Genomic DNA, 47,852 nt, shown 5'->3' on the forward strand with positions numbered 1-47,852 from the left:
TACTGATCGATGAGCGTCCGGAAGAAGTCACCGAGATGCAACGCCTGGTAAAAGGTGAAGTGGTGGCCTCGACTTTCGATGAACCAGCCAGCCGTCACGTCCAGGTTGCGGAGATGGTGATTGAAAAAGCCAAGCGCTTGGTCGAACACAAAAAAGATGTGATTATCCTGCTCGACTCAATTACCCGTTTAGCCCGTGCTTACAACACCGTGATCCCAAGCTCCGGCAAAGTATTAACCGGTGGTGTCGATGCCAACGCCTTGCATAAACCAAAACGCTTCTTCGGTGCCGCCCGTAATGTGGAAGAAGGTGGCAGCCTGACCATCATCGCGACGGCGTTGGTTGATACCGGCTCGAAAATGGACGAGGTTATCTACGAAGAGTTTAAAGGTACCGGTAATATGGAATTACACCTGTCGCGCAAAATTGCTGAGCGCCGGGTATTCCCTGCTATCGACTTTAACCGCTCTGGTACCCGCCGTGAAGAGTTATTGGCGTCACCGGAAGAGCTGCAAAAAATGTGGATTTTACGCAAGATCCTCAATCCAATGGATGAGACAGATTGCATGGAGTTCCTGATCGATAAGCTGTCGATGACCAAGACCAACGATGAGTTTTTCGACGCGATGAAGCGGCAGAAATCTTAATTCTGCCTGCAGCAAAAAAAACCGGCTTTATGGCCGGTTTTTTTCTGCCATTTGCTGCTTCAACTGCAGAAATTTCGGCAGCAAAATTTGTCTGGCGTTCTGATCCAGCCAGTAAAACAGCAGCTCCTGAAAATCATCAGCCTGCCACAATACCGGTAATACCTGATTGATTTCCGTGATCAGCTGCTGACTCAACGGATGCTTATTGCAAGTGATATAGGACACCGAATAAGGCGAAGCACCAAGCAGCGCGGCGCTGGCAATATCGCTGGTATAAGCCAGGTTACGCTGATAAAACTGCATCCGCTCAGGGTATTCAATGACATAATCGATACGTCGGGAATGCAGCAGCGCTGCCGCATTCAATTCACTGGTAAACTCTGTCGCCAGCAGATTGCTGCCTTGCTGGCCTATCGCCTGTAGCATCACCTCGGGATAATACCTGTTGGGTTGATAGGCGCCAATCAGCTCCGGATGCTGTACCAGCTTATTAATATCCAACGTCAGATCGCCTTCAACATAGTCGGCGACCATGCTAGTACTAACATAATTTACCGCGAAGCCCGGGCCGATCGCCACCGGCAAAGAGTAATAACGGGTACTGGCCCGCTCCTCGGTATACAACGAGCCCGCGATACAGATAATTTCGTCGCTGCGCTGAAAATGCGGCTCAATTCGCCCCAGACTGATTAAGCGGCTTTGATGCTGATACTGCGGCAGTAAGGCCGCCAAGCGCTTAAGTAACAGATCAAAGGTGCCCTTACCCAGATGTGGCCCTTCCAGGATCTGGTGCGGTGCCCAATCTGTTTGTAACCAGACCACAGTAGGATTGCCCGCCGCAGCAGCTGCGGGCAATATTGAGGTCGCCACCAGATAAAACGCACTACTTAACACTAAAATTCCCTCTTGTGTTATCAGGGCGGATGCTGCAGAAATTCTGCAGCCTTTCGGTTAGCCGATAACCTGATGCAATAATGGGTAACTGACAGCGGCACCAAACTGACAGGCCGCCAGATATTCCGCTTGTGCTACAGCGGCAGCCTCGCTAGTCGCTGCATGCACCATCGCAATCGGCTCACCGGCGCTAACCTCAGTGCCCGCGGCAACAATGTTGCTAAAACCCACTGCCGGATCAATTTGTTGTGCCGGGTGTGAACGACCGCCGCCCAAACGTACCACCGCCATCCCTAAGCCAACGGTGTCAGTATAGACCAGTTTGCCCGTTTGTGGAGCCAGTACCGGAACAACCACCGGCGCCTGCGCCAGATAGTTATCAGGCCGCTCCAGTAAATCTGCCGGCCCTCCCAAGGCACTGACCATTTTGGCAAAGATTTCAGCGGCTTTACCACTGCTCAGACTATGTTCCAGCGCAGCGATGGCGGCGGCCTTATCCTGATAGCGTTTACCGAGCAGCAGCATATTGGCACCCAACTCCAGCGTCAGCTGGTGTAACCGTGGTTCGCGGTATTTGCCGGTCAGATAATCCAGCGTTTCGACCACTTCCAGCGCATTACCGGCGGTGGTGCCGAGGATCTGATTCATATCGGTGATCAGCGCCCGGGTGGCGACACCGGCGCCAGTCGCCGTGTTAACAATACTGTGGGCTAAGGCACTGGCATCCTCTGCCGTGGCCATAATGGCACCGTTACCGACTTTGACATCCATCACCAGGGCATCCAGCCCCTCGGACAGTTTTTTCGATAAAATCGAGGCCGTAATCAACGGAATAGACTCTACTGTCGCCGTCACATCACGAATCCCATAGAGCCGGCGATCGGCCGGCGCCAGTTCACTGCTCTGGCCGACAATGACACAGCCCAGCTCAGGTAACAGCTGGCGAATTTTCGTCAGGGGTTGCGTACAGCTGTAGCCCGGTATAGCTTCCAGTTTATCGACTGTACCACCGGTGTGCCCGAGGCCGCGCCCGGCAATACTGGGCATAAAGGCGCCACAGGCCGCAACCATCGGCGCCAGCATCAGGGTCACCTTGTCACCGACGCCGCCAGTACTGTGTTTATCCACCACCGGACCATTCAGGCCCGGCCATTGTAATACAGTACCGGAGTCGCGCATTGCCAGCGTCAACGCCACCGTTTCCGGTACCGTCATGCCATTTAAATAAATCGCCATCGCCAGCGCCGCAGCCTGGCTATCGCTAAAGCTGTCGTCGGTCAGCCCCTGCACAAACTGCCGGATCTCGGCTTCGTTTAACACGCCACCATTGCGCTTACGTTTAATAATTTCCTGTGGAATGGCCATTTATATATCCTTTTCAATTTTTGTGCTGGCTGCCAGATAGGTTGGCGTAAAGGCATCCGGCAATAATTGCTGCAAACTCCAGCTCTGTTGCTCACCTAAATGATTACAACTGGCGATCGGACTGTCTGGTAAAAAGAATTCGGCGATCACCTGCCGGCAAATACCGCAGGGCGGGGTAAGTTTCGTTTGCGGGGTATATACCATTAACGCCTGAAAGCGGCGTTGGCCGGCCACCACGGCAGCGGCGATGGCATTGCGCTCGGCGCAAACCGTACCGCCGTAAGAGGCGTTCTCAACATTACAGCCGGTGAAGATCTGACCATTTTCAGCCAGTACTGCCACACCAACCGGAAACTGACTATAGGGCGCATAAGCCTGCGCGGCGGCATCTTTGGCAGCCTGTTGCAGGGCTGCCCAATCGAGTTGTTTCACTATTTGAAACCCGGTTAACCAATGGGCATATAGTGTTGCCGCGAATCCGTTGCCGGTCAAGCCCTGCTTAGGCGTGCCGCCAGTAATCGACAAAACACGATTAGGGTCAGCAATAACCAGAAACTGGCCAGTGGCACCAGCCAGAACGCATTAACGATGCCGGCTTGTCCGGCCCAAAGCCCGGTTAGGAGTCCGGCAAACTGGAAACCCACCGCACTGCCAATGCTGGCAATACCGGACAGTACCGGGCCATTGTCACTATCCAGATCCATCACTGTGGCCAGCATCAGCGGGAAAATGGCGCCAATCCCCAGACCCAGCAATAAATTTCCTACCCCGAGCAGCGCAACGGTCGCGCCCAGCTTCACCAACAAAGCACCAGTGACGGTCAGGATACCTAATAGCAGTAACAACTGGCTTGCCGTTAGCCAGCGCAGCAGCAGCGCAAAGCCCAGCCGGCTCAGCACCATACCGCCGGTAAACCAGGCCAGCAGTAACCGGCTTTGCTCTGCCTGTAAACCGAGGCCGGTTACCGCATAGCTGACAAACCAGTTACCCTGGCCCCACTCCGCCGCGCCATATCCAATCATCACCAGCAGTAGCAGTAAAAACAGTGGCTGGCGTAATAATGCCGTGTAAGACAAACTTCTGGCGCCGCTGCGTGCCGGCTGCGCCAAAGCCGGTAACCTTGAAGCCACCCAGTAGCTGTAACAGGCAATAACAAGCAGGCCAAAAGCAAGGATCCGTAGCGGCCAGCGCCAGTCATCCAGGTAGCGGAACAGCAGTACCACCCACAGGGGCGCGGTAAGGGTGCCAAGACTAAACATAAAGTCCATCAGTCCCATCATCGCCGCCCTGCGGTTAGCAAATAAGCGGGCGATCAGCGTATGGCCAATGGTAAACATAATGGAATAGGTCATGCCGATCAGAGTGATCAGCAGCAGTAAATAGCGCCAGTCGTTAACCAGCGAGATCAGTAGTAACCAACAGGCGGATAACAGCGCCAGTGCCGCGAACAGCTTTAAAAACTGAAACTTCTGCGCATACTTACCGCCCAGCACGGCACCGAGTATGGTGCCAACCGACATCAGACTAAAGAACAGACCGCTAAGGCTTTTCGATAGCGCCAGCTCTGCCGCCAAATCAGGCAGCAGCAAGCCCCACAGAATAATCAGGTTACCGAGGATAAAGAAACCGCTAAAGATCACGGCAGTCGGTGCAGCACGCGACATCGCTAAACTCCCTGCGCCAGCTTACCGCAGCTGCGGTTTGGCACTAACGTAATTCGAAAGCATCGGCATCCAGCTGCGCCGGAAACTGCTGCCGGAACTGCTGTAACGCCGCCAGATCGGCCTCTGCATAAAGGATGCCGCTCTGCTCAGGCGCCAGCTCAGCCAGCGGCTGGCCCAGATAATCGACAATCAGGCTATCGCCGCGGTAATTAAGACCATTAGCATCCTGCCCCACCCGGTTGCAGCCAAACACATAGGCCTGATTTTCAATCGCTCTGGCCTGCAATAATAACCACCAGGCGCGGCTACGCGGCGCCGGCCAGTTTGCGACATAAATTATGGCATCATAATCGCCCAGGTTGCGGCTAAAAACCGGAAAGCGCAGGTCATAACAGACCTGCAGCAAGATGCGCCAGCCTTGCCAGTTAACAATAACCCGCTGCTGTCCGGCGGCATAAGCCTGATGCTCACCGGCCATGCGGAATAAATGGCGTTTATCATAGGACTGTACCGCACCATCCGGGGTGACAAAATACAGCCGGTTCACATAGTGCCCGTCAGCTGCGCGAACCGCCAGCGAACCGGCAATGGCACTTTGATAGTGCGCCGCCTGCTGTTTAAGCCAGCTTAGTGCCGGCCCGGGCTCATGCTCGGCGATACGGGCACTGTCCATACTAAAACCACTGGCAAACATTTCTGGCAATACCAGCAAGTCTGCGGCCGGGGCGGCGGCCAGTTGCCGCGACAGCGCCTGCAGGTTAGCCGCAGTATCCTGCCATACCAGTTCTGTTTGCAGCATCGCTACCCTTAGCTTGGGTGCCATCACAGCCGGCATAACACCTCCGCGGCCTGAGCCAGTGTCGTATCCTGCTTGGCAAAACACAGCCGGATTATCCGTGCATTGGACCCATGCTGATAAAATACCGACAGCGGGATCGCCGCCACTTTATGCTCGATGGTCAGATAACGGCAAAAACTGAGGTCATCCAGCTCTGGCGCAATGGCGCTATAGTCCAGCAGCTGAAAATAAGTACCCTGACAAGGTAACAAGCTGAACCGACTACCGCTTAACGCCTGGCGGAACTGATCGCGCTTGTGCTGGTAAAACGCCGCCAGCTCGGTCACCTGCTGCGGCTGTTCGCGCAGCATCTCGGCGATCGCATATTGCGCCGGCGTAAAACTGGAGAAGGTGACATACTGATGAATTTTCCGAAACTCTGTCATCAGCCCAGCTGGCGCCACCGCATAACCGAGTTTCCAGCCGGTAACATGAAAGGTTTTACCAAAGGATGACACGATAACCGAGCGTGCCGCCAATTCCGCATAACAATTCGCGCTCAGCCGCGGTGCCGCATCGTACACCATATGCTCGTAAACTTCGTCACTAAGACAATACAGGCCATGCTGGGCAACCAAGTGCTGCAAGGCCAGCCAGTCTGCATGGCTAAATACCATTCCGGTTGGATTATGCGGGCTATTGACGATAATCAACTTAGTACGCGGCGTGAGCCGTGTCGCCACCTGCTGCCAGTCAACCCGATAATCCGGCGCCTCTAAACGCAGATGCACCGGTACACCACCGGCTAACTGAATGGCCGGGCTATAGCTGTCGTATGCCGGGTCAAACAGGAGCACCTCGTCCCCCGGCTGCACCAGCATCTGGATCGCGACAAATAAGGCTTCAGTGGCGCCGCTGGTGACGGTGATCTCACGGCTCTCATCCAGAACTCGGCCATAACAGCGTGCGGTCAGGGCCGCAATTTGCTGCAGTAACAAGGGAACACCCGGCATCGGCGCATATTGGTTTAAGCCGGCGCTACTGTGCCTGGCCAGCGCGGCCAAAAGCTGGCTATCGGCAGCAAAATCGGGAAAACCCTGCGATAAATTAATGGCTTGCTGCTCTGCCGCTAACTGCGACATCTGACTGAAGATGGTGGTGCCCACCGCGGGTAACTTGGAAACTATCGACATAAGGGCTGAAAAAGTTGCGAAAACCGGCATCAATGCTATCATTTGGCAGGTTTCAAGTATAGACATCTAAACGCTCAAGCGTATAAACGCCTTAATGGTTAAAATATTTAACCGCGTCAGGCAATAAATAGCGACGAATCGCAGCGAATAACCAGGTCAGTAGCATGAATAATACAGCCCATGTGCATCAGCTTAACCCGAACGCCATTGCGCTCTGCAGCCTTGGCCGCTGGATCGCCAGCCGGCATTGGGTGCCCGCCACCGGCGGTAATTTCTCCATTCGTCAGGGCGAAAACAGCGCTCTGGTCACCGCCTCCGGCAAAGATAAAGGCGAACTCAGCCCGCAAGATCTGCTGCCGGTAAGCTGGCAGGATGAACAGCTGTCCAGCCCGCACGGAACGCCGTCAGCAGAAACCGCCTTGCACGCCGAATTGTACCGGCTGGATCCGGCCATTAAAGCAGTGCTGCATACCCACTCCGTACATGCCACGGTATTTTCGCGTCTGGTGCAGGCCGACAGCTATCTGTTTAGCGGCTACGAGATGCAAAAAGCCATCACCGGCATTAAAAGTCACCAGCAGTTATTGCCACTGGCGGTATTTGATAATACGCAGGATATCCCGGCCCTGGCGAAACAGCTGCGCCAACGCTGGCTGCAAAAACCTTTGCCGTTTGCACTGCTGGTACGCGGCCATGGTCTTTATGCCTGGGGCCATAGCCTGGAGCAGGCAAAAAGGCATTTGGAGGGTTGGGAATTTCTTATACACTGCGAACTGGAACGTATTAAATTAACAGGCTTACCGTGAACTACCGCGCCATTATTACCGATATTGAAGGCACCACCAGCCGCATCAGCTTTGTCACTGACATCTTGTTTCCGTACGCCAAAGCGCATTTACCAGCCTTTATTCAGCGTGAGCAACAGCAGCCGGCGGTGGCAGCAGAACTGGATGCCATCCGGCGCCTGCTGGGCCAGCCGGCCGCCAGCACCGACGACTGTATTGCCGCCCTGCTGGACTGGATCGCTGCCGATAAAAAACTGACACCGCTAAAAACCCTGCAAGGCATGGTTTGGCAGCATGGTTATCAACAAGGCCATTTTCAGGGCCATATTTATCCGGATGCCGCCGCGCAACTGCGCCACTGGCAACAGCAGGGCATCCAACTTTATGTATACAGCTCCGGCTCAGTACAAGCGCAACAGCTGCTGTTCCAGTACAGCGAAGCCGGTGATCTGCGGCCGCTGTTCAGCGGCTACTTTGATACCCGCATCGGCGCTAAGCAGGAGATCGCCAGCCATGCGGCTATCCTGCAGCATTTGCAGCTGCCGCCCAATCAGGTGCTGTTTTTATCCGATGTCCCGGCCGAGCTCGACGCCGCCGCCAAGCTTGGCATTGCCACAGTGCAACTGATCCGGGAGCAGCAAGCGCCCAGCCAGCACCAGCGGGCCGAAAATTTTTATCAGATTGAGGTGCAATAAGAGGTGCAAAGTTAGATGAGCCGTTTACAAATCTTCGACCTGAGCCAGCCCCAGCAAGCGCGATTTAGCAGTAGCGACGCTGCTGAGATCGCCGCGAAATTGCAGCAACAGGGCATTCGCTTTGAACAATGGCAAGCCGCAGCGCCAGTCAGCGCCAGCAGCAGTAGCGAACAGGTGCTCTCAGCCTATGCCGCCGATATCAGCCGACTAAAAGCAGAGCAAGGTTATCAGACCGTGGACGTGATTTCGCTGCACCCGGCGCATCCGGATAAGGACGCGCTGCGGCAGAAGTTTCTGGATGAGCATATCCATAGCGAAGATGAAGTGCGGTTTTTTGTCCGTGGTCAGGGCTTGTTCTGCCTGCATTTAGGTGAGCAGGTCTATCAGGTGGTGTGCCAGCAGAATGATCTGATCAGTGTGCCGGCCAATACCCCGCATTGGTTTGATATGGGCAGCGCCCCGGATTTTACCGCTATCCGGTTGTTTAATAACCCAGCGGGTTGGGTGGCGCACTTTACTGGCACCACTCTGGCCCGACAATTTCCGCTGTTAGATTAGGCGACAAGCCGCTACCAGACACCATTTTGCCGCAGTAGAATGCTGCAAAATGGTGCAACACTGATAAAAGGGCTAGATAAGCTAGCTTAACCAACTGAAAGTAAATCACTTTTAATTATGGTTTAGCTCTTGCAGTAATTTTGTCATACTAGTTTCCTATACTTCACGTTGATGCTGATACCCGGGTAAGTTGATATGTCTTTGCAAACACCGCTGCGAGGCTTGCGCTGTTTCTGTGTTGCCGCAGAATGCCTTAGCTTTAAAGAAACGGCGAAACAGCTGTACCTGACGCCATCTGCGGTAAGCCATCAAATCAAACAGCTGGAAGATAACCTGAACCTGAGTTTATTTGAGCGCAAAACCCGCGCCATTGAATTAACCGAAAGCGGTAAACAGTTTTATCACGCCATTAAGCCGCTGCTGGAGCAACTTAGCCAAACCATTAACCAGTTTAGCCAGGTAGAACGCACCCAAGAAGTCAGTATCTCGATGCCGGAGTTCTTTGCCAGTGAGCTCTTTGTCCCGCGCTTGCGCGGCTGGTCGGAACAATATCCGAATATTAACCTGACGCTGGAAACGGTGAAATCGCGCCGTGAGACCCCGAAATATACCGATGTGTCGGTGGTGCTATCCGGCAAAAAGCCGCAGGATGTGCTGTCTTACGATCTGTTCCCCATTAGCTATATCCCGGCCTGTAACCCGAGCTTGTTTCAAAAGCTGCATGGCAAAGGCTACCGGGTGCTGGAGAAAACACCGCTGATCCTGCATCAGGCGCGGCCCACAGCCTGGCACCAATGGGCAGAGCGGGTCGGTTATCATCAGTTTCAACCAAAACAAATTATTCAACTGGACAGTATGTTTAGCGTGGCCCGGGCAGCACAGCAAGGTCTGGGGGTGGCGCTGATCCCGATGCCGATCAGCCACGCCTGGTTTAGCAGCGGCGCCCTGGTCAAGCTGTTTGAACAGGATTTACTAAGCCGCGACCGTTACTATCTGGTGCAGCATAATGAGGATCCGGAGCGGCCGGAAATTAAGCTGTTAATCGACTGGGTACTGCAAAGCTTTAATACCCCGGAAGTAGCGCTGCAACCCGCGAGCTAACGGCATTTTCCGCCACTTTTCACTGAAGCAAAGTTCCGCCGCCATAGATGAATTTTTTTAACCTGTCAGGTGTTTTTTTATCGTTTGTACAGCTTGTCGGTACGGCTTATAGTTAGCCCGTGTTCGAGATTCGAATACAGCGGTTAAAGTTGTTGAAGGGTGTAACCTACCCTTACCTGTCTACCTTGTCTTAGCCCGATTGAATAAATCGGGCCTTTTTTTGTTTGAAAAACGCTAGTGAATTGATGTCGAAGTAAAATATTTTCTGATCGCCAACATACAGTGGTGGCTCCCAGATATTATCTGTAAGGATGATATTATTCACTCCCAACGCTTTAAGGGCGTCGTAGCTGTAGCTCCACAAACCGACGTGCTTAATTGACTCATAGTGGTCAGAATGTTGCCCTAATATCATTACTCTGTAATCAACACCCAGCTCCCGCAATAACACACATTCTCGCAGATGATTACTGCTAACAGGAAATTCAAACTGACTGCCATATCTTGCTCTCAACTCAGATAAATCACAACTTAAGGAATAATCATCGACCGCTTTCAAATAGGAAGCACTTACAAATGGTAGTTGTCGCATTTGTAGTAAACTGCCATGCCAACCGACAAAGCTACTTCTTCTTAAAAACTTATCCTTGCCAGCTATAAAAACATAATTAGCACATGACGATATACAATACTCACCAACTTCTACATCTAGTGTATTCTCGCGTACCCACTCGCCCAGTTGTATACCGGATTCTACCGCACCGCCTGAACTCGAAATCACGATGCGTTTGGGTTTTGCATTACTTTTTTCGAATAGCGTAAATGCCGTTACATTCTTAGATTCTGTAATAACACCATGATATTCAATATGCCCATGATCATTTACAAAAACTTTAGAGTATACAACGCTAGGAAATGAAACCAGCAGCAGAAAAAATATTATCTTCATTTTAAAACCCCAGAGCATATTGATGCTCTGGAGGCGCTCCAACAATATTAGAAAGAGTAAGTACCACCTAGCCACGGATTTTTTTCACATATAACCTTTGGCTCGATCCATACGAATTGAGTGTAACAGCTTCCTCCAGAAACTAACTCTAGCTGTTCAAGCGTGAGCTCATTCAATGAATTAGTCTGATTTAAATTTGTATCTTCCATCTGTTCTCTCCTTGAAATACTTCTAATTTAAGGGTTTACCCGTTACCGAGCGTTATAACAACCCAAGCAGGTTTAAAATCGGCTTAAACATCCATCTTTCTCTTTTCAAAGAGCCTACCGGAATATCTCAGCACGATATCTGCGCTTAACGGCATGTCCGATTGCAGCAGGACGATGTTGCCATAAGCGCGGATCTTGTGTCAGCTCAGTGCACCCTTTAACCAATGCACATACACCGATATAGCGGCAGGTATATCGACTTCTCCCGGAAGCACGATAGCCTGCGCCAAATTAATTTTGGTTTGTTATCCCTAATCCAAATTGCGCCTTATAGGCGGCAGTAATATCCTGTAACTGCCCCTGAGATAATTGCATAATGCGCTCCGCATTAAGAATGGTTTCCGGGCGATGCGCGATGACAATGCGGGTCATTTTTAGTTGCTTAATGGCTTGATTGACATAGTGCTCCAGCTGCACATCCAAATGGCTGGTCGCTTCATCCATAAATAAGATTTTCGGTTTACGATACAGCGCTCTGGCTAACAGTACTCGCTGTTTCTGGCCGCCGGAGAGTGAACTGCCCATATCGCCAACCAAGGAGTTATAACCCATTGGCATGGTCGAGATATCCTGATGAATACCAGCCAGTTGCGCCGCTTCAACCACCCGCTGCATCTCCAGCTGCGGGTCAAAAAAGCTAATATTCTCGGCTAAGGTGCCAGACATAAGCTGATCATCCTGCATGACGGCGGCGACTTGGCTGCGGTAATGGCGTAGGCCAAGGTGGCGGATGTCGATACCATCAACTTCGACCTTGCCACTTTCTGCCGGCAGCAGCCCCAGCATAATTTTCATCAAGCTGGTTTTGCCGGTACCGGACGGGCCAATAATGGCGATATTCTCACCGGCTTTAACGTTGAGAGTTAAATCATTAAATAGCAGCGGGTCATTACTGGCATAACGAAAACGAATTGCGGTTAAACTTAACTGGCCGCTGAGCGCGCGGCTATCGCTGGCACTGCCCTCATCTTCTTTCTCGGTCAGCGCAATATCGGCTAAGCGGTCTAAATGCAGCCGGGTCATTTTAATTTCTACCACTTTATCAATTAACGCGGCGGTGCGGTTGGTAAACTGGTTTTTATAAGCCATAAAGGCAAACAACATCCCGACTGACATCTCGCCAGTCATGACTGTTAAGGCGGCCAGATACACCACCAGAATATTCTCAATACCAAACAGTAGCTGATTAATGGTGCCATAAGAGATTTGCCATTTACCGAGCCGGTAATTCTGATTAACCGCATCAGCAAAACGGTTTTGCCAGATATTTAAGCGTTGGGTTTGCAGGCCAAATAGCTTAATACTCTGCATGCCGCGCACCGTTTCCATAAAGTTACTTTGCTCTTTGGCGGCGGCGACGATACTGGCTTCGGTAAGTTGGTGAAGTGGGTGGTATAATGCCCAGCGTAACAGCGCATACAGTAGCACCGCGATACCGACCACCAGGCTTAGCTGCGGGCTATAGAGGTACATCATCACCAGCACGGTAATGGCCATAATGCCATCAATCACCCCTTCAACCAGGCTATTGGTTAGTAACTCGCGGACTGCATTAAGTGAACCAAAACGGGAGACCACATCACCCATATGGCGTTTTTCAAAAAAGCTTAGCGGTAGATGCACTAGATGGCGCATTAAATTAGCCGCCATTTGCACGCTCATCACTGAGCCTAAATGCAGCACCACCCAACCGCGCAGGGTTTGCGTCAGCACCTGTAGCAGCATCAGTAAGCCAAAGCCCAGTGCAAGCACCACCAGCAAGGGTTTATCCTGGCTAATCAATACTTCGTCGACAACGAGTTGCGTATAGTAAGGTGCCGCTAAGACAAAGACTTGCAGTAATAGCGATAATATAAACAGCTTGGTAAGAGAGGGTACCAAGCCTTGCACCTTGCTCCAGAAAGCGGTTAAGCCTAAACGCACCCGCTCATCTATTTTTTTAAATTCCGTACTGGGTGTTAACTCCAGCGCCACACCGGTAAAGGCCTTATCCACATCCGCTAAGCTAACCCGTCGTTCACCTAACGCCGGGTCTAAAATGGTAATACCGTTGCGATGCACTTTTTTTAGCACCACAAAGTGGTTCATCTCCCAGTGCAAAATGCAGGGGGTGCGCAGATTTTTTAAATCAACCAAATCCAGCTTTAAGGCACGCGGCGTTAAGCCAAGTTGATTTGCCAGCTGCATTAGCTGCTGCAGATTGGCTCCCTTTAGCGACACGCTATAGCGATTACGTAGTGTGGTTAAATCCAGCTGATGGCCATGGTGATTGGCGACCATAGCGATACAAGCTAGACCGCACTCAGCGGCTTCGGATTGGTAGATCATTCTACTACTTAGAATAAAGCTAGTAGTCTATTAAACAATTCAATCGCATACTCAGTTAAGGTATATCCCAGAGCTAAGCCAAGCACTGTGCCAATTAGGATCCCTAAACAATAATGTGTTTTTTTCAACGACATTCTGCCTCCTATTAAAAGAACTTTTTTAAAGGGGGACTCGCCCCCTCTGTTTTACTGGGTACGTTCGTAAACCTCAAGGCCAATAGCAATTACTACCCCTGCAGCAAATCCCCTGCCAGCTCTCATAACTCCTTTTTGAACCATACGCGTTGCTGCAACAACTCTATTATTTGCACCGCCATGTGCTTCAGCTATCTCGTCAAGCGAAAGATTTGCCTGATTATTTCTTATTTATCATTTCCCGATACTCACATTTCAATTGCTGGTTCAGCTGGAGTATATCCAGCAACAGCAAAACCTACAAAATCTCCAGCCATACCAAAAATATTTTAATCAAATTTTGCAGTTGCAAGTTCGGAAGATGCCTCATAAGCAATACGCGAAATTATTACGCTCTCTTTGGAGACAAAAAATTAGCTATATAATCAATGGATTATTAGGAACAAAAATAATAACCGCTAAAATACCAAACAGAATAGGTTGTAATAACCATATTTCTTTTAAGAAACTTTTTTCGGAGCTATTCGATTTATCTTCCCAAATTTTTTTAAGGGTTTTATCCCCCTCATTGTATTTGAATAAGGCATAGAATACGGATAATAATGATAGAAAGACCCCAACTCGTATAGTAAAAAAAGTGACTACATTATCGTCTAAGATCGCTCCGGCAGATATTAGCACTATTGCTAATGCAAAAAGTATGTTACTGGCTAAACCTATTTTAATATTCAAATTACCCATAATATTCTCCTCTAAGGAGCACCTATACTAAGGCGCTCCTTATAAAAACAATAAACTACTCAACTAATCCAGCGGCAGCACCGCCTGCAAACGCTACTTTAGTAGCACCATATGCACGAGCTACTGAGACAGCCCCACCCGTTACAAATCCACCAGCGGCTCCGGCACCCACAGCTATTGCAAAACCACCTAAACTTCCGCTGCCAGATGTCGCAGCGCTAGCTAAGTAAGAAATACCACCGGCAACAGCACCCACAATGGAGCCAGGAATACCAACACCGCCACTTACTTCTTCTACTTGCTCAAATGTTAACTCTTGCATATGATCTCTCCTTGAGATGATTTTAAGTTTAAGGTTTGCTCGTTACCGAGCGTTATAACCGCCCTTGCAGGCTTAAAATCGGCTCAAACAACCAGCTGCTTCTTGTTTAAAAAGCGCGCTGCGTTGCTCCAGCACGATATCTGCGCTTAACAGCATGCCCGATTGCAGCGGAACTGTGTTGCCATAAGCGCGGATCTCTTGTTGGCCCAGTGCCACCTGTACCCGGTACACTGGTTCCTGTACGGCGACAGGCATATCGACTTCTCCCGGAAGCACGATAGCCTGCGCCGTTTTTATTACTTCACCTTCATATAAGCCAAAGCGCTGATACGGAAAGGCATCAAACCGTAAACGGGTGCGCTGGCCAGGCATAACAAAGCCATAGGCACGGGTCGGCACCAGTAAAATGGCTTGTAGCTCAGCGTTATCGGGCATAATGGTTAGTAGCGGCAACTCGGCCCGCACATTGGCGCCGGTTTCGACCACCAGTTTGGTAACACGGCCACTAATCGGTGCGGTAATGAGCATTTCACCACGGGCGCTAAGCTCGGTATATTGCTGCGATAGGCGCTGTTAGATCAAGCTACGCTATCGTAAACCCCTTTTTTCTTATAATAAATATATGCGGCAATACCACCCAATAAACCCAATAGAAAATTGCCCAGAGCCCTGATCAGTTGGTATCCATCAATAAATGAATATACGTACCATATGCAATAGACAAGAAAAATTGCAGCTGCTATAACAATAAAATGAAGCTTTCGCTTAGAAAGCACTAATGGGAAGACATACGTAGCAAACAGAGCTAAAATTACTGTATGTAAAATATACATTGCCAGATTCTCCTATCCACCATCGGGCGCTAAATGCTTAGCGCCCGTCATAAGATTAAGCTGCAGCTATTGCACCTGAAGTAAGCCCAGTGGCAACGGCAGTGCTACCAAAAATTGCAGCGCCAATACGGTTTCCAACTGCCCCAGCTGCCCCACCGAAAAAACCTGATACAGCACCAGTAAAGGTTGCTGCAGCAATTTGGCCGATACTACCGCCATTCATAGCAGCACCAATACCACCGATAGCGCCTCCAATAACCGCGCCACCAGCACCAACACCACCACTTACTTCTTCAACTTGCTCAAATGTTAATTCTTGCATAGTATCTCTCCTTGAGACGTTTTAAGTTAAAGGTTGGCTCTTACTGAGCCTTACAATCGCCCTTTTAGGCTTACAATCGGCTCAAACAGCCAGCTAATTAAGCTGCGTTGTTCCAGCACGATATCTGCGCTTAACAGCATGCCCGATTGCAGCGGAACTGTGTTGCCATAAGCGCGGATCTCTTGTTGGCCCAGTGCCACCTGTACCCGGTACACTGGTTCCTGTACGGCGACAGGCATATCGACTTCTCCCGGAAGCACGATAGCCTGCGCCGTTTTTATTACTTCACCTTCATATAAGCCAAAGCGCTGATACGGAAAGGCGTCAAACCGTAAACGGGTGCGCTGGCCAGGCATAACAAAGCCATAGGCACGGGTCGGCACCAGTAAAATGGCTTGTAGCTCAGCGTTATCGGGCATAATGGTTAGTAGCGGCAACTCGGCCCGCACATTAGCGCCGGCCTCAGCCACCAGATTGGTAACACGGCCACTAATGGGTGCAGTAATTAACATCTCACCACGGGCGCTAAGCTCGGTATATTGCTGCGATAGTCGTGATAGCTCGCTATCTAATAGCGTAAGCTGTTGCTGTTGCTCGCCGGGTAAGCGTTCAATTAAGCCTTCTAATTGAGCAAACTGGGCTTTTTGATTTTGCGCACTGGCATTCAGCTCAGCCAGCTGCTGGCGCAGGTTTAATACCAGCTCTTGTTGTTGCTGTAACTCGGTAGCAGAGATGGCGCCGCGTTGCTGCAAGGCAATAAAGTCTTGCTGCCGCTGCAAGTGCAATGCCAGTCTCTCTTGCAATAATTGCTGCTGCGCCTGTAAATCTTGTAATAAGTTTTGACTAAGACGTAAGCGGCTTTGATATTCACTGGCTTGCTGGTTAAATTGGGTAATCACTTGCTCGCGGCGCTGACTAACCAGGGCAATTTGTTGTTGAATACCCTGTTGCAGCGTACTGGAAAGACTATCACCGATGGCAAGGTTGTCTGGCATGCTCAGCAGGGCCAGCCGATCACCGGCCTGCACTTGCTGGCCATCGTCAATAAACACTTGCTGGATAACACCAGAACGTGGCGACATCACTTTCGCCAACCCCATATCGGGCTTTAGATAGCCGGTGACAGTTTCTTTGCGGTTAAAGGAAGCCAGACTTAAAAAAGTGAGCAGTGTCAGCACCACGCCCACCAATATGACGGTAAGCAGGGTGCTACTAAGCGGCTGAGCGATAATCACATCGCCATCTAAGCGGGCACTTTGCTGTTTAACAGCATTAGCGCGAAACAATCCTTGTTCTGCCACAACAACCTCAAACTTCTATTGTGTTTACAACTTTGCAAACTTCGCAATAAATCTAACACTAAGGTACTAGCAAACGAATTACAATATTTTGTTATATTCTTTTTTGTTATAAGAAAAGCGACTTTTTGCTAAGACCTTAGGGGGGGGGTAATAAATTCAATTACTTATGGATTGTTAAAAATCTGGCTAATGACTTGCTAAAAAACTAAAAGCTCAATATTTAGCCAACCTTAAGGAGCAAAATAACTCTGCCTCAAGCCAACCATTACAATTTAGGGTTACATCACAAAGCTGTACTGCTATGCACAGCAACTTCTGCTACTCGAAAAACTCAAGCTCACGGCCAAAGCAGCGAGTTTATATAGTAACTTAGCAACACAGAAATCGCGGCTGAAATGGCTGGTAAAGCCGCTGCTAACATATTTTTCCAACCCTTGTCATATTCAGGCAGCGGGGCGAATAATTTCACGCCAAGGCGTCGTTTGATCAGCCAGGCCAAGCTGAAACTGATAACGACTATCAATGCAAACAGGGTGAACAATTCCATTGCATTCCTCCATTCCCACTAAACTCAGCATGCGGATTTTGGCTTAGTTGTACCCTGTTGTAAGCCATAGCTGCGTTAATTCCGGGCTAATCTGACAGATAATACTCAACTGTAGTCACTACGCGCACCTTTTTAATATGGGGTGTATTGGCATCCCGGTCGCTAATCGAAAACTGCCCCTGTGACGCGGTTTTGATTTTGCCCAGCTGGCTTTGTGAATCCTGCGCAAATTTTAACGCCACTTCGCGCGCTTGCTTGGTCGCTTCCTCAATCATCTGTGGCTTTAGCTCATTCAGTGCCGTAAAGCTGTATTCCACCCGGTTCTGGTAGGGATCCTGATTAAAGACAATACCCTTACGTCCCAGTTGCCCGATAGCACTGATTAAGCCGCGGATTTTTGCCACATCCTTACTGTAAACCGTTAGCGTCTGGCTGGCGATATAGCGAAACTCCGCCCGATCGCCCTCACCATACTGCTGCGCTTTTTTATCAATCACATTAGGCGCGGCACGGCTGATGGCACTGACCTCGACACCGCCCTGTTGCAAAAACGCCGTAATTAGGCTGCTTTGCTGCTCCAGGGTTTCAAATAAGCTGCCCAGCTGATTATCGGCCACCGTAAACTGGATCGGCCAAATTACGGTATCGGCTGCCACTTCCTGCTCGGCCAGGCCTTTTACATTGACCACCCGCTCATATTCTTTAAATTTTACCGCCATTTGCTGCACCAGAAATCCCAGTGCCGCCAGCCCGAGTATCAGGCTAAAACCCAGTATTGTTGCTGCCTTGCTTTGCATCTTCATTCTCCTTATTGCCAGTACCCCACTGCAATACCGGCATACTGTGCGACTTAAGTGATTAACGCCGACTTAATAGTTTAGTTGCTGTAGCACACCGGCAGCAATTTGCTGCTGGTTATATACCCCGCTATCCAGCACCCAGCCGGTGACCAGCTTCGCCGGTGTCACATCAAAGGCCGGGTTAAATACCGCAGCCTGCGCCGGCGCCCACAGCGTTTGGCCAAAGGCCCCCGACACCCCACGTACTTCATCCGCAGCGCGCTGCTCGATCGGAATAGCCCCCCCATCCGGACAGGCCAGGTCGATAGTCGTACGCGGTGCCACCACATAAAACGGCACCTGATGATAATGCGCCAGCACCGCCAGGCTATAGGTACCCACTTTATTGGCAAAGTCGCCATTGGCGGCAATACGGTCGGCGCCAACAAAGATCCGATCCACCTCACCGCGAGCCATTAACATCGCCGCCATATTGTCGCAAATCAGCTGATAGGGAATGCCCAGTTGTTCGCACTCCCAGGCTGTCAGCCGGCCGCCTTGCAATAATGGCCGGGTTTCATCTACCCAGAGCCGGATAGCTTTGCCCTGTTGCTGCGCCAGCCGGATGACGCCGAGCGCCGTACCAACGCCAGCAGTGGCAAGGCCACCGGTATTGCAATGCGTCAGTAACCGCTCGCCGGGTTGCACCAGCGCAGCACCATTTATGGCAAGTTGCTCACATAACGCCACATCTTCGGCAAACAGTGCTTCTGCACAGGCTACTGCCGCCGCGACAAAATCCGGCTGCGCCAGCGCCGCCAGCATAGTGTCCAGGTTATTCATTAAATTGACCGCGGTGGGCCTTGCCGCACGCAGCACAGCGGCGTCTTGCAGCAACTGCTCGCGGCTATCCCCCTGCAAGGCGCGGTAAGCCAGTAACAGCACAGCGCCAATGCCAATAGCCGGCGCACCACGTAATTGTAAGTTCTTGATCAGGCTCACCATCTGTGGCACGGTGGTGCAATGCAACCATTGCTGTTGCTGGGGCAGTAAGGTTTGGTCCAGCACATAGAGCTGTTGCCCGACGATTTTCAGGCTTAAGGCGGTCAGGTTTTTCATCTGTTTTATCTCATTTGGCGTTGCAGACGTCTGGATGTTTTGCGATTATGCAGCCCTGTTTACCCCCGAGCAAGTGATTGAGGCAACCCGATGACGGCTTATCATATCTTTACCCCGGACGATGCATTACGTTTTGCGGATCAGCATAGTGAACTCTTTGGCGATCACAGTAAATTATCTGCCGTTGAATTTGGCGACGGTAATCTGAATCTGGTATTCCGGGTCTGTAATGATAAAGGCACCTCGCTGATCGTCAAGCAGGCATTACCCTATGCTCGTTGCGTGGGGGAAAGCTGGCCGCTTAGCACCGACCGCGCCCGGATCGAGGCCGAAGTGTTGCAGCAGCATGGGCGCTTTTGCCCACAGCATACGGTGGAAGTATTGCATTTTGAGCCGGCGTTGTCGGCTATTTTAATGGAAGATCTGAAGCAGTATCAGATTTTACGCAGCGAGCTGGTCAAGGGTAAAACCTTTGCGCATCTGGCCAGCCAAATGGCAACCTATCTGGCACAAACCTTGTTTTATAGCAGTGATTTTGTGCTGAGCGGCCCGGTTAAAAAAGCCGCCGTGGCCCGCTTTATCAACCCCGAGCTGTGCCTGATCACCGAGGATTTATTCTTTACCGACCCTTACTGTAATCACGAGCGCAATACTATCCATGCCCTGATTCTGCCGCGGGCACGCCAGCTGTGGCAGGATGAAGCACTGCAGGCCGAAGTGGCGGCGCTAAAGGCCGACTTCTTATCCAAACCCCAGGCCTTGCTGCATGGTGATGTGCATAGCGGCAGTATCTTTATTAATGCTGATAACTGCAAAGTCATCGACGCCGAGTTTGGCTTTTATGGCCCGATCGGCTTTGATGTCGGGTCCCTGCTCGGTAACTTATTGCTAAACTACGTCGCCTGCCCCGGCCTGTTTGCGCCAGCACAAGCAGCGCAGCAACAAGCCTATTTATTAGTGCAAATCCGTGAGCTCTGGCAGCAATTTGCCTCGCAGTTTAGCCAGTTAATGGCCAGCGAAACGCAAGACAGCGCCCTGCAAAACAGCCGCTACCAGCAACACTTTTTACAACAGGTATTGGCAGATAGTCTGGGTTACGCCGGTTGTGAGCTGATCCGCCGTACCGTTGGCTTGGCGCATGTCGCTGATTTGGAGAAAATTACTGATGCCAAAAAGCGGGCAGAGGCGGAGCTTCGAGCGATTGAGTTGGGGCGGGCCCTGATTATGCAACGGGCAAAGTTAGCGCAAATGGACGCCGTGCTAACCCTGGTGCAGCAAGTTACGGTATAGGTTAACGACACCTGGTACGCTGTTCCTGAAATAACTGCTTACATTTTTCGCGGCGGCCTTACTGGTCGTAGCAGGCCCGGCTATGGCAGACTGTTGTTAATAAACTATTACAACAGGGATGACGATGATTTCTGCCTCGGCATTAAACAAAGTGTTTGGTAGTGGCGATACCCAGGTGCAGGCGTTACGGGATGTCAGTCTGCAAATTGCTGAAAACGAATTTGTTGCCATTATGGGCAGCTCCGGCTCCGGCAAATCGACACTGATGAATATTCTTGGCTGCCTGGATACGCCAAGTAGCGGCAGCTATCAGTTAGCCGGTGCCGATGTCAGCCAACTGGATGACGCTGCCCTCTCCGCCATGCGTAATCAGCATATCGGTTTTATTTTCCAGTCTTTTCACCTGTTACCACGCCTTAGCGCGGCCGAGAACGTGGCGCTACCACTGCGCTATACCGCTACGCCGGCTGAGCAGGCATTACAACGGGCCGAAACCTTGTTACAGCAGGTTGGTCTGGGTCATCGTATGCACCATAAACCGGCCGAGATGTCTGGCGGCCAGCGCCAGCGGGTAGCGATAGCACGGGCGCTAATCAATAACCCCAAGGTGATCTTTGCCGACGAGCCAACAGGCAACCTCGACAGTAAAACCTCAGTCGAAATTATGCAGCTGTTAACCGAGTTACACCGCCAGGGCAATACGGTGGTGATGGTGACGCATGAGGATGATATCGCTGCCTATGCGCAACGGGTGATCCGAATGCGCGATGGCCAGATCCTGGAGGATAGCGGATGTTCAGTCTGAGTTTTGTCTTTGCGCTGGCACTCAGTCAGCAAGCCGATCAGCCATTACCGCTGCTGTTAACCGGCAACCTGGTATCGGAATACCGGCAAAATATCGTGGCGCCGATGAGCGACACCTGGCGTATTCAGGTGCAGTGGCTAAAACCGGAAAATGAAGCCGTACAGGCCGGCGACCTGGTCGCGGTATTCGATGCCGGTACTATTCAAGCCAATATCGAACGCCTGAAAACATCCCTGATTAGTGCGCAGGAACAGTATAAACAACTGGAAAGCCAGCACGCCTTAAAGGTGCTGGAAGCCGAGTATGAACTGGAGCGGCGGCAGTTACTGCTGGAAAAGGCCGATATCGATGCCGCTGTGCCTAAGGCCAATTTAAGTTTGTACGATTATGAAAATAACCAGCTTACCCAGCAACGGGCGCGCACCGAACTGAAAAAAGCCGGCGAAACCCTGGTTACCGCGCGCAAGGAGCAGCAAAACGCGCTCTACAAGCAGCAGCTGGTGATTGATAAAGCGACAGCAGACCTGGCTGAGGCCGAGAAAAACTTACAGAATATGAGCGTTTATGCCGAACGGGATGGCGCCATCAGTTACAGCCTGCATCCCTGGTACCGCACTAAGTTATTCGCCGGCGTCACCGCACAGCCGGGTTGGCAAATTGCCGAGGTCACGGAAAAACAAGGGCTCTATGTTGAAGCCTGGGTGCACGAAGTCGATGTCGCGCGGCTGCAGCAAGCCAAACAAATTGAAGCACGCTTTGATATTGCTCCGGAGCAGCCCTTTACCCTGTCGTTACAGCAACTGGCCGGCCAGGGTGAAAAGCGCCAGGCCTGGGGCAATGCCCTCTATTACCGCGCCAAATTTACTGCTGAGCGCTTTCCGATCAATCAACCTATGCTGGGCATGGGGTTATTACTGGAAGCCCGCTAATGAAGCTGCCCGCTATCTTTACTATCAGTTTATTCAGTCTGAGCTTGTGCGGCCTGACCGCCTGCAGCAAGCCCGGCGATGAGGTGACGCAACAGCAACAGCGTCAACAGGTGCGTGCAACCGGTCAGCTGGCGGCAGCGACCTACTTTACAGTGTCGCCACCCAGTGTTGCCCGGATGTGGCAGTACAATATCCGCGAAATGGCACCCGAGGGCGCCATGTTAGAAGCCGGGATGCCGGTGGTAGGCTTTGACGGCCAGAGTATTCAGGATGATCTGCGCAATAAAAGCATTGAACTGAAAAGCGCCCAGCAGGAGCTGGCAAACCGCCTGACTACTGATGAGCAGCGCTATGAAGAGCTGAAGCTGCAACTGGCAGAACGTAAAAACGATCATGACCGGGAACAGCGCAAAGCCGAAATCGTCGATCATTCCCGCTCTGAGAACGACCGCCGTAAAGCACAAATTGACTTTACGCTGGCGAAAAGCCAATACCAGCTGGCGCAGCGCCGGCTGGATTTTCATCAGCAGCAACGCGAAGCAGAAAAGCAGATTATCTCATCAAAAATTGCCCGCCTGACTGCCGAAGTACAGCAACTGCAGGCAGAGTTTGCTTCGTTACAAATCAAAGCCCCCTATGCCGGCATTATGGTGTATTTGCCTGACTATAATGGCGAGAAATCGTCAGTAGGCGATACCGTACAATTCGGACAACCTATTGCCGAGGTCAGTCAACTCGACAGCCTTTATATCAAAACAGAAATTGATGAAATTGACCTGAAATATCTGCAGCCTGGTTTGACAGTACAAATTACGCTGGACGCCTATCCCGAGCGTAACTTTAGCGGGGTGCTGACTGATCTGGGTAAGGCGGTGCGGAATAGATCCGCCGAAAATCTGAGCCGGGTGGTTGATGCCAGTATTAAACTGGATGAGCCGGACTTAAGTATTATGCGGCCGGGTATGAGTGCCCGCCTGGTTATTCGTCTGTCGCAGGGAGCGAACTAATGCGGTTACTCTCAGGTTTTATTGTTAGCGTTGCGATGAGTGCCCTACTACTTGTGGGCTGCTCTGATCCGGCACAAACCCAGCCCTTGCTTAAAGTCAGCAGCGGTGAACTGGAACATCGCATCAGTGCCGAAGGTGAGCTGTTTGCGGTAAATTCCATCAGTATTAATGCGCCCCAAAATACCCGGGGCCCGCGTTTTATCGCTGAGTTGGCGCCGGAGTACAGCAGTATTCAACCCGGCGATCTGGTGATCCGCTTTGACGCCACCCAACTGGAGCGCAGCCGCCGTGATGCCAGTAATTCTCTGGCGGCAGTGCTTTCTGATCAACAATTTAAAGGTACCCAACAAGCGGCTGAGCTGGCGAATATCGGTCTGGACCAACGGCTGGTGCAGCAGGAGTTTGCCTTTGCTGATCGCTTTAGTATTGATGATATTCAAATCCGTTCGCGGTTGGAAATTCTCGATTCGCTGCAAAACAAAGAATTTCTTGGCGAAAAGCAAGCCTATCTTAACTGGCAACAGCACAGCTTTGCCGCCCGCTCGCAGGGTGAACTGGACTTGCTGCAACTGCAAAAAGGCCAGCAGCAAAGCTTGTTAGAACAGGCCGAAACCGGCTTGTCAGCGCTGGAGATCCGGGCACCACACAGCGGTATTCTGCTTTACGACAGCAACTGGCGCGGTGAAAAGCCAGAAGTCGGTCGCATGGTGTTCCCTGGCGAAAAGCTGGGCAGCATCCCCGATCTGAGCCTGCAACACCTGAAGCTGCAAATTATTGAGCAGGAAGCCGTCGGTCTGGCGGTGGAGCAAAGCGTTAGCTTTCGGCTGACGGCCCGGCCGGAGCAGCTGCTGTCCGGTAAAATTGTCAGTGTTGGCCAGGTAGCGCAGTCCCGCGAGCGACGCGACCCAAGGCGCTATATTGAAGTGATCGTCGCCCCCGACAGCCAGCAAAGCTTTTTCCTGCCCGGTGCCAAGGTCAGAGCCGAGATCCTGGCCAATCGTTTATCCGAGGTTCTAACCGTGCCACTGCAGGCGGTATTTAGCGACGAACAAGGGCAGTACGTTTGGAAACAACAAGCAGGCAAACTGGTTCGCCAGCATGTCAGCCTGGGCGCGAAGAGCCTGACCCATACCGAAATTACTGCCGGCCTCAGCGCAGGCGATCGGATCAGCCTGCTGGCACCGGAGAATTAATATGCAGCACAGTGCGATGCTTAAAGATACGCTGGCCGAACTGGCGCAGCATAAGTTACGAACCTTTCTTACCTTACTGGGCATGATCTTTGGTGTTGGTGCGGTGATCGCGATGCTGAATATTGGCGAAGGCGCAGAGCGTGAAGCCTTAAAAACCATCGAAACCATGGGCCTGCGCAATATTATCGTCGAGAGTAAAAGCTTTGATGAGAAAACCCTGCTGGAACACCGCAAACATTCCCTTGGCCTGAGCCAGAGTGATCTGCAAGCGGCGGTCAGTACCCTGCCCGGCATTACCGGCCATAGTGCCGAGCGGCAGTTGGAAACCTATGCCATTATCAGCCATAGCGGCAAAAGCGAAGGGGTAGCGATTGGCGTTTTACCCAGCTATCTGGAACTAAGCAGCCTGCCGCTGGCGGCCGGACGCAACTTTACCGAGCTGGAAGATCTGTATGCGGCCCAGGTTGCTATTCTGGGCTCGCAGATGGCGGCCAGTCTGTTTCCGGACGGTGATGCGCTCGGCAAAAATGTGAAAGTTAACCATGTCTGGTTGCAGGTAATTGGTGTGCTGGCCGAGCCCTATACCGGCCAGAATGAGTTTCAGGGTATTAAACTCGGCGGTGAACAGAACCAGTTGTTTATGCCGCTGCAAACCGCCCGTAACCGTTTTCGCAGTATTCCGCTGGATGCCGAACTCAGCTCCTTCCGGCTGCAGCTGGCTGAGGGTGCTAATACTGCTATGATAGCCCGCGCCCTGAATCATCTGCTGTTGCAACGCCATAATGATATTGATGATTTTCGGATTGTGGTACCGGCGGCATTGCTGGCGCAGCAAGAACAAACCCAGAAAATTTTTAATATCGTCATGTCCTGTGTCGCCGGTATTTCACTACTGGTCGGTGGCATCGGTATTATGAATATTATGCTGGCGACCGTACTGGAGCGGACCAAAGAAATTGGTTTGCTGCGGGCCATTGGCGCGACCAAGCGGGATATTAAACTGCAGTTCGTGGCCGAGAGCTTTACCATTGCCATTGTCGGTGGTATCGCCGGTATTCTGTTTGGCATAGTGCTGTCGGAGTTAATTGCCTTCTATTCCGGCTGGGCGGTGTCCTGGTCGCTACCGGCGATAGTGCTGAGCTTTAGCATTTGTGCGCTGATTGGTATCGCCTTTGGCGTCTATCCGGCGATCAAGGCCTCTGAGCTGGATCCGATCACTGCGTTACAAACCGACTAGGTGTTAGTTAAGGACAAAAGGCCGCCAGTTGCTGGTTGGCCTCGTGCCATACAGTTGACGACTGTACTGTTTTTAACCATAGTACCAATAGCAAAGCCGACAATAGTGTTATGTATCGGGTTAACAGGACAGTCCTATGAAGTTACTGCTATTACTGACAGTGTTAATCCTGGCCTTGCCACAGGCTCTGGCGAGCATTCCGGTGTGGGTTGGCGCCTATGAATTCCCACCTTATTTGCAACTGCAACAGCAGCAGGCCAGCGGTTTAACGGTGCAATTGATTGCAGAACTGAATCAACTACAGCAGCAATATCACTTTGAATTAGTACTCACCACACCGGTACGCCGGCATCAGGACTTTCAACAGGGTCTGTTTGATGCAATTTTTTTTGAAGACGAAAACTGGGGCTGGCAAAAGAAAGGGCTGATGATGCAGGCATCTCCGGCCTTTGCCCAGGATGACGAGGTTTTTATTGCCCTGCAGAGTCAGGCGCAATCGCAGCAATGGTTTGCAGATCTGAGCCAAAAGAGCAAAGCCGGTATTCTGGGTTATCACTACCGTATCGCTAACTATGAAACCGATCCTGACATCCTGGCGAACCAGTATCTGATGATCCCGGTAACAGACCACCTGGCCAGTGTCGAATTAGTGTTAAAACAGCGCACCGACACCGCTATTGTAACCCGCTCCTTTATCAAACAGTATTTAAAGTCTTACCCACAGTATCAGAAAGCCCTGCTTGTCTCCGACCGGGTCGACCAAAGTTACCAACTACAACTGCTGCTGGATCCAGCGCATCCGTTAAAAATGGACGCGCTCTACCAGTGGGTATGCCAGATTATGCAACAACCGGCGATGCAGCAGGCCTTTGCCGACAACGGCTTAACCTTGCTGCCCAAACCAGACTAAAACAGCGTGGCTGCGCCTGTATCAGGTCGCAGCCAGCGCACAGCCTTAGTATTTAATGCTGCATCCATAAGGGCGGGTTACTGCCGGATCCGGCGCCTGGCCTGCTAACACGGCCTTAGCGGCATTGGCAAAATACGGGGTGGCTTTGGCGATATCTTCGACCTTGGCCGACGGAATGCTATCAATACCGCCCATATACTGCAGCACACCATTCTTATCAATCACATACATATGCGGTGTGGTGCGGGCGTCATAGGCTTTACCCATTACGCCATCTTCATCGAAAATGACCGCGGTTGGCGCAGCGCCACGGCTGCTGGTCAGCTCGTCAGATTTTGCCTGATTTACATGGCCCTGCTTACCCGGTGCCGAGGAGATCACACTCAGCCATACCACGTCTTGCGATGTCAGATCTTGTTGCAGTTGCTGCATATTGCCCTGATAGTGTTTTACCACAAACGGGCAATCGTGATTGGTCCACTCCAGCACCACATTCTTACCGGCGAAATCCTGCAGGCTATGTACCTGACCAGCGGAATCTTTTACGGTAAAAGCCGGAGCGGGTTGTCCTACCTGTGGTGCTGCCGCCAGACTACCGGCAAAGACCGCGGCCGCGGCCAGTGCTAACAATTTCATTTTCTTCATCTTAGACTCCTGTTGCGTTAAAAACGGGCGACCTTACTGACTACTGAGTCGCTCTAAGGTTTGCCGGAGCGTATCCGGCGTTAAAATCTGCGGTAACACTTCCGGCGTTTGCCCTGGCCAATACAGCACATATAAGGGCACGCCATCACGCTGGTACTGATGTAGATAAGCGGTGATCTCAGCGTCGCGACGGGTCCAGTCGCCTTTTAAATAGGTCACATCATACAGCGCCAGCGCAGCCTTACTGCTGTCGGTGTTCAGCGCCACCCGCTCATTGACCAGACAGGTAATGCACCAATCGGCGGTCATATTCACCAATACTGGTTTGCCGCTTTGTCTCAGCTGCGCCAGTTTATCCGGGCTCCAGGCTTGCCAATGTGCGTCCGTTGCAGTCGTTACCGGCGCGGTGCTGTCTGGCACCAGACGTAACACAGCAACTGACAATAACAGTAGCAGCGCCGCCAACAGCGGTCTGCTCCAACCGGCGCGGCTAAATTGCCAACTACCGTATAACCAGCAGGCAGCGGCGATTGCCACCATACCGCAAAGCAGCACAGCAACCGCATCGATACCCGCCTGGCGACCAAATACCCAAACCAGCCATACTGCACTTAAATACAACGGAAACGCCAGCAGCTGCTTAAGCGTATCCATCCAGGCACCGGGTTTGGGCAGTGCCTGCGCTAATGCCGGCAAATAGGCCAGCAGTAAGAATGGCAGCGCCATCCCCAGCCCTAAAGCAACAAATACCAGCAGTGCCAGTAACGGCGGCTGGGTTACGGCATAACCTAAAGCCCCGCCCATAAAGGGCGCAGTACAGGGGCTGGCAACTACCACGGCCAGCACACCGGTAAAGAAGCTGCCTTTGGCGCCCTTGCTCTGGGTTAAACCGCTACCGGCACTCATCAGACCAAGGCCAAACTGCACCACGCCGGATAAACTTAAGCCCAGGGCAAACAGCAAATACGCCAATAAAGCCACCAGCCAGGGGCTTTGTAACTGAAAGCCCCAGCCCACTGCCGAACCGGCCGCGCGCAGTGCCAGTAATAACAGCGCCAAACTGACAAAACTCAGTACCACGCCTAGCGTGTACCAGAGCGCATCACGGCGTTGCTCAGCACGCTGACCGCTATTTGCGGCGATACTTAACGCTTTGAGTGACAGCACCGGAAATACGCAAGGCATCAGATTTAGAATCAGACCGCCGGCGGCAGCCATCAGCAGAACCAGCCACAGGCTAGTGCTTTCCGCCGCAGCGGCAGGGCTGCTTTCAGCTACCGCCTCTAACAGCAAGCTGTAGCCCTGGCCATTACCACTGACCAGCACCAACTCAAAACTGTCCGCTGCACGGGTAAAATAGGTATTCAGGTTTTGCCGCAGTAACCACTCCCCTTCGCTGAATACCAGTTGTTGGGGTGCAGCATGATCCACCAGCTCAGTGGCGGCGACAAAAAACTGTTGAAAATCGACATCCGGCAAACCGCTAACCGCCGCAGAGAAGCTGCCGCCGGCAGTATCAAAGCTGCCGCGTACCGCTAATGGCAACGGCTGGCTGCTTTTACCCCGGGCGACCAGCGCAGTCGCACTATCAAAAAGTACTGCCGCTGAACCCACTGTCAGCTCTAGCTGCAATTCGGCATCTGCCGGGATACAAATTTCCTCACAGACCAACCAATCAACCTTGGCCTTAATCGGCAGGCTGCTGTCGGTATAATCGAGTGGTATTGTTAATTCTGTCAGCAGGATAGTCGAACCAGCGAAACCGTAGTTCATTAGCGGTGGAATAGAAAACGCCTGCGGTGTCGGCCACTGGATAGGGCCGGTGCTCACGCCTTCGGGTAACTGCCAGCTAATACTGGTAGGTAAGCCCGAGTCACCGGGGTTTTGCCAATAGGTATGCCAGTGTTCATCTGGAATAAAATGCAACGCCAACAGCAGTTTTTGCCCCGGCATCACTTGCTGATACTCGCTGACCAGCTCAGCCCTGATGTGCTTACTTTCGTGCCAGCCACTGCTGTGCGCCCAGACTGCGGTACTGATACAGCAGCACAACAGCATGCTAATGAAAATTCTGAACACTGTTTCCACCTCCGGTTAGCAATTTACGTTAATACAACATCTGCGATCAACCGACCAGAGAAATTGCGGCAAAATTAAGCTAAAAGCAGTAAAAAACACGATAAGTGGCAAGATGCGGACGCCACTTTAAAAAACTGGAGGTAAGCCATTCAGAGCGGACCAGGGCAGCTCATCGCCGCCCGGTTATTTTAGTGTTACCGGCGCCGAAAGCGCATATCACGATAGCTATGCCGCTCACCCGGCTCAGCCGCATAGGGTTCCAGCGTAAAGCCGGTAACCTGACGGCGGTTATTCAACTGAAAGTGGATTAACGCCGGCCCGGCGACATTAGGATCAGTCCATCGCACGATAAAGCTATGATCGGCAAAAGGTTCCAGCCGACCTTGCAGATTAATCATTCGCGCCGATTGCAGGCTTAACCCCTGCGCGTCCTGAGCAATCAGCATGCCACCAAACCAGTTGTCGATATAGTTGCCAGCATACTCCTGCAGCGCCAGCAGTACCTCGCCGGTACCAACAGGTTGTGCCGCGGCCGGCCGACCCGCCGCCCGCTGTTGCTGCGCGGCATAAAACGCCACCCAGTCCTGTTGCTGGTCAGGCGCCAGATAATGCTTTAACAGGCTTTGCACCACCGCCTGACGGGCACCACTATTCGAACCATTGTTCAGCACCACAAAACCCAGCTGCTGCTCCGGCACCAATACCAGATGCGCCTGAAAACCAGACAAGGTGCCGGTATGATGCACCACTTTAACGCCATGCATATCAGCCATGCGCCAGCCCAGACCATAGGCGGCAAAATTAACCTGATCCAGCTCGCGGTCATTACTGCCCACCGCCATCAGAGTTTGCGGCGCCCACATTTGCAGCAACTGCGTCTGACTAAAGGGCGCGCCCGCAGCGGCCTTACCCTGATACTGCGCCAGCAAGAACTGCAACCAGGGCACCAGATCGCTGGCACGGCAAACAATACCGCCGGCGGCGGCCGACATCAGCATCTTGCCGTCAATGGCATTACGCGGGATCGTGACAAAGCCTTCTTCGGCGCTAAAGCGATATGGCTGAGCGACGTTTTCTAAGAGATTAGCTGGCTGTTCTCCGGCAAAACACTGCATATTTAACGGCGCAAAAATGCGTTTGGCGACAAAATCCTGCCAGGGTTCGCCAGCCACTTTCGCCACCAGCTCGGCAGCCGTAATATAGAGCACATTGCTGTACGCATACTGAGTCCGGAAGCTACTGACCGGCGTCAGATAACGCAGATTATGCACCACTTCTTCGCGGCTAAAGCCACTGGGCTCAGGCCAAATCATGCTGTCGCCGGCAGCCCCGGCGAGGCCGCTGCGCTGACTTAACAAATCGCGAATGGTAAATTCAGCTGTTACCCAGGGATCCTGCAGCCGAAACTGCGGTAAATACTGCACCACCTTGTCATCCCAGCTCAGCTTGCCTTCATCGACCAGAATCGCCACTGAAGCGGCAGTAAAGGCCTTACTGACCGACGCCAGCCGAAAATAGGTGTCACTATCGACCAGGGCGCCCATTGCCAGATCGCGCTCACCAAAGCCCGCCAGATGCAACACCTGACCATCCTTTACCACCGCGATGGCCATACCGGGTGTATCAAACTGCTGCAACGCCGCCGGCACCAGCTGCGCCAGATCTGGCAGCGCGGCTGGCGGGTTGGCATTGGCCCAAACGCCAACACTGCCGGCAAAACCAAGTACACAAAGCAAATAGCGTATTGTCATTCTGCTGTCCTTTAAACTTGTGGTCTGAGCAAGGTCATTTTCTGGCTGGCACTGAGCGTAAAGTACTCGCCCGGGCCACCGCCGCGCAACAGTGGATCGGCCGCCAGCGTATCAAAGACGCCATTAACCAGCAGTTGCGGTGCAATATGCACCCCTATCACTTCGCCTAACACCAGCCAGGTGGGTAACTCGCGACCATCGGCGGCCTTGAGTGGCAACAACTGGCTGAGTTTACATTCAAAGCGCACCAGGCTTTCTGCGACCTGCGGCGGCCGGACTAAACGCGACGCAGCCATCGTCAGGCCAGCCAGTTCAAATTCGTTGACCTCAGCCGGTACTGTCGCACTGGTTTGATTCATCGCCGCCGCCAGCGGCCGGCTAACCAGATTCCAGCAAAACTCGCCGCTTTGCTGGATATTCTGTACCGAATCTTTCCAGCCGGTGCTGGCAAAGCCAATAATCGGTGGGCTGTAATTAAACAAATTAAAAAAGCTGTACGGCGCCAGATTAACCTGCCCCGCGGCGCTGATACTGGAAATCCAGCCAATCGGTCGCGGGGCAATAATGCTGTTTAGCGGATCATGGGCCAGGCCATGACCCTGTGCCGGTTGATAAAAATGCACGCTTATTTTACTCCTACTCCACCTTTGCCGTTAGCCCACTACTGATGGCCGCAGCCTGCTTGTGTTTAGCCTGCCAGTAAATTAGCTTAAGTGCCAGTGTTGTTCGATTGAGAGCCGTGCCGATGCCTGATTTTCGCAGTGATACCGTAACCCGCCCCAGCCATGCCATGAAAGAGGCGATGTTTCACGCCGCGCTGGGCGATGATGTTTTTAATGATGACCCCACGACGCTGGCCCTACAAGACTATGCCGCTAAGATGCTGGGTTTTGACGCAGCGCTATTTGCACCGAGCGGCACCCAGACCAATCTGATTGCGCTGATGAGCCATTGCCAGCGTGGCGATGAAGCCATTGTCGGCCAGCAGTGGCACACCTATAAATGGGAAGGTGGCGGTATGGCGGTGCTGGGCTCGATTCAGCCGCAACCGCTGGCGCTGCAGGACAATGGCACTCTGGCGCTACAGGATATTCAGGATGCGATTAAACCAGACGACCCGCATTTTGCCCGTACACGGCTGATTGTGATTGAGAATACTGTCGGTGGCAAAGTGCTGCCGCTTAGTTATATGCAACAGGTCGTCGCCTTAGCCAAAGCGAATAATTTACAATGTCATATTGATGGAGCCCGGCTATTTAATGCGGCAGTCGCACTGGCGCCCAATCATCAGCTTAGCCCGCAGGCGATGGCCCGGGCACTTTGTCAGGGTTATGACTCAGTCTCCATTTGTTTATCCAAAGGTCTGGGCGCACCGGTTGGCTCCTTGTTATTAGGCTCTGCCGACTTTATTCAGCGTGCACGGCGCATTCGCAAAATGCTGGGCGGCGGCATGCGCCAGACCGGCGTGATTACCGCAGCCGGCCTGTATGCGCTGCAACATAATATCGAGCGGCTGGCTGAGGATCATGCCAATGCCCGCTTGCTGGCGGAAGGCTTACAGGCGTTAAGCCAGCAAGGCCGCTTTGCCGGCCAGCTCAGGGTATTGCCGGTACAAACCAATATCCTGTTTACTGAACTGCCGCTGGCGCTGGCCGATGCGTTACAGCACTTTTTGGCGCAGCATCAGGTTCAGCTAACCGCCAGTAACTACGCTAATGCCAGCAGTCAGTTCAAACGCATGCGCTGGGTGTGTCATTTGGATATCAGCCGCGGCGATATTGAGCAGACACTGGATTTATTAGCCAGGTTTGCGCATAGTGAAGCTTAACTATTTTGCCAGCCTTGCCGCGGAGCCTGACCATGAAACTGACCTTTATTGCTGCTGCCTTATTTGCCGGTAGCCTGTTAAGCCTGAATAACAGCCATGCTGCCGAGGTGCTGCGCATCAGTCCGCAGCTGGAGCAACAGGTGATCAACTGGCGACGCGATCTGCACCAGTATCCTGAGCTCAGTAACCGCGAGTTCCGCACTGCTAAGGTGGTCGAAGATCACTTGCGCAAGCTGGGGTTAGAGGTACAAACCGGCATCGCTCATACCGGTGTCGTGGCCATTTTGGATAGCGGTAAACCGGGGCCGTTGCTGGCACTACGCGCCGATATGGATGCACTGCCGGTTACAGAACTGACTGATCTGCCGTTTCGCTCGACTGCAAAAGGCGAATATCGTGGCAAAGAAGTGGGTGTGATGCATGCCTGCGGCCATGACTTACACGTCGCCATGCTGATGGGCGCCGCCGAATATCTGGTACAGCATAAAGCGCAGCTTACCGGCAAGGTGATGTTTATTTTCCAGCCGGCCGAAGAAGGCGCACCAGCCGGTGAAGAAGGCGGCGCGGCACTGATGTTAAAGCAGGGCCTGTTTGCTAAACATAAGCCGGAGGCGATCTTTGGTATTCATGTCTGGTCAGCGGCCAATACCGGTGTGGTGCAGTATCGCAAAGGGCCGCTAATGGCCTCGTCGGATCGCTTTGAAATCCGCGTTAAGGGAAAACAAACCCATGGCTCCGCGCCCTGGGGTGGCGTGGATCCTATCGTTGCGGCAGCGCAAATCATCAATAACGTACAAACCATTGTCAGCCGGCAGATTAATATTACCCGCGCCCCGGCCGTACTAAGCTTTGGTATTGTTGAAGGCGGGGTGCGCAATAATATTATTCCGGATGAGGTTTATCTGGAAGGCACTATCCGTAACTTTGATTTAGGCATTCGCCAGCAAATTTTTGGCCTGTTAAAGCAGGCAGCCGAAGCCAGTGCTGCCGCAACCGGCGCCACGGCCGAAGTAAAAATTGAAGAGGGTTACCCGGTAACATTGAATGATCCGGAGCTAACCAGCCGCTCGCTGCCTATTCTGCAGCAGGTCGCTGGTCAGGATAAGGTGCAGGAAGGTCAGCTGGTTACCGGCGCCGAAGATTTCTCCTACTATGCGCTGGAAACGCCGGGCCTGTTTGTATTTTTGGGTATCACCCCAGAGGGCCAGGATCCGGCCAAGGCGCCAGCCAACCACTCGCCCTACTTTTATGCCGATGAAAAGGCACTAAAAACCGGCACCGAATTGTTTATTAACTGGGTGCTGGCGTACTCTGCAAGCTGATTGTAGACTGGTGAACTGCCACCCCGGAGCGGCATGGCAATAATGATAGTAATAAGTCACCAGGAGTTATATGCGCTTCGCTACCTTTTTAGTGATTGTCTTTGCTTGTAGTGCGGTGTTCGCTCAGCAACGGCCGATGTCTGAACAAGTACCAACCGGTCAACCTCTCGGTACCGGCATGCCAACCGGCTTTCAGTTTCGCGATATGACCCGATTAAGGGACATCGCAAATAGCGCCATTAGTACAACGTACAACGCTTTTCTGGTGGATGGCCTGCCGGAAATTACTGGCACTGACAACGGTGTAAACTGGTGGCACGTTAATCCACTGCTTGAACGTGGTGATTTTGCGGCGGCGCACAATCAGTTACAACAACTGTTAGCATTCGGCAATGAGTGGGCGGCGGTCTTACTGGCCGTGATGGCTGAACAGGGTTTAGGGCAACCGGTAGACCCGGTTACGGCTCTGGCTTACTATCAGCTGGCCGCCAAAATCCAGGACGGTACACCGCAGCCCGCACAGCAGGAACTGCTCAAACAACTGACACCAGCACAAATTCAGGCCGCAACCGAACTCAGTAGCCAGCTTGCGACCAGAATGCAGATTAAACCCTGGGAATACCAACCCAGGGCGCAACCGGTGTTGATACCGGATCCAAAAAATGGCCTGATACTTAACCGCAGGGAGCGCAGTAAGGAATATTTTGGCAGCGCTACCGTCTTTTCCCTGGTCAATGAACGCGGTGAAGTCCTGTTCACTGAAGCGGTATCGTCTCATCCGGCTGGGCATTTTGTTGATTCCACCAGCAAATTTATGCAGCGCCGCCGCTACGAGCCGGCCGGTACCAAACAAATCGCTCGTTTAGTCGCGGATATCCCACAAGGAAATGCCGTACATACTAAATCGTTACGGCTGCTGATCGAACAACATCAGCTGTGGCAACGGGCAACGGCAGGTGAAGCCTGGGCGCAATATCAATTAGCGCTGCTTCTGGATTTGGCAGAGATCCAGGTCGGTAAAAGCCGTCTGAACTTTGAGCAAGCTTTACCCACTAAGGAATTACCCGTCTTTGAGTTGTTTAACCAGCGGTACGATATGCTGAGCTACTTCGCCAAACCAATCAACGCACGTTTTAGCAAAACTGAACAAGGCGAGTTAATCTCAGATACGCTGGATTCAGCAGCCTTAGCCCAGATCAAAGCCGACCTTGGCGAGGACGCTCCGCCGGGCTCTTACCGGGTTTATTCACAACACCTTGGTATGAAATCGAAAAATGCGGTTATCGAATGGCAAATTACGGTTCCACTGGGCTTAAGTGCCAACTTCTGGTTAAAGCGGGCAGCAGAAAGCGGCTTTGAACCGGCGCAACGCGAACTGGCATTGAAGCTCAATACCTGGGAACAATACGTGGCGGAACAAGGTAAAGACCCGCTGGTTATGGCCTGGTATGCGACCCGTTTATATAATGAGGAACGCAAAGCTGAGGCACTAACCCTACTACAACGGGCTGAGCAAGCTGGCTATCCGCACGCCAAGCGCTTTCGTGCCTGGCTAACTGAATACGACCTGTAACCAAGGACTGTTACCATGAAACAACGCTTAACGCTCGCCTTCTTGTTCGCCTGCAGCCTGCCCGCTCAGGCCGAACTGCCACTGCAACAACTGGAAACCTTATGGCAGCAAGGTGCCTATGCCGAGGCAAAAAACCTGCTGACGCCTAAGGTGACGAAGAAAACCAAAGATGCCTTTTTACTGGCGGCGCTGGGCCGCACTGAGCTGGCCTTGGGTGAAGCCGAAGCGGCCACCGACTGGCTGGAAAGAGCCATTAAGCTTGACGGCACTAATCCGGAGTACCAGTTCTACTATGCTAACGCCAGCTGTAATACCGCCCAAAAGGTGAATATGTTAAGTGCCCTCGGTCACGCCAAACGCTGTGTTAAGGCCTATGAAACGGCCCATACACTGGCCCCAACAGAAGCCAAATATTTACAGGCTCTGGCGCAGTATTATGCCCAGGCACCAGGTGTTGCCGGCGGCGATAAAGCAAAAGCGATGGCGCTGGCCAAACAACTTACTGAGGTAAACCCGCTAAAAGGTCAGCTATTACAGCTGGAACTGTTACTGCGTGAGGATCAGGCGCAGGCCGAGGCCTTACTAGCAGCTAATCCCGAGTTACAGCAAAGACCCGAGCCCTATTTCTTACTGGGCGTAACCCAGGCAGCAAAGCGCGATTATCCGGCGGCGATAGGTCAGTTCCAGCGCGCCAGCGAACAGGAAGCGGCCGATAAGGATGCGCTACGCAGTAAACTGCTGGCGTTATATCAACTGGGCCGCGCTGCGGTGATTGGTAAAACAGCAACGGAGCAAGGCATCGGCGCCCTACGCCAGTTTATCGCCGAGAGTAGCGAGCTGTTACCGGAATATCAGGATTGGGCACAGTTTCGCTTAGCTCAGCTTTATCTGGCCAACGAACAACGCCCGGACGCCGAAGCGCTGCTGCGGCCACTGCAAGCCAGCACCAAGGACGATAACCTGAAAACTGAAATTAAAAAGGTACTGTAATGCGGCCACCGGCCATGCAAGGCATTCACCATGTGGCGCTGATTTGCAGCGACTATGTGCGTAGCAAGCAGTTTTATAGCGAAACGCTCGGCCTGACGATCCTAGCCGAGCACTACCGCGCAGCGCGCCAGTCCTGGAAGCTGGATTTACAGCTGCCTGATGGCAGTCAGCTGGAGTTATTTAGCTTTGTAGGCGCACCACCCCGCCCCAGCCGCCCGGAAGCGCAGGGTCTGCGCCATCTGGCCTTTGCGGTAACAGACTTGGATGCCTGGCTGGCTTATTTACAGCAGCAAGGTGTTAGCACCGAGCCAGTAAGGGTAGACGAATATACCGGCAAGCGCTTTACGTTTTTTCAGGATCCGGATGGCTTACCGCTGGAGTTGTATCAAGTCTAGCTGCATAGCGATAAAGCAACTACTCCAAACGCCAAACCAGACCTCGACTCCGGTATGCTTGGCGTACCGGAGTCGTCATCTGCGATAGTGGGATAGAAACCTTTAGCTGATGTAATGCACCGCCTGTTAATGATTACTTCTTAACCGCCCGGCCAGGCTCATGTTCATCGTAGCGAGGAAGCTGCGCATCCTGGTCATCCCAGTTTGCTCTGGAAGACACAAAGTTATGTGATATCGGCTGTTCCAAAATATCGGAATCTAATATGCCCAGCCTTAAGCGCAATAACTCTGGCGATGCGTTGTTACTGCTGAAAATTGGCGATGCACAAACTTTGCAAAAATGTCGTTTTTTGCCAGGCGCGGTTTCATAACAACCCATTTGCTCCTCGCCTGTTTTAATCATTAAACCAGCCTTACGTACGAAACCATTTGTTGCATAAGCAGTGCCGCTGCTTTTTCTGCACTTTGAGCAATGGCAATGAATAATTGACTCAATTCCACCATGTACTTCTATCGTTACCGCACCACATAAACAGCTACCCTGATACATCCGACTTCCTTATGCTGTCGCTTAAATTAGTTTGCGCGCTGAGTTTCACGCATCCGTTTTGACAAATTGTCAGGTATGCTCGCCCCAATATAGACCAGCGCCACCCATACAGCGCCGCTTAGAAAAAGTAACCACTCTATTGCCGGGCTCAGTTCGACGAAAACATTACCTTTAGTTGTCGCCGAGAGCATGGCCAGCAACAGCAGGTTAAAGCTGCCCAGCAACACCTGTTTATACTCAGCTGCCCGCTGCAACAAAACCAACATACCTAAGATGGCGATCGCTAAAAAGCTGGCCGAGATAATGGTTAGCAAATTATGCATTGGTGTGGTCACCGCAATAAAGGCATAGACCATAGCACCCACCCCAAATATCTGTACCGTTTTGCTGGCGATGGATTTTGGATACGAAGTGGAGATAAGCCAAAACATCACGCTAAGGCTGGTCGCGTACAGCAACATGGCAACAAAGGCGAAGCTGCGTGCGGTGTTAGTCATGCCATTTAAAGCCAGCGGCTGAAATAATGCCGAGACATAATTGGCAGTAAAACTAAAACCATCAGTACTGGCATCCCAGCTGGTGCCACCGGGATAGTTCCAGGCGGCAAGGAGCCAGAATGGTATGGAAAGGAGTAGTACGTTGAGTGGTAGATATCGTTTGATCATGGTTGATATAGGTATTTCTCCTCTAAAATGTTAGCGCACGTAGCACGGGCCAAAACACGCACAACTTTGAGAGCCTGGGCCACGTATAGGTCGTTTGTGGCTGCTCTTTTTAGCTTTTCCCCTCGATTTTTCGCCACTCCAGAACTTTTTCCTTGGCTGCAAAAAAGTCAGGAGACTCGTGATTTAGTTGAGTGAAATTTTCAACATCGCTAAATGTTACATTCTTGTATTTGCATCGAGAAAAATAAGATTTCAACTTTGTTAAATGACTTTTTTTAGGTCGCTCGGATTGCGCTATCACCCAATACAATATATCGGTGAAAGCTTCCTCATGGCGCCCCTCCTGCCGCAAAACATTTGCCATGTCTTCGTGAACAGACGCATCAAGCGCTAGGGTCTGTCGTAGCGTAAATTTAGACTTTTTTGCATGTTTCAAATATAAGTCTTTTTGAATATGAAAATACCGCCAAGCTAAATCAAAGTTTTTATCGCTGACAGCCGTCTTTGCAATATGTTTCGCTTCAGCCGCTTTGCGCAAATAATCATCAGAAGTAATCATCAAATTTCCTTTTAACTATTACAGAGAGCATATATAACAGGACTTTGTAAGCTCATTGCCTATTAGATACCAGTGTTGCATGGCGCTTTGCTAATTGGCTTCCGCAACGCAGGCAGTCCAGTGGAAATTCAGCAACTTGTTAGGAATTATTTGCCATTTTTTCCTGAGCTTTCCTTATTTTTTCAAGCTCTTCTACAATCGGATTCTTTGCACCTTCACTTTGTGCGAAGGGACGCAGATCAATGTGATTTTTTTCGACAACTTCTTTATCCATGTAACTATAAGTTGCTGTAACAACAAACTGTTCAGGCAATGAATTTTTAGAATCACCAAAAATAACCCACCCCTGACCAAGCGCAAAAAATAATTCCTGGTTTGGAGCAAAGCTATCAAATGTCGATGAGAATATACTTGCTTTCTTCAAGTTTTTATCCGATTCATCAAATTGATAAAAATCTTTGTCTAAGTCGAGCTTTACCTTTAGTGCAGGTGTCTTACCACTATTATAAATTTTTAAATATAGAAATGGTGTATGAGGCCTCACGAATGGCTGAATTACCAAATAAGGCCGAGACATAGCTTCCGTTTGCTCTTTCATCATCTGTACGGAGCGTTCACTCATATTCGACATCTTATGAGTCAGGTACGCATATATCCCGGTGACAACGACGAGAATCGCCGTCAGTATTTCCATTACCATAAACTCTCCTCATGTCTAACACCCGCCACAAACAAGAGCAACTTGTTGCGAGTCGAGCCGCGAAGCGGCGTTTTGGTGATAATTGCTATGTGTTAGCCTGTCCACAATTTTTGCAGTAAGTAGTAGATGCAGCGATTTCTGCCTGGCAATACTTGCAAGCCTTCCGTTCTCCGTGGATCTCTTCAGGTTTTTCGCACTTAGCTTTCTGAGTAAAAAACATCCAGATCGCGACAATAATAAAAACAACACCTGCAAGTACAGTTGCAGCAACTAGATACACACCGTAGATAGCAGCTGCTGCGATTACTACCCCAATCGACCAAGGTGCAATAACTACAGCTATTAGTATCAAAACTATTAGTATGGCTAGTTGCATTCACTTTCCTTACCGCAAATTTGCCTTAACTAATGTTTAGAACATTACATCGCTTCTTTATAGCTTACAATAAGTTATAGGTACAGCCGGCATTTGCCTTAAAAGCAGATTAATTCGTCCAACAAAATGAAATTTGGTTCTTTACGCTGCAGGCATAATGCCCACTTCTTCGCTAAACCATTAATTGCGTATCACACAAAAGGTGTTTAACCCACTATCGCAGATGGCGACTCCGGTACGGCGAGCATACCGGAGTCGGGCAGCATCAAGATAGTTTGGTAGGTGTTTTAGGTTTGTTCAGGATTGGGATGCTTGGCGGCTTGAGTGGGCTCGGTATTTGCTGCCAACGGCGCCAATTGCTGCCCGACTTTTGTTAGTGCCTGCGCCACCACTTGGGCCGGTTTATGGCGCAGTGCCAGCATCAGTCCGGTTAGCATAATCAGCAGCACGCCGGCGCCCTGCAACAGACTTAACTGCTCGGCAAACAGCAACCAACCGGCCAGAATAACGGTTACCGGCTCCAGATAAGCCAGGGTAGCGTACACCCGGGTCGGTAAATGCTGCAAGGCGACAATGGCGCAGTAGATCGCCAAAAAGCCGGGGAAGATGCCGGCCAATGCAATCCAGAGCAGGCTGTCGCTGGTTGGCGGCGCCATACCGCCTAAAAATGGCAATACGCAACAGGCGCCGATCAGCAGCTGATAAAAGGTGCGTTGTAACTGCGAGTGGCCAGGCTGCGGCCGGCGGTTTAACAGCAAAAAGCCGCTGTAGGCCAGCAGTGATAACAGGCCAAACAGTAAGCCGGGCAACTGTGCGGCATCCAGCACCAGTTGAAACTGGAACTGCTGTAGCATGGCAAAACCTAAAAAAGATAAGGCAATCAGTCCGGTATCGGGTAAATCCAGCTTTTCCTGCAGCAGCCAGTGCGCGACGACGGCTGATAGCGGCGGTGCCAGATACACCAGCATTATCGCATTGGCCAGGCTGATATACTGAATAGCACTGAGAAAACACAACATAAAGCTGGCCAGCAGTACGCCATTTAGCGCAATGCGCCAGTCGGGTTTGGTTTTTAGTAGCGCCAGCCGGCCGCTGGCCAGTAATAACAGCAATAGGCAGAGTGCGCCCACCGCCAAACGATAAAATGTCAGCTCAGCGGCGGCCAGGCCACTTAGTCTGGCAATCACCCCGCTACTGGCCATCGCTACTGCCGACACCAGCGCCAGCAGCATATAAAACCCCATGGCTTACCTCAAATAACAAAACCAGCCTACTGTTAGCGAGTATGCCGGTTTTCAACGGGATTTTCGAGCGCCCTGAGTGCTGGGTACGCGTTTAAGATTCTCAGATCTCTCACCTTCTGGCATTGACACAAGCAGGAAAATAGAGCTACCCGCAAACAAGTGCTATTCGTAGTTCACTAAAGATTGTGCATTGATAAATGAAGCCGAAAAGGCTACAGTTGTAGCTTAATTGACTTCATTTGGTGTTACTATGTCTACCCTTGCCTCTTTGTTGTTTAAAGAATATCGCCGTCAGGTGCTGGGCTTGCTGCTTTTGCACCCAGAGCAAGGCTATCACGTTCGGGAAATCGCCCGTTTAACTGATACCCAAGCAGGCACCTTGCACAAAGAGCTCGCAAAACTGGCTGAGGCCGGTATTTTGCAAAAGACCCAGCAAGGCAACCAAACCTATTATCAGGCCAATACTGACTGTATTGTTTTTGAAGAGCTGGCCAGCATTATGCGCAAAACCAGCGGCTTGACTGAGGTGTTGCAATTGGCGCTACAGCCTTTGTGTTCGAAGCTAAGCTTCGCAGCAGTGTTTGGCTCTGTTGCCAGCGGTAAAGCCCATACCGGAAGTGATGTCGACGTGTTGCTGGTAGGTGATGTTACGTATGCAGACGCAATTAAAAACCTGTATCCGGCGCAGCGGCAGCTAGGCCGTGAAGTTAATCCTAAACTCTACTCACCTGAGGAATGGCACACAGCCGTTGCTGCACAATCCGGTTTTGTCAGGCAGCTTTTGGCCAGCCCCATGCTAATACTATATGGAGATATGAATGACATTAGACAATCTGATATGGAAACTGCTGGAGCGTATTGAGCCAGATCAGTACGCTATTCAACGTCTGGTTGAGGCGGCACAACGCAATATTAGAGATGCCCAACTGGAAGGACTTAGCAATGAAACCCGCTTTGATACCGGCTACAAAGCCATTATGCAATTGGCCAATGCAGCACTGCAGGCATCTGGCTTTCGCACCTTAACCAGCAAGCCAGGCCACCATCAAACGTTGATCCAGTCCCTGGTGAAAACTGTTGGTATAGAGACAGACCGCATGATTGTGCTTGATGCTCTGCGTAAGCAACGCAACGTGACGGATTACTCCGGTGATTTAGTCGAAGACGCTGCAGTAAAAGAATGCTTAGAACAAGCGCAAGACCTTATAGTTTTAACCATTGCCTGGCTAAAAACCCATAACAGCGGTAGTTAAACACAACAACCCGCTGATATTAGAGTCTGAGACACTCGTCGATCCATAGCTGGTTAGCCGGGCCGCCGTTGTACCATTGCAAACAGCGCTTTGACGCCCGGCTTTTTCCATTAACCCGAGTTCCGCATGCCGGCAGCGATACCGGCAATGGTGACCATCAGCGCGCGGTTGCTTTGTGCGGTTAAATCATCCGGTGCCTGGCGAGCGCGCTTTAACAGCTCCACCTGCAGGATATGCAACGGATCGACATAGGTATTGCGCAGCATAATCGACTCGCGGATCCAGCCTTCTTTTGCCATCAGCGTATCGCTGTGAATTAACTGCAGTAAGAGCTGGCGATCGGCTGCCAGTTGCTGCCGCAGTTGTTCGCCCAACGGTTGCAAGGCGGCCGGTACCAGCACCTTGTCATAGTAGGCCGCGATCTCAGCATCGGCTTTTAAGAATACCATTTCCAGCATCGACAGCCGGGTAGCAAAAAACGGCCACTGCTGCTGCATTTCATCCAACAGCGTGCTGTGGCCCGCGTCGACGGCCTTGGCCAGCGCACTACCGGCACCGAGCCAGGCGGGCAGCATTAAACGGTTTTGCGACCAGGCGAAAATCCAGGGGATAGCCCTTAAACTCTCGACGCCACCGGTCGGGTTACGTTTTGCCGGCCGGCTACCCAGTGGCAATTTACCCAGCTCCTGCTCCGGCGTGGCGGCACGGAAATAAGGCACAAATTCCGGATTATGCCGCACCACCGCACGATAGGCGTCGCAGGAGTCGCTGGCGAGCGTGCTCATAAGCTGGCGCCAGCTGGCTTTGGGTACCGGCGGCGGCAATAACAACCCTTCCAGTACCGCACTGGCATACAGCGCCAGGCTGCGCACCGCTAATTGTGGCAAGCCGAATTTAAAGCGGATCATCTCGCCCTGCTCGGTCACCCGCAAACCGCCGACTAACGAACCCGGCGGCTGCGATAAGATCGCCGCATGCGCCGGGCCACCACCACGGCCAATGGTACCGCCGCGGCCATGGAATAAGGTGAGCTTAACGCCATAGTCACGACTCAGCTGTACCAAGGCTTCCTGCGCGCTATATTGCGCCCAGGCCGCGGCCAGCACGCCGGCATCTTTGGCTGAGTCAGAGTAACCAATCATCACTTCCTGGCGGCCATTAATATAGCCACGGTACCAGTCGATGCTAAGCAGCTGCCGCATACAGTCTGGTGCGTTTTGTAAATCACTCAGGGTTTCAAACAAGGGCGCTACCGGCATTGGGAAGCTGATACCGGCTTCTTTTAACAATAGTTGCACCGCCAGCACATCTGACGGCTTACCAGCCATCGAAATCACATAGGTACTTAAGGCTTCACTGCCATGGCGCGCTACGATATCGCAGGTATCCAGTACTTCTTGTACTTCAGCCGATGGCTGCCATTGCTTCGGGAACAGCGGTCTTTTATTCGGCAGTTCGCGCAGTAAAAAGGCCTGACGATCGGCCTCGCTCCAGGCAGCGTAATCGCCCAGCCCCAGATAACGGGTTAACTCTGAGAAGACCTGAGCATGGCGGCCGGCATCCTGGCGGATATCCAGTTTTAGCAGCGTTAAACCAAAAGCATAGCCGCGGCGCAGCGTGTCAGTGAGCCGGCCCTGGGCAATGCGGGTCATGCCGCTTTGTTGCAGTGACTGATAGCACAGCAGCAAGGGTTCTAGCAGCTGCTGGTTATGCCAAATCAGATCGGCCGGGCGCTGCAGCCGGTCATGTTTTAAGGCTTCGGTTAACCAGTCGCGGGTATAAATCAGTTGCTGGCGTAACTTATTTAACACGGCGCGATATGGCTCGGATGCCTGTTCACTGGCGGCTTGCAGCTCTGCCGAGGCCTGGTTCATCGACAGTTCGGTCGACAGCAAGTCTAAATCTTTAATAAATAAATCTGCCGCCTTCCAGCGGCTTAGTAATAGCACCTGACGGGTTACCTTGGCAGTAACGAAAGGATTACCGTCACGGTCGCCACCCATCCAGGACGAAAAGCGCACCGGCGCTGCGTCCAGCGGTAAACCTTCGCCCAGTGCGCGTTGTAAATCGGTATCCAGCTCGCGCAAAAAATCCGGCACCGCCTGCCAGAGTGAGCTTTCAATCACAGCAAAACCGGATTTTGCTTCATCTACCGGCGTTGGCCGCTGTTCGCGGATTTCATTGGTATGCCAGGCCTGGCTAATCAGCTCGGTGAGCCTGAGCTCGGTTTGCTGGCGCTGCCACGGCGTTTGCGGTTGTTCCAGCGCGGCCAGACAGCCGGCAATTTCGGTAAGCTTGTGGATCAGGGTGCGGCGCGCGACCTCAGTCGGGTGTGCGGTTAACACCAGCTCAATCGACAAATCATGCAGCGCCTGGCGGATATCGGCTTTGGCGATGGCCTGCTGTTGTAAACGCTGAAACAGTTCGGTGAGCGGTTCCGGCTTTTCAATACTGCTGCGCCCGGCGGCGCTAATACTAAATTGCTGTTCGGCCAGATTGGCCAGATTCAGAAACTGCGCAAAGGCGCGGGCCACCGGCAGTAACTCATCATCCGACAGTGCCGTCAGCACCTGCCGTAGCTGTTCCGCCTGCTGATTATCACCTTGCCGCGCTGCCTTAGACAGCTGACGAATTTGCTCCACCCGTTGTAACACCGCATCACCCAGATGCTGACGCAGTGTTTCACCCAGCTCGGTACCCAGTAACCCGACATTGGCTCTGAGAGCCGCATATTGATCCATAACCGTGCTCCACTGCTTATTGATAACATACACCCTAACGCGTTCTGCTTTGGTACTCAACACTGATTGCTTACCAATTGAGCAACAGTTTTTACAGCATGTCGCCGCGCACTGCACCGCGGCGCATTTGCGTTTATACTGCGCCAGTACTTTGTAAACAGGAGCTGCTATGAGTGATTCAGCCAGTCAAACCAAACCGAAAAAAGGTGGCGGCCTGCTACCCAACCTGCTGATTAACGTGGCCATTCCGGCCATTATCTTAAGTAAATTCTCCGGCGAGCAGCACTTGGGGCCGGTATGGGGTTTAGTGGTCGCGCTGGCATTTCCGGTGCTGTATGGCCTCTGGGATTTAAAACAGGCCGGCAAAGTGAATTTTTTCTCGGTGCTGGGGGTGATCAGTGTGCTGCTAACCGGCGGTATTGCGCTGTTGCAGCTGGATGCCGGCTATATCGCGATTAAAGAGGCTGCCATTCCCGGCGCCATTGGCCTGGCAGTGTTAATCAGCCAGTATACGCCCTACCCGCTGGTGCAAAAATTTATTTTGAATGGCGAGATCCTCGACACCGACAAGCTGTATCAGGCATTGGCCGAGCGGCAAAGTACCGCGATGTTTGAACGCAAACTGGCGCAGGCCGGCTATCTGGTCGCCGCCTCGTTTTTCTTATCGTCGGCGCTGAATTATATTCTGGCCAAGGTGATCCTGGTCAGCCCACCAGGCACCACTGCCTTTAATGAAGAGCTGGGCAGAATGACCTGGCTAAGTTACCCGGTGATTGTTCTGCCCAGTATGCTGGTGCTGTTTTTTGCCATCTGGTTTATTTTCAGCAGTATCAGCAAGCTGACTGGTCGCGAGCTGGATAGCTTTTTAAACCAGCCGTAGAGCACCATATGGTGCTCTAAAATACCTTAAATCTAGTCTACTTTGTTATTTGGCGGCAGCTGCGCCCGCAGTGCTGCCAGCTCGGCCTGCAGCTGTTGCATCTGGCTGACTAAGTCATGCTGCAGCTGCTGTTTGGCATCGATTTCTTCTTTATGCTCTTCGTCATGCATGCTTTGCACCGCATTCACGATCACCGCAATAAACAGGTTTAACATGGTAAAGGTGGCGATTAGGATAAAGGGCACAAAGAACGCCCAGGCATAAGGGAATTGCTCCATCACCGGCCGTGAAATACCCATCGACCAGCTCTCCAGCGTCATGATCTGGAACAGCGTATACAGGGTGCGGCCAATATTACCAAACCACTCCGGAAAGGCTTCGCCAAACAGCTTAGTCGCCATGACGGCCGACACGTAATACACCAGGCCCAGTACCATGGCAATCGACAACATACCGTTTAACGACTGCACCAGTGCGCCAACGATTTTTTTCATCGAGGGTACAAAGGTCAGTACCCGCAATACCCGCAGTACCCGTAGCGCGCGCAGCACTGCAAAAGGCCCGCTGGCCGGTACCAGCGCTATCGCAACCACGGTGAAGTCGAACAGGCTCCATGCATCTTTAAAAAAGGCGCCGCGATAGGCAAAGATACGCAGTGCAATCTCCAGCACAAATACCGCCAGGATCCATTTATCCAACAGCATCAAAGGCCCGCCGGCCTGCGCCATCACAGTCGGTACTGTCTCTAACCCCAGAATAACGGCGTTAAGCAGAATTAAACTTAATAAGGTGCGCTGCACCCAGTTTTTTTCCAGCCAGCTTGCTACCTGTTGCTGTAAAGTCAAACTCACCGTGCCCGTCATCTCTGTCATAATTCCTCCCGGCTTTGTTGGGCGCTATTGTAGAAGAACGCGCTAAGAGATCAATCGCTATTGGCGTGAGTATTGGATGAGGTGTAATCGGATGGTACAAGCGGTATTTTGCTGCTAAATTACTGCCACTGAGAAAAGGAATTTCATATGACTTATAGCAAGGCTCTGCTTTTGATTGTCTTTGTGCTACTTGGTTTTGCCGGATATCTCGTGCTCACACCCAAGCCAGCGCCACAGCGTGTGCTGCCGCCAGAGCAACAGCTCGTTGCAGCAAGCAGTAGTGACGCGCCTTTGTCCCGCATGCAAACGGTTGCGTCCGCAGAACAATATAGTGTCGATGAGCTACCACTAGTGAGTCCGGTAGAAGGTGATTTACTGGATAACCTGCATCAATTACTTTTTGGGTTACTTAGCACAGCTGAGTTACAGCAGTCATCCATCCTCAGTGAGCAAGGCTACCCGGGTGTTGAGGAGCTCAGATTCGCCGCCAATTACAATGCTTTAGACTTTGCGAGCTGGCTGTTTAATCAACATAATCAGCAAATTATCGCGCCTCATTCAGGAACAGAATTAAATGCGTCAGCCCTAAGAGTACTGAGTTTTGTTAAAGCCGTGACTGATGCAGAACAGGCTATACGCTACCAGCAGCCAGATTTTAGTTTCAACGCAGCGAATCCTTACTCTCAAGCCTTATTAATTGAAGATCAATTGGCATAGGGGCAGTCAGTGTCAGT

The 47,852-nt window shown here is 51.8% G+C and carries 48 protein-coding genes (1 of these 48 only partly in view); 21 read left to right on the forward strand and 27 right to left on the reverse strand.

The genetic code is table 11. The features are described from left to right. Positions 1 to 647, forward strand: the 3' portion of a protein-coding gene (gene rho, locus A9165_RS03255; RefSeq protein WP_008609715.1) for a transcription termination factor Rho. It extends 619 nt beyond the left edge of the window; 647 of the gene's 1,266 nt are visible here — the last part of the coding sequence; the start codon falls outside the window, past its left edge; its stop codon occupies positions 645 to 647. 27 nt (positions 648 to 674) lie between these two features. On the opposite strand, the gene A9165_RS03260 is transcribed toward rho, so the two are convergent. Genes A9165_RS03260 through A9165_RS03285 form a run of 6 tightly spaced genes read right to left on the reverse strand, consistent with a single transcriptional unit; the run spans position 675 to position 6,571 of the window. Then, positions 675 to 1,541, reverse strand: a complete 867-nt coding sequence (locus A9165_RS03260) for a hypothetical protein (RefSeq protein WP_008609716.1) — start codon at positions 1,539 to 1,541, stop codon at positions 675 to 677. A 57-nt stretch (positions 1,542 to 1,598) separates the two neighbouring features. Then, positions 1,599 to 2,906 carry a thymidine phosphorylase gene (deoA, locus tag A9165_RS03265; protein ID WP_065954876.1) on the reverse strand — a complete coding sequence of 436 codons (1,308 nt, stop codon included), beginning with the start codon at positions 2,904 to 2,906 and terminating at the stop codon, positions 1,599 to 1,601. Beyond that, entirely contained in the window at positions 2,907 to 3,338 is a 432-nt protein-coding gene (locus A9165_RS03270) for a cytidine deaminase (protein WP_065954915.1), read from the reverse strand. A 56-nt stretch (positions 3,339 to 3,394) separates the two neighbouring features. Further along, entirely contained in the window at positions 3,395 to 4,570 is a 1,176-nt protein-coding gene (locus A9165_RS03275) for a sugar MFS transporter (RefSeq protein WP_065954877.1), read from the reverse strand. 43 nt (positions 4,571 to 4,613) lie between these two features. Continuing rightward, a complete protein-coding gene (locus tag A9165_RS03280) occupies positions 4,614 to 5,405 on the reverse strand; it encodes an amidohydrolase (protein WP_065954878.1) in 792 nt (263 codons plus the stop codon). Further along, positions 5,393 to 6,571 (reverse strand): methionine aminotransferase, encoded by a 1,179-nt coding sequence (locus A9165_RS03285; RefSeq protein ID WP_065954879.1) that lies wholly within the window; start codon positions 6,569 to 6,571, stop codon positions 5,393 to 5,395. Before A9165_RS03285 ends, A9165_RS03280 begins: the two co-directional genes overlap by 13 nt. Before the next feature lie 134 nt (positions 6,572 to 6,705). Here A9165_RS03285 and A9165_RS03290 point away from each other — a divergent pair, with 134 nt between their 5' ends. The 4 genes from A9165_RS03290 to A9165_RS03305 all read left to right on the forward strand — a co-directional run bounded on the left by A9165_RS03290 (position 6,706) and on the right by A9165_RS03305 (position 9,680). Then, a complete protein-coding gene (locus tag A9165_RS03290) occupies positions 6,706 to 7,347 on the forward strand; it encodes a methylthioribulose 1-phosphate dehydratase (RefSeq protein WP_065954880.1) in 642 nt (213 codons plus the stop codon). After that, a complete protein-coding gene (mtnC, locus tag A9165_RS03295) occupies positions 7,344 to 8,021 on the forward strand; it encodes an acireductone synthase (protein WP_065954881.1) in 678 nt (225 codons plus the stop codon). Before A9165_RS03290 ends, mtnC begins: the two co-directional genes overlap by 4 nt. A gap of 15 nt (positions 8,022 to 8,036) precedes the next feature. Further along, positions 8,037 to 8,579, forward strand: coding sequence for an acireductone dioxygenase (locus A9165_RS03300; protein WP_065954882.1), 543 nt, complete (start codon positions 8,037 to 8,039; stop codon positions 8,577 to 8,579). Positions 8,580 to 8,774: 195 nt separating this feature from the next. Then, entirely contained in the window at positions 8,775 to 9,680 is a 906-nt protein-coding gene (locus A9165_RS03305; protein ID WP_065954883.1) for a LysR substrate-binding domain-containing protein, read from the forward strand. Between the two features lie 190 nt (positions 9,681 to 9,870). Here A9165_RS03305 and A9165_RS03310 read toward each other — a convergent pair whose 3' ends face one another. From A9165_RS03310 to mtnA, 9 genes are all read right to left on the reverse strand, one after another. Then, a complete protein-coding gene (locus A9165_RS03310) occupies positions 9,871 to 10,629 on the reverse strand; it encodes a hypothetical protein (protein WP_141686131.1) in 759 nt (252 codons plus the stop codon). A gap of 500 nt (positions 10,630 to 11,129) precedes the next feature. Further along, entirely contained in the window at positions 11,130 to 13,226 is a 2,097-nt protein-coding gene (locus tag A9165_RS03315) for a peptidase domain-containing ABC transporter (RefSeq protein WP_065954885.1), read from the reverse strand. A gap of 551 nt (positions 13,227 to 13,777) precedes the next feature. Further along, complete coding sequence (locus tag A9165_RS03320; protein ID WP_065954886.1) at positions 13,778 to 14,101, reverse strand: hypothetical protein; 324 nt, start codon at positions 14,099 to 14,101, stop codon at positions 13,778 to 13,780. 55 nt (positions 14,102 to 14,156) lie between these two features. Then, a complete protein-coding gene (locus tag A9165_RS03325; RefSeq protein WP_008609731.1) occupies positions 14,157 to 14,423 on the reverse strand; it encodes a hypothetical protein in 267 nt (88 codons plus the stop codon). Between the two features lie 72 nt (positions 14,424 to 14,495). Beyond that, a complete protein-coding gene (locus tag A9165_RS03330) occupies positions 14,496 to 14,951 on the reverse strand; it encodes an HlyD family efflux transporter periplasmic adaptor subunit (protein ID WP_255365627.1) in 456 nt (151 codons plus the stop codon). 360 nt (positions 14,952 to 15,311) lie between these two features. After that, positions 15,312 to 15,578 carry a hypothetical protein gene (locus tag A9165_RS03340; RefSeq protein ID WP_065954887.1) on the reverse strand — a complete coding sequence of 89 codons (267 nt, stop codon included), beginning with the start codon at positions 15,576 to 15,578 and terminating at the stop codon, positions 15,312 to 15,314. A 50-nt stretch (positions 15,579 to 15,628) separates the two neighbouring features. Next, positions 15,629 to 16,879 (reverse strand): HlyD family secretion protein, encoded by a 1,251-nt coding sequence (locus tag A9165_RS03345; protein WP_065954888.1) that lies wholly within the window; start codon positions 16,877 to 16,879, stop codon positions 15,629 to 15,631. A 633-nt stretch (positions 16,880 to 17,512) separates the two neighbouring features. Next, positions 17,513 to 18,223 carry an SIMPL domain-containing protein gene (locus A9165_RS03355; RefSeq protein ID WP_065954890.1) on the reverse strand — a complete coding sequence of 237 codons (711 nt, stop codon included), beginning with the start codon at positions 18,221 to 18,223 and terminating at the stop codon, positions 17,513 to 17,515. Between the two features lie 72 nt (positions 18,224 to 18,295). After that, positions 18,296 to 19,324, reverse strand: a complete 1,029-nt coding sequence (gene mtnA, locus A9165_RS03360; protein ID WP_065954891.1) for an S-methyl-5-thioribose-1-phosphate isomerase — start codon at positions 19,322 to 19,324, stop codon at positions 18,296 to 18,298. A 90-nt stretch (positions 19,325 to 19,414) separates the two neighbouring features. Between mtnA and mtnK the strand changes: the two genes are divergently transcribed. The 7 genes from mtnK to A9165_RS03395 all read left to right on the forward strand — a co-directional run bounded on the left by mtnK (position 19,415) and on the right by A9165_RS03395 (position 26,695). Continuing rightward, entirely contained in the window at positions 19,415 to 20,614 is a 1,200-nt protein-coding gene (gene mtnK, locus A9165_RS03365) for an S-methyl-5-thioribose kinase (RefSeq protein ID WP_065954892.1), read from the forward strand. 124 nt (positions 20,615 to 20,738) lie between these two features. Next, positions 20,739 to 21,419: an ABC transporter ATP-binding protein gene (locus A9165_RS03370; RefSeq protein WP_008985121.1), complete on the forward strand. Its 681-nt coding sequence runs from the start codon at positions 20,739 to 20,741 to the stop codon at positions 21,417 to 21,419. Next, the gene (locus tag A9165_RS03375; protein WP_065954893.1) at positions 21,407 to 22,348 is read left to right on the forward strand and encodes an HlyD family secretion protein; all 942 of its coding nucleotides are present in this window, start codon (positions 21,407 to 21,409) and stop codon (positions 22,346 to 22,348) included. Before A9165_RS03370 ends, A9165_RS03375 begins: the two co-directional genes overlap by 13 nt. Continuing rightward, the gene (locus A9165_RS03380) at positions 22,348 to 23,355 is read left to right on the forward strand and encodes an HlyD family secretion protein (protein WP_141686132.1); all 1,008 of its coding nucleotides are present in this window, start codon (positions 22,348 to 22,350) and stop codon (positions 23,353 to 23,355) included. Before A9165_RS03375 ends, A9165_RS03380 begins: the two co-directional genes overlap by 1 nt. Further along, positions 23,355 to 24,548, forward strand: coding sequence for an efflux RND transporter periplasmic adaptor subunit (locus tag A9165_RS03385; RefSeq protein ID WP_065954894.1), 1,194 nt, complete (start codon positions 23,355 to 23,357; stop codon positions 24,546 to 24,548). The genes A9165_RS03380 and A9165_RS03385 overlap by 1 nt, the downstream gene beginning before the upstream one ends. Position 24,549: 1 nt before the next feature. Next, positions 24,550 to 25,785: an ABC transporter permease gene (locus A9165_RS03390; protein WP_065954895.1), complete on the forward strand. Its 1,236-nt coding sequence runs from the start codon at positions 24,550 to 24,552 to the stop codon at positions 25,783 to 25,785. 136 nt (positions 25,786 to 25,921) lie between these two features. Continuing rightward, a complete protein-coding gene (locus A9165_RS03395) occupies positions 25,922 to 26,695 on the forward strand; it encodes an amino acid ABC transporter substrate-binding protein (protein WP_065954896.1) in 774 nt (257 codons plus the stop codon). Between the two features lie 45 nt (positions 26,696 to 26,740). Here A9165_RS03395 and A9165_RS03400 read toward each other — a convergent pair whose 3' ends face one another. From A9165_RS03400 to A9165_RS03415, 4 genes are all read right to left on the reverse strand, one after another. Then, positions 26,741 to 27,340: a redoxin domain-containing protein gene (locus A9165_RS03400; RefSeq protein WP_065954897.1), complete on the reverse strand. Its 600-nt coding sequence runs from the start codon at positions 27,338 to 27,340 to the stop codon at positions 26,741 to 26,743. Positions 27,341 to 27,373: 33 nt separating this feature from the next. Then, positions 27,374 to 29,419 (reverse strand): protein-disulfide reductase DsbD, encoded by a 2,046-nt coding sequence (locus tag A9165_RS03405; protein WP_255365629.1) that lies wholly within the window; start codon positions 29,417 to 29,419, stop codon positions 27,374 to 27,376. A gap of 194 nt (positions 29,420 to 29,613) precedes the next feature. Beyond that, a complete protein-coding gene (locus tag A9165_RS03410; protein WP_065954899.1) occupies positions 29,614 to 31,170 on the reverse strand; it encodes a serine hydrolase in 1,557 nt (518 codons plus the stop codon). A gap of 11 nt (positions 31,171 to 31,181) precedes the next feature. Beyond that, positions 31,182 to 31,793 (reverse strand): flavin reductase family protein, encoded by a 612-nt coding sequence (locus A9165_RS03415; RefSeq protein WP_008950680.1) that lies wholly within the window; start codon positions 31,791 to 31,793, stop codon positions 31,182 to 31,184. 122 nt (positions 31,794 to 31,915) lie between these two features. On the opposite strand from A9165_RS03415, the gene ltaE reads away from it, so the two are divergent. The 5 genes from ltaE (at position 31,916) to A9165_RS03440 (ending at position 37,278) form a co-directional block, all read left to right on the forward strand. Further along, entirely contained in the window at positions 31,916 to 32,998 is a 1,083-nt protein-coding gene (ltaE, locus tag A9165_RS03420) for a low-specificity L-threonine aldolase (RefSeq protein ID WP_065954900.1), read from the forward strand. Between the two features lie 32 nt (positions 32,999 to 33,030). Then, on the forward strand, positions 33,031 to 34,320 hold the full coding sequence (locus tag A9165_RS03425; protein ID WP_065954901.1) for an amidohydrolase: 1,290 nt from the start codon (positions 33,031 to 33,033) through the stop codon (positions 34,318 to 34,320). 70 nt (positions 34,321 to 34,390) lie between these two features. Next, positions 34,391 to 35,893 (forward strand): SEL1-like repeat protein, encoded by a 1,503-nt coding sequence (locus A9165_RS03430; RefSeq protein WP_065954902.1) that lies wholly within the window; start codon positions 34,391 to 34,393, stop codon positions 35,891 to 35,893. Between the two features lie 15 nt (positions 35,894 to 35,908). Further along, entirely contained in the window at positions 35,909 to 36,883 is a 975-nt protein-coding gene (locus A9165_RS03435) for a tetratricopeptide repeat protein (protein ID WP_065954903.1), read from the forward strand. After that, positions 36,883 to 37,278, forward strand: a complete 396-nt coding sequence (locus A9165_RS03440; RefSeq protein WP_008609752.1) for a VOC family protein — start codon at positions 36,883 to 36,885, stop codon at positions 37,276 to 37,278. The genes A9165_RS03435 and A9165_RS03440 overlap by 1 nt, the downstream gene beginning before the upstream one ends. 133 nt (positions 37,279 to 37,411) lie before the next feature. On the opposite strand, the gene A9165_RS03445 is transcribed toward A9165_RS03440, so the two are convergent. The 6 genes from A9165_RS03445 to A9165_RS03470 form a co-directional block, all read right to left on the reverse strand. Next, entirely contained in the window at positions 37,412 to 37,828 is a 417-nt protein-coding gene (locus A9165_RS03445) for a GFA family protein (protein ID WP_065954904.1), read from the reverse strand. A gap of 26 nt (positions 37,829 to 37,854) precedes the next feature. Beyond that, on the reverse strand, positions 37,855 to 38,493 hold the full coding sequence (locus tag A9165_RS03450) for a hypothetical protein (RefSeq protein WP_065954905.1): 639 nt from the start codon (positions 38,491 to 38,493) through the stop codon (positions 37,855 to 37,857). A gap of 109 nt (positions 38,494 to 38,602) precedes the next feature. After that, positions 38,603 to 39,052: a hypothetical protein gene (locus A9165_RS03455; RefSeq protein ID WP_065954906.1), complete on the reverse strand. Its 450-nt coding sequence runs from the start codon at positions 39,050 to 39,052 to the stop codon at positions 38,603 to 38,605. A 139-nt stretch (positions 39,053 to 39,191) separates the two neighbouring features. Further along, entirely contained in the window at positions 39,192 to 39,752 is a 561-nt protein-coding gene (locus A9165_RS03460) for a hypothetical protein (RefSeq protein ID WP_176714590.1), read from the reverse strand. 85 nt (positions 39,753 to 39,837) lie between these two features. Further along, positions 39,838 to 40,128 (reverse strand): hypothetical protein, encoded by a 291-nt coding sequence (locus A9165_RS03465; RefSeq protein ID WP_065954907.1) that lies wholly within the window; start codon positions 40,126 to 40,128, stop codon positions 39,838 to 39,840. A 287-nt stretch (positions 40,129 to 40,415) separates the two neighbouring features. After that, complete coding sequence (locus tag A9165_RS03470) at positions 40,416 to 41,372, reverse strand: DMT family transporter (RefSeq protein WP_065954908.1); 957 nt, start codon at positions 41,370 to 41,372, stop codon at positions 40,416 to 40,418. 250 nt (positions 41,373 to 41,622) lie between these two features. On the opposite strand from A9165_RS03470, the gene A9165_RS03475 reads away from it, so the two are divergent. Together A9165_RS03475 and A9165_RS03480 are read left to right on the forward strand one after the other, a co-directional pair. Further along, positions 41,623 to 42,234, forward strand: coding sequence for a nucleotidyltransferase domain-containing protein (locus A9165_RS03475; protein WP_065954909.1), 612 nt, complete (start codon positions 41,623 to 41,625; stop codon positions 42,232 to 42,234). Further along, complete coding sequence (locus tag A9165_RS03480) at positions 42,191 to 42,625, forward strand: DNA-binding protein (protein WP_065954910.1); 435 nt, start codon at positions 42,191 to 42,193, stop codon at positions 42,623 to 42,625. Before A9165_RS03475 ends, A9165_RS03480 begins: the two co-directional genes overlap by 44 nt. A gap of 110 nt (positions 42,626 to 42,735) precedes the next feature. Here the strand turns inward: A9165_RS03480 and ppc are convergent, their stop codons facing one another. Further along, positions 42,736 to 45,366, reverse strand: a complete 2,631-nt coding sequence (gene ppc, locus A9165_RS03485; RefSeq protein WP_065954911.1) for a phosphoenolpyruvate carboxylase — start codon at positions 45,364 to 45,366, stop codon at positions 42,736 to 42,738. Between the two features lie 169 nt (positions 45,367 to 45,535). On the opposite strand from ppc, the gene A9165_RS03490 reads away from it, so the two are divergent. Next, complete coding sequence (locus A9165_RS03490) at positions 45,536 to 46,246, forward strand: VC0807 family protein (protein ID WP_065954912.1); 711 nt, start codon at positions 45,536 to 45,538, stop codon at positions 46,244 to 46,246. 32 nt (positions 46,247 to 46,278) lie between these two features. Here A9165_RS03490 and A9165_RS03495 read toward each other — a convergent pair whose 3' ends face one another. Then, a complete protein-coding gene (locus A9165_RS03495) occupies positions 46,279 to 47,118 on the reverse strand; it encodes an ion transporter (protein WP_255365630.1) in 840 nt (279 codons plus the stop codon). Between the two features lie 147 nt (positions 47,119 to 47,265). Between A9165_RS03495 and A9165_RS03500 the strand changes: the two genes are divergently transcribed. Further along, on the forward strand, positions 47,266 to 47,835 hold the full coding sequence (locus A9165_RS03500) for a hypothetical protein (protein WP_065954914.1): 570 nt from the start codon (positions 47,266 to 47,268) through the stop codon (positions 47,833 to 47,835). Positions 47,836 to 47,852 lie beyond the last annotated feature (17 nt).

Origin of the sequence: Alishewanella sp. HH-ZS (assembly GCF_001704375.1) — a bacterium.
GTDB lineage: Bacteria > Pseudomonadota > Gammaproteobacteria > Enterobacterales > Alteromonadaceae > Alishewanella > Alishewanella aestuarii.

Coding starts and splice junctions, on each gene's coding strand:
- deoA (WP_065954876.1), bottom strand. CDS start 2,906: ATGGCCATTCCACAGGAAATTATTAAACGTAAGCGCAATGGTGGCGTG.
- A9165_RS03275 (WP_065954877.1), bottom strand. CDS start 4,570: ATGTCGCGTGCTGCACCGACTGCCGTGATCTTTAGCGGTTTCTTTATC.
- A9165_RS03280 (WP_065954878.1), bottom strand. CDS start 5,405: ATGCCGGCTGTGATGGCACCCAAGCTAAGGGTAGCGATGCTGCAAACA.
- A9165_RS03285 (WP_065954879.1), bottom strand. CDS start 6,571: ATGCCGGTTTTCGCAACTTTTTCAGCCCTTATGTCGATAGTTTCCAAG.
- A9165_RS03290 (WP_065954880.1), top strand. CDS start 6,706: ATGAATAATACAGCCCATGTGCATCAGCTTAACCCGAACGCCATTGCG.
- A9165_RS03300 (WP_065954882.1), top strand. CDS start 8,037: ATGAGCCGTTTACAAATCTTCGACCTGAGCCAGCCCCAGCAAGCGCGA.
- A9165_RS03305 (WP_065954883.1), top strand. CDS start 8,775: ATGTCTTTGCAAACACCGCTGCGAGGCTTGCGCTGTTTCTGTGTTGCC.
- A9165_RS03310 (WP_141686131.1), bottom strand. CDS start 10,629: ATGAAGATAATATTTTTTCTGCTGCTGGTTTCATTTCCTAGCGTTGTA.
- A9165_RS03315 (WP_065954885.1), bottom strand. CDS start 13,226: ATGATCTACCAATCCGAAGCCGCTGAGTGCGGTCTAGCTTGTATCGCT.
- A9165_RS03320 (WP_065954886.1), bottom strand. CDS start 14,101: ATGGGTAATTTGAATATTAAAATAGGTTTAGCCAGTAACATACTTTTT.
- A9165_RS03325 (WP_008609731.1), bottom strand. CDS start 14,423: ATGCAAGAGTTAACATTTGAGCAAGTAGAAGAAGTAAGTGGCGGTGTT.
- A9165_RS03330 (WP_255365627.1), bottom strand. CDS start 14,951: ATGCTCATTACCGCACCGATTAGTGGCCGTGTTACCAAACTGGTGGTC.
- A9165_RS03340 (WP_065954887.1), bottom strand. CDS start 15,578: ATGCAAGAATTAACATTTGAGCAAGTTGAAGAAGTAAGTGGTGGTGTT.
- A9165_RS03355 (WP_065954890.1), bottom strand. CDS start 18,223: ATGCAAAGCAAGGCAGCAACAATACTGGGTTTTAGCCTGATACTCGGG.
- mtnA (WP_065954891.1), bottom strand. CDS start 19,324: ATGAAAAACCTGACCGCCTTAAGCCTGAAAATCGTCGGGCAACAGCTC.
- mtnK (WP_065954892.1), top strand. CDS start 19,415: ATGACGGCTTATCATATCTTTACCCCGGACGATGCATTACGTTTTGCG.
- A9165_RS03370 (WP_008985121.1), top strand. CDS start 20,739: ATGATTTCTGCCTCGGCATTAAACAAAGTGTTTGGTAGTGGCGATACC.
- A9165_RS03375 (WP_065954893.1), top strand. CDS start 21,407: ATGTTCAGTCTGAGTTTTGTCTTTGCGCTGGCACTCAGTCAGCAAGCC.
- A9165_RS03380 (WP_141686132.1), top strand. CDS start 22,348: ATGAAGCTGCCCGCTATCTTTACTATCAGTTTATTCAGTCTGAGCTTG.
- A9165_RS03385 (WP_065954894.1), top strand. CDS start 23,355: ATGCGGTTACTCTCAGGTTTTATTGTTAGCGTTGCGATGAGTGCCCTA.
- A9165_RS03390 (WP_065954895.1), top strand. CDS start 24,550: ATGCAGCACAGTGCGATGCTTAAAGATACGCTGGCCGAACTGGCGCAG.
- A9165_RS03395 (WP_065954896.1), top strand. CDS start 25,922: ATGAAGTTACTGCTATTACTGACAGTGTTAATCCTGGCCTTGCCACAG.
- A9165_RS03400 (WP_065954897.1), bottom strand. CDS start 27,340: ATGAAGAAAATGAAATTGTTAGCACTGGCCGCGGCCGCGGTCTTTGCC.
- A9165_RS03410 (WP_065954899.1), bottom strand. CDS start 31,170: ATGACAATACGCTATTTGCTTTGTGTACTTGGTTTTGCCGGCAGTGTT.
- ltaE (WP_065954900.1), top strand. CDS start 31,916: ATGCCTGATTTTCGCAGTGATACCGTAACCCGCCCCAGCCATGCCATG.
- A9165_RS03425 (WP_065954901.1), top strand. CDS start 33,031: ATGAAACTGACCTTTATTGCTGCTGCCTTATTTGCCGGTAGCCTGTTA.
- A9165_RS03430 (WP_065954902.1), top strand. CDS start 34,391: ATGCGCTTCGCTACCTTTTTAGTGATTGTCTTTGCTTGTAGTGCGGTG.
- A9165_RS03435 (WP_065954903.1), top strand. CDS start 35,909: ATGAAACAACGCTTAACGCTCGCCTTCTTGTTCGCCTGCAGCCTGCCC.
- A9165_RS03440 (WP_008609752.1), top strand. CDS start 36,883: ATGCGGCCACCGGCCATGCAAGGCATTCACCATGTGGCGCTGATTTGC.
- A9165_RS03445 (WP_065954904.1), bottom strand. CDS start 37,828: ATGTATCAGGGTAGCTGTTTATGTGGTGCGGTAACGATAGAAGTACAT.
- A9165_RS03450 (WP_065954905.1), bottom strand. CDS start 38,493: ATGATCAAACGATATCTACCACTCAACGTACTACTCCTTTCCATACCA.
- A9165_RS03455 (WP_065954906.1), bottom strand. CDS start 39,052: ATGATTACTTCTGATGATTATTTGCGCAAAGCGGCTGAAGCGAAACAT.
- A9165_RS03460 (WP_176714590.1), bottom strand. CDS start 39,752: ATGGTAATGGAAATACTGACGGCGATTCTCGTCGTTGTCACCGGGATA.
- A9165_RS03465 (WP_065954907.1), bottom strand. CDS start 40,128: ATGCAACTAGCCATACTAATAGTTTTGATACTAATAGCTGTAGTTATT.
- A9165_RS03470 (WP_065954908.1), bottom strand. CDS start 41,372: ATGGGGTTTTATATGCTGCTGGCGCTGGTGTCGGCAGTAGCGATGGCC.
- A9165_RS03475 (WP_065954909.1), top strand. CDS start 41,623: ATGTCTACCCTTGCCTCTTTGTTGTTTAAAGAATATCGCCGTCAGGTG.
- A9165_RS03480 (WP_065954910.1), top strand. CDS start 42,191: ATGACATTAGACAATCTGATATGGAAACTGCTGGAGCGTATTGAGCCA.
- ppc (WP_065954911.1), bottom strand. CDS start 45,366: ATGGATCAATATGCGGCTCTCAGAGCCAATGTCGGGTTACTGGGTACC.
- A9165_RS03490 (WP_065954912.1), top strand. CDS start 45,536: ATGAGTGATTCAGCCAGTCAAACCAAACCGAAAAAAGGTGGCGGCCTG.
- A9165_RS03495 (WP_255365630.1), bottom strand. CDS start 47,118: ATGACAGAGATGACGGGCACGGTGAGTTTGACTTTACAGCAACAGGTA.
- A9165_RS03500 (WP_065954914.1), top strand. CDS start 47,266: ATGACTTATAGCAAGGCTCTGCTTTTGATTGTCTTTGTGCTACTTGGT.